This is a genomic window from Sphingobium quisquiliarum P25 (assembly GCF_000445065.1).
Taxonomy (GTDB): Bacteria; Pseudomonadota; Alphaproteobacteria; order Sphingomonadales; family Sphingomonadaceae; genus Sphingobium; species Sphingobium quisquiliarum.
In genome coordinates, this window is record NZ_ATHO01000101.1 from 1 (window position 1) to 56,498 (window position 56,498).

Genomic DNA, 56,498 nt, shown 5'->3' on the forward strand with positions numbered 1-56,498 from the left:
ATTCCCTACTGCTGCCTCCCGTAGGAGTCTGGGCCGTGTCTCAGTCCCAGTGTGGCTGATCATCCTCTCAGACCAGCTAAGGATCGTCGCCTTGGTCAGCCTTTACCCAACCAACTAGCTAATCCTACGCGGGCTCATCCCTGGGCGATAAATCTTTGGACTTACGTCATCATCCGGTATTAGCGTCAGTTTCCCGACGTTATTCCGAACCCAAGGGCAGATTCCCACGCGTTACGCACCCGTGCGCCACTATCTCCGAAGAGATCGTTCGACTTGCATGTATTAGGCATGCCGCCAGCGTTCGTTCTGAGCCAGGATCAAACTCTCAAGTTTGATGTCCGATCCAATCCCAGGAGGAATATTCCCGAGAATGAACCGCTCATTTCCAGGAGCCATTCCTGCACAATTCTTACATGGTGTGTAAGGACATCGTGAGAAATGGCATATTTAACCGAGCACCCTGCGCCTAGAAGCCGCAGGACCCGGAGCCGCCGCCCACATGTCCCTTCATCAATCAACAATGTCAAAGAACTCGACAACTTAAGAGGGACAGCCATTCTTCCTCGAAACCTGTTCCGAGGGAGATGCGTCCCGTCTATGTTGGCGACCGTCCGTTTCAGCGCCGCGTTGGCGTCGTTCCGTCCGGTGAGGCGGCATATATGGAGGGCTTCCCGAACCGTCAAACACTTTTTGCACTTTTGTTTCAGAAATTTTTGGGGGTTAGGCTGTGGAGGCGTGGGACCGGCTGATGGCGCCGAAGACATTGCTCCCCAGCCGACGCGAAAATGCAGAAGGCCCTCGCACCGCCTCACACTGCCGTTCTGCAAGGCGGTGCGGCTGCTGGTTTCCTATCCGCTTTACCTGACGGCCTAGCTGCCGACGCGCTGGCGATCAGGCCGACTGGATATAGTTGCGCAGTGCGGCAGCTTCCGATTCGATGCTGTCTATGCGGAACTTGACCAGATCGCCGATGGACACCAGTCCGGCCAGATTGCCTTCCACGACGACCGGCAGATGCCGTATCCGCCGCTTCGTCATCAGCGACAGGCAGTGGATGACCGGAGTCTTCTCATCGATCGTGATCGCGGGCGCGGTCATAACGTCGCCCACCCGGCGGTCCAGCGCCGCCGCCCCATCCCGCGCGACATGGTGAAGGAGGTCGCGTTCGGAGAAAACCCCGACGACCTGGCCATCATCCACCACCGGCACGCAGCCGATCCGCTTTTCCGACAGCAGCCGCACGGCCGAAAGCACGCTTTCATCAGAGCTGACCTGGATGACCTCGCGTCCCTTGCCTTGCAGAATCGCGCTGATCGTCATGGTCCACCTCCTCATCACCCGGACATTGTGCGCCCGTCACTTGATGATCCCACTTTCACTCCCCAAAGAAAAGGGATGAGAGACAAACAGGGGTTGGATGACCCGCAAATCGCGGCGGCCGCATGGGGCCGGTTCCGCCGGATCATGCTGTGGATGGCGCTGGGCGGAGCGGCCTGCGTCGGCCTGGCACTGATCGCGCTGCGCTTGTGGGCAGGGCCGATGCCGCTGCACATGATCCTGGCGACGATCATCGGCGTATGGTTGACTTTCATGCTGGGTACCGGATTGATGGCGCTGGTCTTCCTGTCCAGCGGAAGCGGGCATGACCAGCAGGTCATCGACCCGATGAAAGACGAGGTGTCCATTGACGACTGACGACAGGGGCGAGGTGGTTCTGCGCGTTGTGCCGCACCTCAGCCAGATCAACACCAACGGCCATATCTTCGGCGGATGGATATTGAGCCAGATGGACATAGCAGGCGGCATCGTCGCCGGACGCATCGCACAAGGGGCGGTGGCCACGGTCGCGATCGAAAGCATGAAGTTCATTTCGCCCATGCTGGTGGGCGATATCGTGTCAGTCTATGCGCGGGAGGAAAGGCGGGGGCGCAGCTCGGTCGGGGTGCGGGTCGACGTCGTTGCGACGAGGGGCCGCGAGCAGCAGCAGATCGACCTCACCAGCGGCCTGTTCACCTTCGTCGCGCTGGACGAAAATCACCGGCCCCGGGAGTTGCCAGCCAGTTGACGCTGTAGCGGTCGGTAAAGAAAGGCTGTGCGATCCTGATTCACGAGCCGCAACAAGCGCGTTCATACGCAAGAAGGACGACGCACGATGCGCCGTCCTTCCTGATTTCTTCCGCTAAAATAGGCCGCGATCACTCAGCCGCTTCCGCAGCGGGGCGTGCCCGGCGGGTGCGCTTGCGCGGCGCTTCCTCGACGGGCTCCGCATCATTGTCGGCGCGGGCAATGGAGGGAGGCAGCACGGCAACGTCCAGACCCGCATCATCAGTGGCTTGCGCCGCTTCGGTCTTGCGCGGACGGCCACGGCGGGGACGAGGTGCTTCGGCCTCCGGCTGGGGCGCAAGCACGCTTTCCGCCACAGGAGCTTCGGCAACGGGAGCGTCCTGCTCCGGCTGGTCGGCGGCTTCGGCATAGACCGGCCGTTCCCGGCGGCCGCGATCGCGGCGGTTGTTCCGGTCGCCACGGTCTTCCCGCTGCTCGCGGGGCTGGTCACGGCGGCGATCGCCTTCGAAGGAGCGCTCGGACTGCGGCTGTTCGGCACGGCCTTCCTCGCCCGAAAAGTCGGACGTGTCGAAATCGTCGCCCTCATAATCGAAATTATCGTCCGGGCGGCGGAAGCGTTGCTGCTGCTCTTCCTGCCGGGCGCGGTTGTCGGCCAGCACGCGGAAATAATGATCCGCAAATTGCAGATAATATTCCGCGTTCACACGGTCCCCGGCCATCTGCGCGTCGCGGGCCATGTTCTTGTATTTTTCAAGAAGCTGGGCCGCATTGCCACGCGCGCGGCTGTCGATCCGGTTGCCATTGTCCCCGCCGCCCCGGTTGCCGCCATTGGGACGGCCATTATTGTTCCGGCCGCGATTACGGCGACCGGCCTGCCTGTTGTTGATCAAGAGCTGGTCCTTGCGTTCACTTTGCCATCATTCACTGAAAACACTGTTCAGTCGCCATCCTAAAGCACCGCCTGTTCATCAGGCCGGTAGGGCTCCGCCGGACAGGGGCCGCAAGCCAGCCCTTGCCCTCATGCTGCCAGTGGCGCCTGCGCAGCAGCGCCATCGTGACGTTGAAGGAGCGGGTAAACGGCCTCTTCTAGTCGCGGCCCCACAGGGCAGATCCTCAGGATAGTGCCGTCCCTGCACTTCATGTAGTGGCTCCGTGGCAATAAACCAAGCGATTTTAACTTGGACCGGCCGCAATTTCCTTCCTCAGTCCGCAAGGCGTCCGCGCTTCGCGATCAGGCAGCGCGCATGGCCCGCCAGATCGTGCTGTGCACGCACCTCAAGCCCTTGATCGCACAGCAATTTGGTAACGCTCTCGCGCTGATCATGGCCGATCTCGATCGCCGCCATGCCGCCATCTGCCAGCAGGCGCGGCAGCATGGGCGCGATCCGGCGATAATCGTCCAGCCCTTCCGGCCCGGCGAACAGGGCCCCTTCCGGCTCGCGCAGGACGTCGCCGGTCAAATCTGCGTCCCGCGCGATATAGGGCGGATTGATCAGGATCAGGTCGAACCTGCCCTCCAACCCTTCCGCCCAATCGCCCAGGCGGAAATCGGCCCGCCCGGCCACGCCCAGCCGTTCGGCATTGCCCCGCGCCACCGCCAGTGCGGCGGGCGAAATGTCGATGCCCAGCCCCCGCGCCTGCGGCCATTGATCAAGCGCCGCCAGCAGCAAGGCGCCCGACCCTGTGCCCAGATCGAGGATGCTGCGGGGCGAATGCGGGCCGAAATGATCGATGGCGGCTTCGATCAACGTCTCGCTGTCGGGCCGTGGAATGAGGACATCGGGCGTCACATGCAGGCTGATCGTCCAGAAATCGCGCGTGCCAATAATATAGGCCACCGGCTCCCCGCCCAGCCGCCGTTCCATCAGCCCGGCAAAAGCGGCAGGCACGGTCAGTTCCTGCTGACGAAGCAGCATTTCGCCGCGATTGATCCCCAATGCATGGGCAAGCAGCAATTCGGCGTCCAGCCGGGCCGTGCCGCTGACCGGTTGCAGGATAAGCGCCCCATCCCGCAGCGCCTGCGCGATGCTCACCCCGCACTGTCCAGTTGCGCCAGCCGCGCCGCTTCATCCTCGGCCACCAGCGCGTCGATCACCTCGGCCAGGCCGGGGCCTTCCAAAATCTCCGGCAGGCGGTGCAGGGTCAGGTTGATGCGGTGATCAGTGACGCGGCCTTGGGGGAAGTTATAGGTGCGGATGCGTTCCGAACGGTCGCCGGAGCCCACCATCGCCTTGCGCGCGCCTGCCTGCTCGCTCTGCGCACGGTCGCGCTCGGCTTCGTAAAGGCGCGCGCGCAACACCTGCATCGCCTTGGCCTTGTTCTTGTGCTGCGACCGTTCATCCTGCTGGGTGACGACGATGCCGCTGGGCAAATGGGTGATGCGCACGGCGCTGTCAGTCGTGTTGACATGCTGCCCTCCCGCCCCCGAAGCGCGATAGATGTCGATCTTGAGGTCGCCGTCGGCGATCTGCACATCGACTTCCTCCGGTTCCGGCAGCACCGCGACCGTGGCGGCGGAGGTGTGGATTCGCCCGCCGCTTTCGGTGACGGGCACGCGCTGGACCCGGTGGACGCCGCTTTCGAACTTGAGTTTGGCGAAGACGCCGGTGCCAGTGACGCTGGCGACGACTTCCTTGAACCCGCCGACTTCGGCTGCGTTGGCGGAGATCATCTCCATCTTCCAACCCTGCGCATCGGCATAGCGCTGGTACATGCGGAACAGGTCGCCAGCGAACAGCGCGGCTTCATCGCCGCCCGTCCCGGCGCGAATTTCCAGCATCGCCGGGCGGGCGTCGGCGGCGTCGCGGGGCAGCAATTGCAGCGCCAGCGCGCGTTCGGCCTCGGGAAGCTGCTGCTTGATCAGCTGCATCTCCTCCTGCGCCATTTCCCGCATCAGCGGGTCCGCCTCCGCATCGTCGCCGCCCGCCATATATTCGAGCGCCTTCAATTCCTGCCGCAGCCTGCGCACTTCATGCGCGGCCTTGGCCACCGGCTCGATCTCGGCATATTCCTTCGACAACCGCACAAACTCTTCGGGCGGCAGGTCGGCGCGCGTCATCGACGCCTGCACCTCGTCCCGGCGCGCCTCGATCTGCGCGATGCGTTCGGCGGAGATATGCATCAGAGCGCCGTCAGCTTCTCGACCAGGGCAGCGAGAGGAACCGCCTGCTGCTCGCCCGATCGCAGGTCGCGCAGCGCTGCTTCACCGCGCGCCAGTTCATCGTCGCCAAGGATGATCGCCCAGGCGGCGCCCGAAGCATTGGCGCGCTGCATCCGCTTCTTCATATTGCCGCGATACCCCATGTCGCACGCGACGCCGTTGCGGCGCAGATCGGCGATGATGCCGGTGGCCTTGGTTTCGGCCGCCTCGCCCATCGGGATGACCGCGACGCTGGGCCTGTCCTGCTGAGGCGCGTCGATCAGCATCGCCAGCCGTTCGATGCCCGCCGCCCATCCAACGGCGGGAGTGGCCGGTCCGCCCAGATTCTCGATCAGCCCGTCATAGCGGCCGCCGCCCAGCACTGTGCCCTGCGCGCCAAGGCGGTCCGTGATGAATTCGAACGCGGTATGGCGGTAATAGTCCAGTCCGCGCACCAGCCGGGAATTGCGTTCCCATGCGACGCCCGCCGCGTCCAGCCCCGCCGTCACCTTGTCGAAGAAGGCTTTTGCTTCATCGGTCAGATAGGCATCTATGTCCGGCGCGCTGTCGGCGACGGGCCGGTCGCGCGGGTCCTTGCTGTCCAGGATGCGCAGCGGATTGCGGTTCAGCCGGTCCAGGCTTTCCTCGGAAAGCTGGTCGCGATGCGCCTCGAAATGCGCGATCAGCGCCGCGCGCCAGGCTTCGCGGCTCTGCGCGTCGCCCAACGTGTTGAGATTGAGCGTCACGCCTTCGGACACGCCAAGTTCACGCAAAAGCTGGTCGGCGAAGACCAGCAATTCGATATCGGCGCCTGGTTCGCCCGCGCCGATAATCTCCGCGTCAAGCTGATGGAACTGGCGGAAGCGGCCCTTTTGCGGGCGTTCATAACGGAACAGCGGACCGTTGGTCGCCACTTTCAGCGGCGCATATTGCTGCCAGCCTTCGGTCACATAGGCGCGGGCGATCCCGGCGGTGAATTCGGGACGCAAAGTGATGCTGTCGCCGCCGCGATCGTCGAACGTGTACATTTCCTTTGAAACCACGTCGGTGCTTTCGCCCAGGGAACGGGCGAACACGGCGGTCGCTTCGAAGACGGGCACTTCGACGCGTTGAAAGCCATAGAGCCTGCGCACCTTGTCGAACGCCGCCACGACATGCGCGAAACGTTCCTGGAACGCTTCCGCCGTGCCCCCCAGCATGTCCTGCGTGCCGCGCACCGGGCGCGGGGTTTCGATTTTCGCCATGGGAATGCGCCTTTAGCGACAAAGAACGCCCAAGGAAACGCGCTTTTTTGTCAGATTATGTCGCAGCTCTTCTTGGGGGTGGACGCGGGCATTTTGGCTCGTCATGCTGATTTCATAAGGCATTCCAGCCTCATCTTTTTTTCGGAGTCAGCCATGATCCGCAGCCTTGCTGCCGCCCTCCTGCTTTCCACTGCCGTCATCAGCCCGCTCGCCGCCCAGGATGCCATAAGGTCAAAACCCACGGCCCTGCCGGTCAGCGACGCCACCCCCGCCCCGCGCGACATTCCCTATCCCGGCGGCACCATCAGGCTGGAGATTGACGCCAGCGACACCACCCAGCGCATCTTCCGCGTGAAGGAACGTATTCCCGTCGCGTCCAGCGGCCCGATTACGCTGCTCCTGCCCGAATGGATACCGGGCAATCACGCACCGCGCGGGCAGATCGAAAAGATCAGCGGCCTCAGCTTCACCGCCGACGGCAAGCCGGTCGGCTGGAAACGCGATCCGCTCAACGTCTATGGCTTCATCATCGACGTGCCGCAGGGCGCGCGCGAAGTGGTCGCCTCCTTCCAGTTCCTGTCCGCGACCCAGCCTAACCAGGGCCGCGTGGTTGTGACGCCCAAGATGCTGAACATTCAGTGGGAGTCCATGTCGCTCTATCCGGCGGGCTATTATACGCGGCAGATCCCTGTCCAGGCGACCGTCACCTATCCCGAAGGATGGCAGGCGGCGACCGCGCTGCGCGGCAGGAAAAGCGGATCGACCGTCACCTACGACACGATCGACTATGAAGCGCTCCAGGATTCGCCGGTCTTTGCCGGACGCTATTTCAAGCCCTTCGACCTGGGCCATAACGTCACGCTCAACATCGTCGCCGACGATGCGGACGAACTGGACGCGAAGCCGGAACAGATCGCCAGGCACAAGAAGCTGGTCGATGAAGCGGGCGCGCTGTTCGGCGCCTATCATTTCGATCATTATGACTTCCTGCTCGCCATCACCGACGAAATGGGCGGCATCGGCCTTGAACATCACCGCTCGTCGGAAAATCAGGTGGAGCCGGGCTATTTCAAGAAATGGGGCGAAGGCGACGCGCTGCTGGACCGAAACCTTCTGCCGCATGAGTTCACCCATAGCTGGGACGGCAAGTTCCGCCGCCCGGACCTGCTGTGGACCCCCGATTTCAACGTGCCGATGCAGGACAATCTGCTGTGGGTCTATGAAGGGCAGACGCAATTCTGGGGCTATGTGCTGGGCGCACGCTCGGGCCTCTTCACCAAGCAGGAGACTCTGGACGCCTATGCCCATATCGCGGCCAAGCTGGACACGGCGCGAGGCCGGGAATGGCGGCCTATGGAGGACACCACGCATGACCCCATCATCTCCGCGCGGCGGCCCAAGGGCTGGTCGAGCTGGCAGCGGTCGGAGGACTATTATAATGAAGGGATGATGATCTGGCTGGAGGCGGACGCCATCATCCGCCGCCAGACGCGCGGGGCGAAGGGGCTGGACGATTTCGCCAAAGCCTTCTTCGGCATCAATCCGGGCGACTGGGGTCAGGTCGTCTATAATCGCGACGACGTGATCAGGACGTTGAACGGCGTCGCGCCCTATGACTGGGCGGGCTTCTTCGCCAAATATGTCGACAGCACGACGCGCGAAACGCCCAAGGGCGGCTTTGCGATGGGCGGCTACAAGCTGGTCTATAGCGACACGCCCAACGCCTTCACCAAGGCGGCGGAGGGCAAGAATGTCGACCAGAGCTTTGGCGTCGGCCTGATCGTCAAGGGTGACGGCGAGATTTCGAACGTCGTGTGGGACAGCGCCGCCTTCAAGGCCGGTCTGGTCATCGGGGCGAAGATCGTCGCGATCAATGGCGATGAATATTCGGGCGACGTCTTCAAGGCCGCGCTGAAAGCCGGAAAGCCGATGGAGATCATCGTCAAACAGGATAAATACTACCGCACTTTGACGCTCGCTTATTCCGGCGGCCTGCGCTATCCGCGCCTCGAAAAATCAGGAGAGGGTGAAGGCAGCCTCGACCGGCTGCTCAAACCAAGGACATAATCACCCGCAACGCCAACGTGCATCAAAAGGCTTGAAGTCCATGAATATCGAACTGATCCCGGTCGGCGACGATCCGCCCCACAGCCTGAACGTCATCATCGAAGTGCCGACCGGCGGCGAACCCGTGAAATATGAGTTCGATAAGGCGTCGGGCGCCTTGTTCGTGGACCGCATCCTCCACACGCCCATGCGCTATCCGGCCAATTACGGCTTCGTGCCGCACACCCTGTCGCCTGATGGCGATCCGCTCGATGCGCTGGTGATCGCCCGTTCGCCCTTCATTCCGGGTGCGGTCGTCGCCGCCCGGCCGATCGCGGTGCTGAATCTGGAGGATGAAGCGGGCGGCGATGAAAAGCTGGTCTGCGTGCCTGCCGATTCGGTCTTCCCTTATTATTCCAACGTCAGCGAGAAGGACGATCTGCCCGGCATCGTGATGGAGCAGATCGAGCATTTCTTCACCCATTACAAGGACCTGGAAAAGAAGAAGTGGGTGCGCGTCGGGACCTGGGGCGGCGCGGAAGACGCCCGCCGCATCACGCTGGAAGCGATTGAGCGCTATCAGGCGGCGAAGAAGGCGGCCTGATCCGCCTTTGGTGAGATAGAAGGCCGCGCAGGATATGTCCCGCGCGGCCTTTTTTTGTTCCCTCTCGTCCACCGCCTCAAATCAGCCGGTCCGCCTCCAGCACCGCCGCCACCGAATCGCGCCCCCGCGGCAGGCGCGCGTGGAGCCGGGCGTCCGCCTCGGCGAGCCTTTGCACCCCGCTCGTCAGCTGATCTTCCGTCAGGGTGAAAGGCAGGCGCAGGAAGCGTTCGAACGCGCCGTTGACGCCGAAGCGCGGACCCGGCGCGACACGCACGCCATGGCTTTCCGCCAGCGCTGCCAGCGCCGTCGCCTCGCCGCGCGGCAGTTCGGCCCAGAGCGACAGGCCGCCCGCAGGCGATTCGACGCGCCAGTGCGGCAAATGCTGTTCGACCATGCGGATCAGATGGTCCCGGCGCGCCCGGAGCACCCCTGCCCGCTGCCCCAGCCCCTCGCCTGCGTCGATCAGTTGCGCGGCGGCCAGTTGCTCCACGATCGGGCTCGCCATGTCCATGGTGGTGCGCAAGCGGCCCAGCGCCGCGATCGTCTGCGGATCGGCCCGAATCCAGCCGACGCGAAGGCCGCCCCAGAAGATCTTGCTCGCCGATCCCATGGTGATCACCTGCCGCCCGGACGGATCATGCACCGCGACGGGCGGCGGCGGGCTGAAATCCAGCCCCATCTCCACCATCGTCTCATCGATGATCAGCGGCGTGTGCGTGCTGGCGGCCGTTGCGGCCAGCGCCCGGCGGGTCGCGGGGTCCATGCTGCGCCCGGTGGGATTGTGAAAGTCGGGAATGAGGTAGGCAAAGCGCGGGCTCGTCTGCCGGAAGGCCGCGTCCATCGCGTCGATGTCCCACCCCTCCGCTGGAAGGCCGACAGGCACCGGCACGACATGCGCCCTTTGCAGCGCCTGTATCACATTATGATAGGTCGGATGATCGATCACCCCGCGATCGCCCGGCCGCGCCAGCCATTGCAGCAGCAGCGCGAATCCCTGCTGCGCGCCGTTGGTGACGATGATCTGGTCCGCGCTGGTCGGGCAGCCCCGCCGTTCGAACCAGGCCGCGATCGCCCGGCGCAGCAAAGGGAGGCCCAGCGGATCATAGCCCAACTCGCCCAGATAAGCGGGCAGCGCCTCCACCGCCGCCTGGAAGGCGCGGCCCACGCCCGGCGCGGCGGGCAAAGCGGCATGCGTCCAGTTGAGAATGTTGCCGCCCCCCTGCTCGCCGGGCAAGTCCGGCGCTTCGGGCTGATCCATCCGGCCGGGCGGAAGGCGCGTCACGCTGCCCGATCCCTGGCGGCTTTCCAGATAGCCTTCGTCGCGAAGGCGATCGAACGCGGCCGCGATGGTCGTCCGGCTGAGACCCAGCGCCGCCGCCAGTTCCCGCTCGCCGGGCAGGCGGACATTAAGGCCGATCCGCCCGTCCAGCACCAGCATTCGCAAGGCCTGGGCGAGCTGCCGATAGGCGGGCTCTGCACTGTCCTCTACGCGCCATGCGCCTAGCAGGCGCAGAAGAGAGGGTGGCCTAAGGGCGGAAGTGGACATGCGCTTACCTGTATCTATCGGGACAACTACGGTCCACTTATAGAAATCTGGCCCTTCTGTACAATGCCAATTTCCGCCACAACAGCGATATGACTTGCCCCCTGACCGGCCGGCAAGGAGCCCCCGTCGGCCGGTCCCTTTTCATCGAAGACTGATCAGCCCGCCACCAGCCGGATCGAAGCGCTTGATACCCAGCCGCTCATGCAGGGTCCGTCATAAGGCTGTTTCCGCTCGACCGGGCTGGACACTCCGCAATCGATGCCGCCGCCGCCCGCAGCATTCGCATCTGCCGCTGGCGGCACGACGATGCCCAGCCATTTCTGATCCAGGCTGCGGGTGCAGACATGGGCGCGCGCGCCCTCCGCCAGCCGCCCGGTCTCCTCCGCTTCGGCGAAGGGTGCAGCGCGCATGGCAAGGCCGGAGGGTCCGACACGCACCACCTGCCCCATCGCCCCGCATGCGTCGAGGCGCGGGCCGTCTTCCCCGATCGTCACCGCGCGCTTGATCCGCGCCTCCAGGCGGGTTTCGGGCATCTCGTCGCGCGGCGCTCCGGCTATGGAGCTGTTGGGCAGTTGTTCCAGCACGTCACTGCTGTCGGAACAGGCGCAAAGGAGGAGGATGAGGGACAGGATGCTGCGCATGATCAGCCTGATAGACCGAGCGCCGCCGGGGCGGAAGCCGCCATGTTTCGCTTTAGTTTCTTAGGCCAAGACCCTATATGCCCGCCATGAGCGAGGAAAGTCAGAACACCCCCAACAGCAACAGCTATGGCGCCGACAGCATCAAGGTCCTCAAGGGGCTGGACGCGGTGCGCAAGCGGCCCGGCATGTATATCGGCGACACCGATGACGGATCGGGCCTGCACCACATGGTTTTCGAGGTGTCGGACAACGCCATCGACGAAGCGCTGGCGGGCCATTGCGACCGCATCCTAATCACGCTCAATCCAGACGGATCGGTCAGCGTGGAGGATAATGGCCGCGGCATTCCCACCGACATACACCGGGAAGAAGGCGTGTCGGCGGCCGAAGTCATCATGACCCAGCTGCATGCGGGCGGGAAATTCGAAAATACGTCAGATGACAATGCCTACAAGGTGTCGGGCGGCCTGCACGGCGTGGGCGTGTCGGTTGTGAACGCGCTCAGCGAATATCTGGACCTCAACATCTGGCGGGACGGCAAGGAGCATTATATGCGCTTTGCCTATGGCGACGCCGTCGCGCCGCTCAAGGTCGTGGGCGATGCGCCAGAGGGCAAGAAGGGCACGCGCGTCACCTTCCTGCCCTCGATCGAGAAGGTCCCCGGCGATGGCGGCACCTTCAAGAACCATACCGAATTCGACTTCGACAAGCTTGAGCATCGCTATCGCGAGCTGGCTTTCCTCAACAGCGGCGTGCGCCTGTTCCTGGTCGACGCGCGGCATGAGGAAAAAAAGGAAGTCGAGCTTTATTATGAAGGCGGCATCGCGGCCTTCGTGAAGTGGCTCGACCGCAACAAGCAGCCGCTGATGCCCGATCCGATCGCCATTTCCGGCACCCGCGACGAAGTGACGATCGACGTCGCGCTGGAGTGGAATGACAGCTATTACGAAAATGTCCTCTGCTTCACCAACAACATCCCGCAGCGGGACGGCGGCACCCATCTGGCCGCCTTCCGTGCCGCGCTGACCCGCACGCTCAACAATTATGCGGACAAGTCAGGCCTGTTGAAGAAGGAGAAGGTCTCCCTTACCGGCGAGGATATGCGCGAAGGGCTGACGGCCATTGTGTCGGTAAAGCTGCCCGACCCCAAATTTTCCTCGCAGACCAAGGACAAGCTGGTTTCCTCCGAAGTGCGCCAGCCGCTTGAAAGCCTGATGGCCGACAAGATGGCCGAATGGCTGGAGGAAAATCCCGCCAACGGCCGCCTGATCGTGCAGAAGGTGATCGACGCCGCCGCCGCGCGGGAAGCCGCCAAGAAGGCGCGCGAACTCACCCGGCGCAAGGGCGTGATGGACATCGCCTCCCTGCCCGGCAAGCTCGCCGACTGTCAGGAGCGTGACCCCGCCAAGTCCGAACTTTTCCTGGTGGAGGGCGATTCGGCGGGCGGTTCGGCCAAGCAGGGACGCAATCGCCACAACCAGGCGATCCTGCCGCTCAAGGGCAAGATCCTGAACGTGGAGCGCGCCCGTTTCGACCGGATGCTCTCGTCCAAGGAAGTCGGCACGCTGATCCAGGCGATGGGGACCGGCATCCGCGACGATTTCAACCTGGAAAAGCTGCGCTACCACAAGATCGTCATCATGACCGACGCCGACGTGGACGGCGCGCATATCCGCACGCTGCTGCTGACCTTCTTCTACCGCCAGATGCCGCAGATCATTGAGGCGGGGCACCTCTACATCGCCCAGCCGCCCCTCTACAAGGCGACGCGCGGCCGGTCCGAGGTCTATCTCAAGAATGAAGCTGCGCTGGAGCAGTATCTGATCGACAATGGCGTCGATTCGATGGCGCTGGAAACGCAGGACGGGCGGCGCATGGGCGAGGATCTGCGCCATCTGATCGAACATGGCCGCCGAATGCGCGCGGTGATGCGCTACGTGCCCCGCCGCTACAATCCGGCGATCATCGAAGCGCTGGCGATCAACGGCGCGCTTGACCCTGAACTCAGCCACGACGCGCAGGCTGAGCGGCTGGCCGCGACTGTCCAGTGGATGGACACGCAGGACGATGAAGGCAGCTGGAGCGGCCGGATCGCCGAGGAGGGCGGCTTCCATTTCGAACGGCTGTGGCGCGGCGTGACCGATCATCACATGATCGAACATGGCTTCATCGGATCGGCCGAAGCGCGCAAGCTGCACGCCATCGCCGCGGAGGAAGCGGCCAGCTACCGCACCAGCAGCCGCTTGGTCACCGCCAAGGCGGCGCAGGCCGCCGACGAAGCGGGCGAGGATGACCTGCCGGTCGCCACAAAGGGCTCGACGCTGGTCACGCGGCCGAGCGAATTGCTGGAAGCTGTACTGGCCGCCGGGCGCAAGGGCCTGTCGATCCAGCGCTACAAGGGGCTGGGCGAAATGAATGCCGAGCAGCTGTGGGAAACCACCCTGGACCCCGACAACCGCTCCATGCTGCGGGTGGAAGTCGAACAGGCTGACGTCGCCGACGAAATCTTCACCCGCCTGATGGGTGATGTCGTCGAACCACGGCGCGAGTTCATTCAGGACAATGCGCTGAACGTCGCCAATCTGGACGTCTGATCGTGCCGGGGCGGGCTTGCGGAAAGAGCGCCCTCGCCGCGCTCCTGCCCCTGCTGCTCGCCGCCTGCAACGCCGAACCGGCGAAGGTCGAGACTGTGCGCGAGGACAATCCCGGCCAGCCCGCCGCCAGCGTGCCGATCATCAACCAGAGCATCGGCAACAGCCAGAATGCGGCGGAGGCGGATAGCCCGCCGCCGCCCCCTGCTCCAGCGCCCCGTCGCCAGCCAGCGCCCGTACCGGCACCGGCAGAGCGCTATCGCGCGATCGGCACGGAGCCTTTCTGGGCGGTGACGGTGAAGGGATCGACCGCCCTGTTGGAACGGCCGGACAAGCCGCCCCGCTCCTTCGCCGTATCGCGCAACGGCGATGAACGCGCGATCCGCTATCTGGGCGAAGGGTTCGCCATGACGATTACTCCAGGTCCATGCAGCGACGGCATGAGCGACGCCATCTGGTCCGACCAGGTGTCCGTCGCTTTCGGCGAAGGCACGCTGAACGGCTGCGGCGGCGACCGGCAGGACCCGGAGGATGAACCGCTTTAATCCGGCCGCATCGCTTCGGCGACCAGCGCTTCGGCCTCGATCAGCAGAGCGTCTTCGGCCGCCGCCTGGGCGACCTGTTCCCGGCCAATGATGATGAGGACGGGCACGGCGAGCGGGCTGACCCGGTCCAGGCTGACATGCAGCATCGTGGCCGATGCGCGGTCGATAAGATCGCCCAGGCGGCCGACATCGGTCATGCGCGCCCGCGCATCCGCCCATGCCGCCTTCAACAGCATATGTCCGGGCTCATATTTGCGCAGCACGTCATAAATAAGGTCGGTCGAAAATGTGACCTGCCGCCCGGTCTTGCGCTTGCCGGGATGCTGCCGCTCGATCAGGCCGGATATCACCGCCACGTCGCGAAAGGCGCGCTTCAGCAGGCTCGACTGTTCGACCCAGTCGATAAATTCATGGTCCAATATGTCGGCGGAAAACAAGCTCTGCGGGTCCGTCACCGGCTTCATGCCATAGACGGCCAGCGCATAGTCGTTCGACACGAAGCCCAGCGGCATCAGTCCCTGTGCGTCCATGCGGCGGGTCAGCAGCATGCCGAGCGACTGATGCGCATTCCAACCTTCGAAACTGTAGCAGACGAGATAATGGCGACCTTCATGCGGGAAGGTTTCGATCAGCAATTGCCCCGGCTGCGGCAGCGCCGAACGGTGCTTCTGCATCTCCAGCCATTCGCGCACATCTTCGGGAAAGCGGTGCCACTCGTCCGGTTCGGCGAGGAAATGGCGCACCCGGTCGGCCAGCCGCGTGGACATGGCCATGCGCGTGCCGCCCCAACTGGGAATGCGTGCCTGCTTGGCGGTGGCGCGGACCACCAGATCGGTGAGTTCGATCCGCACCACCTCCAGCGCCATGCCGGAAAAGAAGAAGCTGTCCCCCGGCCGCAGCGTCGCGGCAAAGCTCTCCTCCACCGTTCCGAGCTTGCGGCCATTGGCGAAGCGCACGTCCAGCACCGGCTGATCGACGATGATCCCGGCGTTCATCCGGTGCTGCTGGATGAAGCGCGGGTGCGACACGCGCCATGCGCCATCCTCATCGCGGGTCAGCCGCTTGAACCGGTCATAGGCGCGCAGGGCATAGCCGCCGCCTTCGATGAAGTGCAGGACATTGGCGAAAGCCTCTTCCGTGAGCGCGCTATAGGGCAGGGCCGACCGGACCTCGCGCAGCAGATCCTCCTCCCGGAAGGGCGCGGCGCAGGCGAGGCCCATGATATGCTGGGCCAGCACGTCCAGGCTGCCGGGGCGGAAGTCGTCGGCGTCCCTCTCCCCCTCCTCCACCGCGTCCAGCGCCGCGCGCGCCTCCAGATATTCGAATCGGTTGCCGGGGATCAGGATCGCCTCGCTCGGCATGTCGAGCTGGTGATTGGCGCGGCCGATACGCTGCAACAGGCGCGAACTTCCCTTGGGCGCGCCCATCTGGATGACGCAGTCCACATTGCCCCAGTCGACGCCCAGATCGAGCGAGGCGGTCGCCACCAGAGCGCGCAGCTTGCCCGCCGCCATCGCGCTTTCCACCTTGCGCCGCGCCTCTATGGACAGGCTGCCATGATGGATCGCGATCGGCAGGTTCGCCTCGTTCGCTGACCAGAGTTCCTGAAAGATGAGTTCGGCGAGCCCACGCGTATTGCAGAAGACGAGCGTGGTGGACCGGCGCTCAATCTCCGCCATCACCTGCCTGGCCGCATATTTGCCCGAATGCCCCGACCAGGGAATGCGTCCTTCGGGGATCAGGATGGCGACATTCGGATCGGCCCCCGCTTCACCGATGACCGGCGTCACCGCGTTGATGTCTCCATCGGGCGCGAGCCAGGCGCGATAGGCGTCGATGTCCGCCACGGTCGCCGACAGCGCCACGCGCCGCAATGCCGGATTGATCGCCTGCAAACGGGCAAGCGACAGGCTGAGCAGGTCGCCGCGCTTCTGCGTGGCGAAGGCGTGGACCTCATCGACGATGACGGTCTTCAGATTGGCGAACAGCAGGAAGCTGTCGGGATAGCTCAGCAGCAGCGATAGCGATTCAGGTGTCGTCAGCAGGATTTGCGGCGGCCGGGCGCGTTGCCGGGCCTTGCGGTCCGAAGGCGTGTCGCCTGTCCGCGTTTCCACTCGAATCGGCAACCCCATTTCCTCGATAGGGGTCAGCAGATTGCGGCGCACATCGACGGCGAGCGCCTTGAGCGGCGAGACATAGAGGGTGTGCAGCCCCTCCATGGGAATCTCGATAAGGTCGGTGAGCGTCGGCAGGAACCCCGCCAGCGTCTTGCCCGCGCCCGTCGGCGCGACCAGCAGCGCATGCTCGCCCGCTCTTGCCGCCGCAAGCATGTCCATCTGGTGCCGCCGGGGCGTCCAGCCGCGAGAGGCGAACCATTCCCGCAGCGGCTCTGGTAAGACATTCATGGCAGGGATGTAGGATGCGCAGGCAGAACTGTCACTTGCTCCTCATTCCCTGTCATTGGGCAAAGCCGCCCCAAGCAGGTCAAATCCCGGTGAAATATAAAGTTTCGCCGCCCGCTCTGGCTCCATCACCTCCAAAAGCGTTATTCTTAAACCATCGGACCGGCGCGCCGGATGCGCCATGCCAAGTCAGGAGAAGCCAATGACCGGCGAAACCGAAGCCGACCTCACAGGCGTGGAACCGGCGCGCAACCGCCGCCGTCCCAAGCAATCCATCATGGAAATCGACGGCCGCAAGCTGAAGCCGGCGACATTGATGATGGGCCATGGCTATGACCCCAGCCTGTCCGAAGGATCGCTCAAACCGCCCATCTTCCTGACGTCCACCTTCGCCTTCGAAAGCGCGGCGGCGGGCAAGCGCCATTTCGAAGGGGTGACCGGCATCCGGCCGGGCGGCGCGGAAGGCCTTATCTATTCGCGCTTCAACGGGCCTAATCAGGAAATCGCCGAAGACCGGCTGTCCGTGTGGGAGGAAGCGGAGGATGCGCTGCTCTTTTCCAGCGGCATGGCGGCGATCGCCACCACCCTGCTCGCGCTGGTCCAGCCGGGCGACGTGATCGTCCATTCCGCCCCCCTCTATGCCGCGACCGAATCGCTGATCGGGCGGACGCTGGGCAAGTTCGGCGTCCAGTGGCTCGACTTCCCCGCCGGGGCGAGCGGGGAAGAGATCGGCGCGGTCATCGAACGGGCGAAACAGCTTGGGCGCGTCGCCCTCATCTATCTGGAAAGCCCCGCCAACCCCACCAATGTGCTGGTCGATCTGGACGCCGTGGTGGCGCTGCGCAACCAGTTGTTCGATGGCGCCGATCATGTGCCGCCGATCGCGATCGACAACACCTTCCTGGGGCCGCTCTGGCACCATCCCATCTCCCATGGTGCGGACCTCGTCATCTACAGCCTGACCAAATATGCGGGCGGCCATAGCGATCTGGTCGCGGGCGGCGTGCTGGGCTCCAATGCACTGATCAACACGATCCGCCTGATGCGCAACACGATCGGCACCATCCTTGACCCGCACAGCGCCTGGATGCTGCTCCGCAGCCTGGAGACGCTGGAACTGCGGATGAGCCGGGCGGGCGAGAATGCCGCGAAGGTCTGCGCCTGGCTCAAGGATCAGCCGCAGGTGGAAAGGGTCGTCTATTTGGGCTTTCCCGACAGCGACCGGCAGGCGGACATCTACCGGCGGCACTGCACCGGCGCGGGATCGACCTTCTCCCTGTATCTCAAGGGCGGGGAAGCGGAAGCCTTCGCCTTTCTCGACGCGCTCAAGATCGCCAGGCTGGCCGTGAGCCTTGGCGGCACGGAAACGCTGGCGAGCCATCCGGCGGCGATGACCCATTTGTCGGTGCCTGCCGAACGCAAGAAAGCGCTGGCGATCAGCGACAATATGGTGCGCATCTCCATCGGCTGCGAGGACGCGGAGGACCTGATCGCCGACTTCGCGCAGGCGCTGCGGGCGGTGGGGTAGCGGGATCGCGTCCAAAATGCCCGTTCGCCCTGAGCCTGTCGAAGGGCTCTACTTCTTCAAATGAAGCGCTTCGGCAAGCTCAGCCCGGACAGATGGAGGGATCAGAAACGGCACTCAATCCCAATCCACCCGCGTCCATCCCCGCTGCGTCGCCAGCTTCGCCAGCGGCTTGTGCGGGTTGGATGCAAAGGGAACGTCGGCGAATTCCAGCATCGGCGCGTCCGACACATGATCGGAATAGGCGCGAATATATGCGGAGGAACGGTCGATCGCTTCCGCCGCCATCCACGCCTTGATCATGCGCAGCTTGCCTGTGTCATAGCAATTTTCGCCCGCGATGCGGGCACGGACATAGCGAAGGTCCTGGCTCAGATGATCCGTGGCGATCACGGCGTCAAAGCCCAGGCGGCGGGCGATCGGCTCGACATAGAGACGGTAGGACGCGGTCGCGAGTACGAGGCGGCACCCATCCGCCCTGTCCCGCGCGATCTGCTCCAGCGCTCCGGCGCGAACATTTTCCGCCACCACCTTCGCCGCATAGCTTTCCACATGCGGCATCAGCTTGGCGCGCTCGACATTATAGCCGATCATCAGCGCCTGATTGAGTTCCTTCAGCCGCTGCCGCGTAATCAGTTTCAGCACATAGGCGAGCATCAGCAGGATCACGCCGGGAAACAGGATCAGCCGCCACGGAGCCATGCGGCGCGCGACATGAATCAGGAAGCCGGTATAGGTGCCCGTGAAGGTCACCGTGCGATCCATGTCATATATCGCAAGCCGATGCGTCATGCCGTTCCCGAAACTTTTTGACCTTGCTCGTCGTTCTGCCTTGCGGATGGGCCGTTTCGGCTTGCCGTGCAACCGATAATGGACCACTAAACCCCCTTGATGAACAAAGCCGCTGATCTTGTGGAAGAACCGCGCGATGACGGCACTGTCGTTCGGCTCACAGGCCATCTGTCGATCGCCTGCCTGAACGATCTGCCTGCCCGCCTTGACGCAGTGACCGGCCCCGTCGCCGCCATCGACCTGTCCGGCGTCAGCCATATGGACACGATCGGCGCCTGGACCGTCCATCGCGCCGCCAAACGGCTGGGGTGCGATCTTTCCGGCGCTAATGACGATGCGGTGCGGCTGATCGAGACGGTGGGCACGCTGGACGAACCCGTCAGCATCCGCCCCGACTATGTCTCACCCTGGCAGCGCATCGTCGGCCAGATTGGCGAGGCCGTGGTCAATTCAGGCGTGACCCTGCTGGGCCTGCTCGGCTTTTTCGGCAGCACCCTGGTCGCGAGCTGGAACGTCATCCGCCACCCAAGCCGCTTCCGCCTCAACGCGGTGGTCCAGCGGTTCGAGGTGGTCGGCGTGTCGGCGCTGGGCATCATCGGCCTCATGAGCTTCCTGATCGGCATCGTCATCGCCCAGCAGGGATCGGTGCAGTTGCGCCAGTTCGGCATGGAAATGCTGACGATCAATCTGGTCGGCCGCCTCACCTTCCGCGAGCTGGGCGTGCTGATGACCGCCATCATGGTCGCCGGACGTTCGGGTTCCGCCTTCGCCGCGCAACTCGGCACGATGAAGCTGACCGAGGAAGTGGACGCGATGCGCACCATCGGCGTATCGCCCATGGAGGCGCTGGTCCTGCCGCGCACGCTGGCCGTGGTGGTGATGATGCCGCTGCTCGGCTTCTATTCCTCTATCATGGCGATCATCGGCGGCGGCTTCCTGTGCGCCGTATCGCTGGAAATCCCGCCGATCACCTTCGTCCAGCGCCTGCGGGAGGTGGTTCCCATCACCGACCTGTGGGTCGGCCTGATCAAGGCGCCTGTATTCGGCGTCATCATCGCGCTCGCGGGCTGTTTCCAGGGCATGCAGGTCAAGGCCAATGCGGAGGAAGTGGGCCTGCGCACGACATCGGCGGTGGTGCAGGCGATCTTCCTCGTCATCGTCCTTGACGCCTTCTTCGCCGTCTTCTTCACCTGGGTGGGCTGGAACTGATGGCTCCCGAAGAGGAAGTTGCTGCGGAGGAAGCGCGTGTCGGCGAGGCGGTCGAGCAGAACGATATCGCCATCTCCGTCCGCGGCCTCAAGAACAGCTTCGGCGATCAGGTCGTGCATGAAGGGCTGGACCTGGACGTGCGCAAGGGCGAGATTCTGGGCGTGGTGGGCGGATCGGGCACTGGCAAGTCCGTGCTGATGCGCTCGATCATCGGCCTGCAAACCCCTGACGAGGGGGAAATCCACGTCTTCGGCGAATCGATGATCGGCCGCCTGGACGATGAAGCGCTGGCCATTCGCAAGCGCTGGGGCGTGCTGTTTCAAGGCGGCGCGCTCTTTTCCACCCTCACCGTCGCTGAAAATGTCGAAGTGCCGATCCGCGAATATTATCCCCATATCGGCGCGGAATTGCGGGACGAGATCGCGGCCTACAAGATCCGCATGACCGGCCTTCCAGCTGAGGCAGGCCCCAAATATCCGGCCGAACTGTCGGGCGGCATGAAGAAGCGCGCCGGGCTGGCCCGCGCGCTGGCGCTCGACCCGGACCTGCTGTTCCTGGACGAGCCAACGGCGGGCCTTGATCCGATCGGCGCGGCGGCTTTCGACGATCAGACCCGCAAGTTGCAGCAGACGCTGGGCCTTACCGTCTTTCTCATCACCCATGATCTCGACACGCTCTTTTCCATCTGCGACCGGGTGGCCGTGCTGGCCGACAGGAAAGTGATCGCGGTCGGGACGATCGACGAACTGCTGGCCACGGACCACCCGTGGATTCAGGAATATTTCAACGGCCCGCGCGGCCGCGCCGCGACCGCAGCCGTCGCGCGTGAAAGCGGCAAGGCAGCCGCGCACCCATCGGACGGAAGGCAATAGGATATGGAAACCCGATCCAACCATGTGCTGGTGGGCACGGTCACGCTGCTGCTTCTGGCGGCGATCATGGTCGCGGCCTTCTGGTTCTCCCGCCTTTCCGAAGGCGACAACAAGGAATATGACATCTTCTTCAAACAGTCCGTCAACGGTCTGGCGAAGGGGTCGAGCGTCAACTATTCCGGCGTGCCGTCCGGCCAGGTGGAAACGATCGAGCTGTGGAAGCGCGATCCCAGCTTCGTGAAAGTGCGCATTTCCGTGAAGGAAGGCACCCCCGTCCTTCAGGGCACGACCGCCACCATCTCCGGCGTCGGCTTCACCGGCGTCAGCGAAATCGTGCTGGACGGCGCGGTGAAGGGCGCGCCGCCCATCGTCTGCCCGGAACAAAATCCCCTGACCGCCTGCCCCGACGGCGTGCCCGTCATCCCGACCAAGCCGGGCGCGCTGGGCGAACTGCTGAACAATGCGCCGCAGCTTCTGGAGCGGCTGTCTACCCTGACCGAGCGCCTGACGGAGCTTCTCAACGACAAGAATCAGCAATCGATCGCCGGCATCCTCGCCAATGTCGAACGTCTGTCCGATTCGTTGGCCGACCGCAGCCCCGAAATCGCCGCGACGCTGGCCGAAGCGCGGATCGCGGTGCAGCGCACCGGCATCGCCGCCGAACAGATCGGCAAGCTGGCGTCGACCACCGACAGCCTTCTCAATGACGAGGGCCGGCCGCTGATGTCCGACCTGCGCAAGAGCGTACAGTCCGCCACGCGCAGCATCGACACGCTCGACAAGACGATCGCCGAAGCCCAGCCGGGCGTCCGCGCGTTCAGCAACCAGACCATGCCCGAAGTGAATCAGCTGGTGCGCGACCTGCGCGAAATGTCGCGGGCCTTCCGCGGCGTCGCTGAAAAACTCGACCAGCAGGGGGCGGGATCCATCGTCGGATCGCCCAAACTGCCCGACTATAAGCCATGAGAGGGACCCTCACGATGTTCCACACGAAACGGGCTGTTCTGCCCGCCGCCCTCGCCCTGATGCTGTCGCTGCCGGGCTGCATTTCCTTCGGCGGAAAGCCCCCCGCGCAACTGCTCTCGCTCGATGCCGCGCAGAAGGTCGCGCCGGGCACGACGCGCAGCGCGTCGGCAGGCACCAGCATCACCGTGGCCGATCCCGACGCGCCCAAGCTGCTCGACACCGTGCGCGTGCCGGTGCGCGTGACGCCTACCTCCGTCGCCTATGTCACGGACGTGCAATGGGCCGACACGCCGCGCCACCTGTTCCAGAAGCTGCTGTCGGAAACGATCGCCGCCACCAGCAACCGCATCGTGCTGGACCCCGGCCAATATTCGGCGGATGCGGGTCAAAGGCTGATGGGCGAACTGGTGGAATTCGGCCTGGACGAAGCCAGCAACAGCGCGATCGTCACCTATGACGCGATTCTGGCGGGACCAGGCGGCACCGCGATCGCGCGCCAGCGCTTCACCGCCAGTACCCCTGTGGGCGCGAAAATCGGCTCCACCACCATCGGCGCGCCCTTGAACAACGCCGCGAACAAGGTGGCGGCCGATGTGGCGGCCTGGCTGGCGGCTACCGGCCGCTGAGCTTAGCGGCGGGTAGGGGCGCTTCCCGCCTTCAATCCAGGCTCTTGCTCGCCTGCTCGGTCACGTCCCTGGACAGGCCGGGCTGGGACAGGATGCGCTGCAACTCGGCGCGCATCATCGCCGCGCGCTCCTCATCGAATCGCCGCCAGCGTCCCAGCGGCGGGACCAGCCGGGCCGCCGTCTGCGGATTGATCTTGTCCAGCGCGATGATGCAGTCCGCCACCATGCGATATCCCTTGCCCGATCGATGGTGAAACGCCCACTGGTTCCCGGCAAAGGCCCCGTAAAGCGACCGCACCCGGTTTGGATTGGACAGGGTAAAGTCGGGATGCCGCCCCAGTTCCTCCACCAGATCGACCGTATCCGGGTGAAAGGCGAAGGCCTGCGTCTGGAACCATTTGTCCAGCGTCAGCGCGTCATCCCGGTAGCGGTTATAGAATATGTCGAGCGCCGCTTCCCGTTCCGCGCTCGTCCCGTTGGCAAGCGTGGCGAGTGCCGCCTGCCGCTCCGTCATATTGTCCGCGTCGCTGAACTGTCCAAAGGCAATGGCGGCCCCATCGTCAGCGCCAGACGCATTCAGGTAAAGCAGCGCCATATTGCGCAATTTCCTCGCCCCCTTGGCGGCCGGGGAAAGCGAGAATGCGTTCGCCTGCGTCTTGCCATGGATGGCCCGCCACAGCGATTCGAGTTCAGCCCCGATCCGGTACTGAAGCGCGTCTCGCGTCGCGTGGATCGCGTCAGGATCGACCTGGGCCAGCTGGTCACCGATATAGGCTTCACTGGGAAGGCGGACGGCCTCAGCAATAAATGCCGAATCGAGCAGCGGATCCGTGATCGTATCGCGGATCGCCGCGATCACGGCGGCATCGTCAACCATTTGCCCGCCGACGCGCCCGACCAGCACATTGACCATCAACTGCTGCATCGCTTCGTACCGGGCGAAAGGATCATCGTCGTGGCCAGACAGGAAGGCGAGATCAGCCTGGCTACGATCCGTCTCGATGATCACCGGCGCTGAAAAGCCGCGATTGATCGACAATATGGGCGGAGTGGCGAAATCGTCGAAGGTAAAGCTCTGCCGCGCCTGCGTCAGCATCAAAAGCTCGTCCCCGCGGCTCTTGCCGCTATCGCGATCGAACAGGGCGACGCGCAGCGGAATGGCCATGGGCAGCTTGCCGGGCTGACCGGGCGTCGGCGCCATGTGCTGCTCCAGCGTCAGTTCGGCCGTGCCGCTCGCCGCGTCATGGGTCAGCAGCGCGCGGACATGCGGCGTCCCCGCCTGCTCATACCAGCGGCGGAATTGGGCCAGGTCGATGCCGCCCCCCTCTTCCATCGCACGAACGAAGTCCTCGCACGTCGCCGCCTCGCCATCATGACGCTCGAAATAGAGGTCGGTGCCCGCCCGGAACCGTTCCGGCCCCAGCATCAGCGCCATCATGCGGATCAGTTCCGCACCCTTGTTATAAATGGTGGCGGTATAGAAGTTACTGATTTCCATGTAGGATTCCGGCCGCACCGGATGGGCGAGCGGCCCTGAATCCTCCTGGAACTGCGCGGCCCGAAGGACCCGCACATCCTCGATCCGCTTGACTGCTGCGCTGCCCATGTCGGCGGAAAAATTCTGGTCGCGAAAGACCGTGAATCCTTCCTTCAACGATAGCTGGAACCAATCGCGGCATGTGACCCGGTTGCCTGACCAGTTGTGGAAATATTCATGGGCCACCACGCCCTCGACCCCGTCATAGTCAAGATCGGTCGCCGTATCAGGATCGGCCAGAATGTACCGCGAATTGAAGATGTTAAGGCCCTTATTCTCCATCGCGCCAAAGTTGAAGTCGGCCACCGCGACGATGTTGAACACGTCCAGGTCATATTCGCGGCCATAGACCCGCTCGTCCCATGCCATGCTATTCTTCAACGCCTGCATGGCATGCGCCGTCCGGGGAAGGTCCGCCTCCTTTACCCAGATGCCCAGTTGCACATTGCGTCCGCTCTGCGTGGTGAAGCTGTCGGCATTGCAGGCAAGATTCCCCGCCACCAGCGCAAAAAGATAGCAGGGCTTGGGATAGGGATCGTTCCAGCGCGCCCAATGGCGCCCATCCGGCAAGTCGCCCTTCTCCACCGGATCGCCATTCGCCAGCAGCACGGGATAAAGGCGCTTGTCCGCCTCCAGCCGCACCGAGTAGCGCGACAGAACGTCTGGCCGGTCGGGAAAGAAAGTGATCCGCCGGAATCCTTCGGCTTCGCATTGGGTGCACAGCAGTCCACCGCTGGCATAGAGGCCCATCAGCTTGCTGTTGCTCTGCGGCGCGAGCCCGACCAGCGTCTCGACCTCATGCTCCTCACCACCGAGCGGGATGATGAGCGCCCCGCCCTCCATCGCCCATTGATCGGGCGTCAGCGGCTGGCCATCCACCCTCACCTCCAGCGGAGTGAGTTCGTCTCCGTCCAGCTTCAACGGCCGGTCATGGGCTCCATTCCGCCGGACCTTGAGCAGCGATCGGACTTCGGTGCGGGCGGCGTCCAGCACGAAATAGAGTGCGATATCGGGCACCAGCCAGTCAGGCGGACGGTAATCCTGACGACGGATGATGAGGGGTGCGGTTCCAGTGGAGGATTGCATGTCTGCCATGCGGACAAGCTAGGCACTGGACCGCGAAAAGGCCAGTGGCTCCGATCATAAAAGGCTGATCCTGGGCCTCAGATTCGCTCGCCGGACAGGCGCTGGCAGAGCATGTCCAGTTGATCCAGGGTCGAGTAGCGAAGCGATAGGGTGCCAGCGCCGCCACCGGCATGGGCGATGTCCACCCGCACGCCCAGAATGTCGGCGAGATGCTGCTCCAGCGCGGCGATATCCGGGTCCTTGTCCCCCGTCTGGCGCGCCCGCTCGCGCGGGGCTGCGTCATTCCCCTTCTTGGCGCGGCGGACAAGTTCCTCCGTGTCGCGGACGGACAGCCCCTTGGCTTCCACGGTGCGGGCAAGGGCTTCGCAATCAGGCGCGCCGATCAGGGCACGCGCGTGCCCCATGGACAGCTTCTGTTCGATCACCTGCCGCTGAACGGGCGAGGGAAGGTCGAGCAGGCGCATGAGATTGGCGATATGGCTGCGGGACTTGCCCACCAACCGGCCCAGCGCTTCCTGGCTGTGATGGAACTCGGCGATCAGCTTGCGATAAGCTTCCGCCTCTTCAATGGGATTCAGGTCCTCGCGCTGGATATTTTCCACCAGCGCGATTTCCAGCGTCTCCGCCTCATCAAAGTCGCGGATAATGGCCGGGATACGATGAAGCTGCGCCCGCTGCGCCGCCCGCCAGCGGCGTTCCCCCGCAACGATCTGGAACCCGCCGCCATGCGGACGAACAATGATCGGCTGGATCACGCCCCGCTTGCTGATGCTTTCGGCCAGTTCCGCCAGCGCATCCTCATCGAAATGGCGGCGCGGCTGTTCCGGGTGAGGCTGAACAAGGGCGACTTCGATGCTCTGGATGGCCTTGCTGGAGGCCGTGGGCATCGCGGGCGCGACGGGCTCCTCCCGGGCAACATCTCCAAGCAGTGCCGACAGGCCACGCCCCAACCCTTGCGGGCGCTTGGCCACCTTCAGCTTTTCATCACCATCATTGCTCAAGCAGCTATCTCCTGTGCAGGAAGCCGGGATATCAGTTCACGTGCAAGACGCATATAGGCTTCCGACCCTGAACAGCGAAAATCATAGATCAGCGCGGGCACGCCATGGCTCGGTGCCTCGGAAAGCCGCACATTACGGGGGATGACCGTATCGAACACCAGATCGCCCAGGCAGGCGCGAACATCGTCCGCAACCTGATCCGTGAGCCGGTTGCGCCTGTCATACATGGTCAGCGCAACTCCCATGATGGAGAGTTGGGGATTGAACCGCCCCCTGATGCGCTCAACGGTCTGCAACAATTGCGACAATCCCTCCAACGCAAAAAATTCACATTGAAGCGGGACCAACAGGGATTGTGCAGCCACCATCGCGTTGATTGTCAAAAGCCCCAGGGATGGCGGGCAGTCGATCAGGCAAATATCCCAGCGGCCCGGCTGCCCTTCGCTCAAAACGCGTTCAAGGCGATGGGTACGCTGCTCATATTCGATAAGTTCGATTTCCGCGCCCGACAGATCCTGCGTCGCTGGTACGATATCAAGCTTGGGAACCCGCGTCGGGAGGACTGCATCTTCCAAAGCACAGTTGCCCACAAGAAGGTCATAGCTGGACTGGCCGCGATCGGCCTGATTCACCCCCAGCCCGGTGGAAGCATTGCCTTGCGGATCGAGATCAACGAGGAGGACCCGCAATCCCGTTGCAGCCAGCCCAGTCGCCAGGTTAATCGCGGTCGTGGTCTTACCCACCCCGCCCTTTTGGTTGGCAATGGCGATGCGGATCATGTTCGACCTTTCCTTGCCTTGGCTTTCACGGCGCGCGCAATGATGATGGCGCTCTCTGCATCCGTGATGCTGCGTTCCACGTGGAACACACCTTGCCATGCCGACTGCACCGCCTCCAGTTCATTTTCCGCATTTCGTCCCTTTGGCAGCACCCATAGGGTTTTTTCTGTGGAAAGATGGACCGCCGACTGGAACAATTTGGGCAGAGGCGCATAGGCGCGGGCACTGATCACCGCCGCAGACATGCCGGGCATATTCTCTACCCTGCCGCCAAAAACACGGGCATGTGTCAGTCCCAGGTCATCAATAACTGATTGCAGAAACTCGACCCGCTTGCGTCGGCTTTCAATCATGATCAACGGCCGTACCGACAAAATCGCGGCAATTATACCTGGAAGCCCCGCACCCGATCCGAGATCGACCCAACTTCCCTCCCCTGCTTCCTCCGCCCATTTCAGAAGCTGCGCTGAATCAACGATATGCCGCGCCCAGATTTGGGGACGGGTCGATTCCGCAATTAAATTCTGATGCTCCATCTCGGCAGTCAGGATCGCCACATAGCGCTCCAGCCGATCCCATGTTCCACGTGAAACACTGAACTGCGCCTGCAACCAAGCGCGCGCCTCATCTTCTGTCACGCCGCCCGCCGCTTGATATGCGCCAGTAGGGCCGCCAAAGCCGCAGGCGTCACGCCCCTGATCCTGCTCGCTGCCGCGAGCGTATCCGGCCGCACGTGCTCCAACCGCTCGATCATCTCATTCGACAACCCACCAATTGAGGAGTAATCGAATTCACTCGCTATATTGATCCGCTCATTGCGGCGCAGGTCAGCGATCTCCGCTTCCTGCCGTTCGAGATAAGGCGCATAGCGCGCATCCTCCAAAAGCTCCTCCCGCTGCTCCTCATCCATCCGCATCAGCGACGGAGCCAAGGAAAACAGCAATTCGCGAGAGACTTCGGGAAAGCGCGCCCAATCGAACAAGGACCGGCGTGACCCGTCCTGACGCACCGCCGCTCCCGCGCGCATCATCTCCGTAGCGCTCAACGTAGCGCTCAGCTCCTGCTCCGCTTCATTCCTCCGCGTCTGGCGGAGATCATAATGATGCCCACGCTCATCACCGATAAGGCCATGCTCGCGCCCGATCGCTTCGAGGCGTGACCCTGCATTGTCGGCACGCAGGCGGAGGCGATATTCCGCGCGCGCCGTCAGCATCCGGTATGGCTCGGTCACGCCTTGCAGAACCAGATCGTCGATCATCACCCCGATATAGCTGCTCGCGCGGTCAAGAATCATCGGCGCTTCACCCCTAACCTTGGCCGCCGCATTCGCGCCAGCGACAAGTCCCTGCGCCGCCGCCTCCTCATAGCCGGTCGTGCCGTTGATCTGCCCCGCGCAGAACAGGCCGGGCACCGCCCTCACCTCCAAGCTCGAACTCAGCGCGCGCGGATCGATATGGTCATATTCGACCGCATAGCCCGGCACGACAATCTCGGCCTTTTCCAAACCCGCCATGGATCGGACCATGGCAAGTTGAACATCGGCTGGCAGCGAGGTGCTGATGCCGTTCGGGTAGACGAGGTGATCCGCCAACCCCTCCGGTTCCAGAAATATCTGGTGCCCATCCCGATCGCCAAAGCGGATCACCTTGTCTTCAATGGAGGGACAATAGCGCGGCCCCCGCCCCTCGATCGCGCCGCTGAACAAAGGCGACCGGCCCAGCCCTTCTCGAATGATAGCGTGCGTCCGCTCGTTCGTCCGGGTAATGGCACAGCTAAGCTGCGGCAGAAGACGCTCAGGCGTGAGCCCGGACATGGTCCAGCGTCCGTCATCGGAAGGCTGCTCCTCCAGCTTTGCCCAATCGATCGTGCGTCCATCCAGCCGGGGCGGCGTGCCGGTCTTCAGCCGCGCCATCGGCAATCCCATTTCCCGCATCTGGAGGCCAAGCCGGGTTGCAGCCCGCTCTCCCGTCCGCCCACCCGCATCGACATCCTCCCCCCGGAACAGCTTACCGCCCAGGAAGGTGCCCGTGGCCAGAACCACCGCAGCAGCGGTCAGATTCCGTCCGTCCGCCAGGAGAAGGCCACTAACCTCCCCCTCAGACAGCAGCAGATCCGAGGCCTCACCTTCAACAATTTCCAGCCCGGCATAATCCTCCAGTAACTGGTGAATGGCCGCGCGATACCGGGCCCGGTCGGCCTGGATACGTGGCCCTTGCACCGCAGCGCCTTTGCTGCTGTTGAGCATCCGATAGTGGATCGCCGCGGCATCCGCTGCACGACCGATCAGACCATCAAGCGCGTCAACTTCCCTGACAAGATGCCCCTTGCCAAGCCCGCCAATCGCCGGATTGCAGGACATCGATCCAACGGTGGCGCGCGAGAAGGTCAACAGCGCCACCTTCGCGCCCTTGCGTGCCGCAGCAGCCGCTGCCTCGCAGCCGGCATGACCGCCGCCCACCACAATCACATCATATCTTTGCATGAGCGCGCCCTTACCAGAAGGATGGGCTCAGGGTCAAAACTGTTCCACGTGGAACAGCGCTCATTTGCCGATGCAGAAACCCGCAAATAGCTGGTCTAGCATATCCTCGGTGCTCGCCTGCCCCGTCAGGCGATCAATGGCCCCCCGCGCCCGCCGCAATTCTTCCGCCGTTACAAGCAGATCCCTGGCAGCCCGTGCCGCCACTATATGCTCCAGCAATATGGCGGCCCCTTCCCGTTGCCGCTGACGCAGGGCATAATCCCCCTGCTGCGGCAACAAGCCCCGTGCACGCTCCAGCATGACCTGTACCAGAGCGCCCATCCCCTCGCCCGTCATGGCAGATACCGGCAACCCAGCGCGACCCGGCAGTCTATCTGCCTGAGCCGCGACCAGAATAGCATCATCGCGAGGAAGCTCATCAGCCACTCCCAGCCACAGGATGATGTCCGCTGCTTCAAGAGCCGAGCGGGCACGCTCCATCCCGATCAGTTCGATCGCATCCCCGGATTCCTCCCGCAGGCCTGCCGTGTCGGTAAAAAGGAAGGCCACCCCCTCAATGGCTGCGGGCACTTCGATCCGGTCCCGTGTTGTGCCCGCAATGTCGGACACGATCGCCGCCTCCCGCCCCACCAGCGCGTTGAGCAAAGTGGACTTGCCCGCGTTGGGCGGTCCAGCCAGAACGACGCGGATGCCATCCCGCAGCCGCTCTGCCGAAGGAGCAGCAAGGACTTTCTCCACCTGGCTCACCAGATCATTCAGCCGCGCCATTATGCGGGCCTCGATCCCATCATCCGGGACATCATCCTCATCGGAAAAGTCGAGCGCCGCTTCGGCCATTGCCGACACTTGCAGAAGCTGCTTGCGCCAATCCTCTATATGCCGGGAGAAATGCCCTTCCGCCATCAGCAAGGCGGCGCGGCGCTGCTGCTGCGTTTCGGCCGCCAGCAAATCCGACAGACCCTCCACCGCGTTGAGGTCCATGCGACCGTTCAGGAATGCGCGCCTGGTAAATTCCCCCGGCTCCGCCATGCGCAGCCCAGGCAGGGCCGCCAGCGCACTTTCGACCGCCGCGATCACGGCTCGCCCGCCATGGCAATGAAGCTCCGCCAGATCCTCCCCCGTCACCGTCGCCGGGCCGGGGAACCAGAGGACGACCGCTCTATCCAGCATTTCGCCGGTGCCGGGATCGAAAATCCGGCTAAGCCGCGCTAGCCGCGGCGCAGGCAGCGCTTTCCCGCTAACCTGCCGCAACGCATCGCCAGCCGCCGGACCGCTTATGCGGATAATCCCTATGCCCGCAGGCGGTGCACCGCTCGACAGGGCAAAAATCGTGTCCGCCACCAGTTCAGGACTTGTCGTTGCCCATTTTGGGGGTCATCCCGGACAGACCGATATCCATCATCTGCTTGAATAGCTTCATACCCGCGTCACCCATGGGAGCGAAGGTCTTCACCACGGATTCCATCTGTTCGATGCTGGTCACGCCATCGATGCTGTCGAGCACGGTCTTCACATATTTGTCGTGAATGGGCGTCACATCAGGCAGGCCGAGGAAGGCGCGCGCTTCGGCCGGGGTGCAATCAACGTCAACGCTTACCTTCATCTTCGCGGATCCTTGCCAGCGGTCTTCCCAGCTTCCGTCATGCCGCAACAGGGCCGCCCAACGCAAATTTTTTACGCGAACGGCTGGTTGGCGTGCCGCTCAAAGCCGATTACTCATAGGCCTGAAAATAACAGCTGCGGAAAGGTCTTGCCATGACAGCATATACGCCCATCCCCACCCTTGAAGGCGATGCCAGCTTCGACGCCTATATTGCCCGGCCAGCAGGCAAGCCCAAGGCGGCCATCATCGTCATTCAGGAGATTTTCGGCGTCAATGAAGGTATCCGCCGCAAATGCGACCATTGGGCGCAGCAAGGATATCTCGCCGTCGCCCCTGACCTGTTCTGGCGCGACCAGCCGCATGTTGAACTGGATGCCGACAAGCCGGAGGAGTTTCAGACGGCGCTCAGCCATATGCAGCGGATGGATCAGGATCTCGCCATTCGGGATATCGAAGCGGCGATCAAGGCAGCGCGCGCCGAACTGGGCGAAGGCGGGAAGGTCGGCGTGGTCGGTTACTGCCTCGGCGGAAGGCTGGCATTCATGGCCGCTTGCAGAACGGACGGGGACGCTTTCGTCGGCTATTATGGCGTGGGCATCGACAACCTTCTGGGCGAGCAGCATGCGATTGGAAAGCCGGTGCTTCTGCATATCCCGACCGCTGATGGCTTTGTTCCTCCTGAAGCGCAGAAGAAGATGCATGAGGGCTTGAAGGACAATCGCCACGTCACCCTGCATGACTATGAAGGCCTGGACCACGGCTTTGCCGCGGAGATGGGCAATCGCCGCAACGATGCCGCCGCGCAACTGGCGGATCAGCGGACGGCGGATTTCTTCGCGCAGAATCTCTGACTTGGGACGCTGATGATGGCAAGACCCTGGCATATAGCCGTGCGGGCCCATGGCGGCCCGGACGTGATGGAGAAGGAGGAGTTTGATCTTCCTCCGCTTGGGCCCACCGATATCCTCATCGCGCAGGACGCGGTCGGGCTCAACTATATCGACACCTATTATCGCTCCGGGCTCTACCCTGCCGATCTGCCGCTGGTGCTCGGATCGGAAGGCGCTGGTTACGTCGCGGATATGGGCTCGGAGGTGACCGGCTTTGCCATAGGGGACAAGGTGGGCTGCGCCAGCGGGCTTGGCGCCTATGCCACCCACCGCATCGTTCCGGCCAGCCAAGTGGTCAGGATACCGGCCGAGGTCGGCACCGATGAAGCGGCAGCGCTGATGCTGAAGGGGATGACCGCCTGCTACCTCGCCGAAGACACGGTTTCGCTTGGAGTGGGACAGGTCGCCCTTGTCCATGCGGCTGCGGGCGGTGTGGGCTCCGTGCTCGTCCCATGGTTGCGCGACAAAGGCGTCGTTGTGATCGCCCATAGCGGCTCTGCCGAAAAGGCCGCAACCGTTCAGGCCGATCATAGCCTGCACGGGCCGTTCGAGTCATTGCCCGGCCAAGTCCGCGAACTGACCGGAGGCGAGGGAGTGGATGTGGTCTATGACGGCGTGGGTAAGGATAGCTGGAGCGCGTCGCTGGATTGTCTCAAGCGGCGCGGGCTCATGGTCAGCTTCGGCAATGCCTCTGGCGCAGTGCCGCCGGTCAGCCTGCTCGATCTCAGCCGCAGGGGGTCGCTCTATGTGACCCGCCCCACCCTGTTCGACTATATCGCCACGCGCGAGGCATTGGATAATGTCGCAGCACGGCTGTTCGACCGGGTAAGCCGTGGCGTGGTGCGCGCGGTCATAGGGCAACGTTTCGCTCTTGAAGACGCTGCCGAAGCCCACCGCTTGCTGGAGGCAAGGCAGACGACCGGCAGCACAGTGCTGATCCCCTGATCCATCTGTCCGATCCCGCGCTGGACCGCGCGGGATCGGCAATTGTCACACAAAGAGCGTCAATATCCCGACCTGATTATCGACGATGCCGTCATAGATCATCTTGACCGCGACATAGATGATGACCGCCAGACCGACATAGGCGATCCACCGGAACCGCTCGATATATTTGGCGATGATGTTCGCCGCCACGCCCATCAGGGCGACCGACAGGATCAGGCCGATGATCAGGATGCCGGGATGATCGCGCGCCGCGCCAGCGACGGCCAGCACATTGTCCAGGCTCATGGAAACGTCAGCGACTGCGACCGCCCAGGCGGCGCCAGCGAAGCTCTTGGCAGGACGCAGACCGGAAACATCATCGTCGCTGGGATCGTCAGGCGTCTCGGTCCCGCGCTTGGGATGCAGTTCGCGCCACATCTTCCAGCTCACCCACAGGAGGAGCAAACCGCCCGCCAGGATCAGGCCGACGATCTGCATCAACTGCGTGACCACCAGCGCAAAGCCGATCCGCAGGACCAGAGCGGCGATGATACCGATCAGGATGACCCGCTGGCGCTGCTGCACCGGAAGACCGGCCGCCAGTGCGCCGACGACGATGGCGTTATCGCCCGCCAGCAATATGTCGATCATCAACACCTGGCCAAAGGCTGCAAGCGCCTGAGGCGACCCGATATTGCTGAAATCGTTGACGATATGGCCCCAGATATCGGCGGGAGAGCCAAAACCCTGGGCCGCAGCGGCGGCAGTGGCAAAAAGGTCGATCATGGCGGCCTGATGTCCCCTAGTCGATATCGATCAGTAAAGATGACGGGCGGATTGCGCGCCCCGCACTATGGCGAAGCGATCAAGCCGCAGCCTGAACGCTTCCGCCATGCTTATTGATTCATGGAATCGAAGAAATCCTCATTGGTCTTGGAATCCTTCATCTTGTCGAGCAGGAATTCCATCGCGTCGACCGTGCCCATCTGCATCAGGATACGGCGCAGCACCCACATCTTGCTGAGCTTGGCCTTGTCGACCAGCAATTCTTCCTTGCGGGTGCCGGACTTGCCGACATCCAGCGCCGGGAAGATGCGCTTGTCCGCCACCTTGCGGTCGAGCACGATTTCCGAATTGCCGGTGCCCTTGAACTCTTCGAAAATGACTTCGTCCATGCGGCTGCCCGTATCGATCAGCGCGGTGGCGATGATGGACAGCGATCCGCCTTCCTCGATATTGCGTGCCGCGCCAAAGAAGCGCTTGGGCCGCTGCAACGCGTTGGCGTCGACGCCGCCCGTCAGCACCTTGCCCGATGACGGCACGACCGTGTTGTAGGCGCGGCCGAGGCGGGTGATCGAATCGAGCAGGATCACCACATCCTTTTTATGTTCCACGAGGCGCTTGGCCTTCTCGATCACCATCTCGGCGACCTGAACGTGGCGCGAGGCAGGCTCGTCGAAGGTCGAGGACACAACCTCGCCTTTCACGCTGCGCTGCATGTCGGTGACTTCTTCCGGCCGTTCGTCAATCAGCAGGACGATCAGGAAGACTTCGGGATGATTGTCCGTGATCGCCTTGGCGATATTCTGCAACAGCACGGTCTTGCCGGTGCGGGGCGGGGCGACGATCAGGGCGCGCTGCCCCTTGCCCTGGGGCGAAACGATGTCGATGACGCGCGCCGACTTGTCCTTGACCGTGGGGTCCAGCGTGTCGAGCACCAGCTTTTCGGTCGGATAAAGCGGCGTCAGGTTGTCGAAGTTGACGCGGTGGCGCACGACCTCCGGATCGTCGAAATTAACGGAAATGAGCTTCGTCAGCGCGAAATAGCGCTCGCCGTCCTTGGGCGCGCGAATCTCGCCTTCCACCGTATCGCCGGTGCGCAGGCCGAACTTGCGCACCTGATTGGGCGACACGTAGATGTCGTCCGGTCCGGCGAGGAAATTCGCTTCGGGCGATCGCAGGAAGCCGAAGCCGTCGGGCAGCACCTCGATCGTGCCCTCGCCCATGATCTGCTCGCCATTTTCCGCCTCGGCCTTGAGGATCGCGAACATCAGGTCCTGCTTGCGCAGGGTCGATGCGCCTTCGACGCCCAGTTCCTCCGCCATGGTGACAAGATCGGCGGGCGATTTCTTCTTGAGGTCCTTAAGGTGCATTCGACTTGAGTCCGATGGAAAGAGGATAGAGATGACGCTTCGGGAGAATAGGCCCGGCAGGGGAAGCCGGGAGCCCGCGCCGGACGGCGGGGAGAGATTGTTCCGCGTTTAGCGGCGAGGGGCGCGGCAAGTCAAGGCGGCTGCGGCCCCCGCACGCGCGGAAAACGGCATCAGGCGGGCGCTTCGCGGCAGAAGGTGCTCAAGCTGCGGCAATGGACCAGCCCCGCCCCGCCATGATATGAAGGAAGATATAGGCTGGAGAGGTGAGTCATGGAACGTCTTCGTTCCATTGCCGTGATCGCATTCCTGTCTTTTGCCGCGCCTGCGCTGGCTCAAGACCCTCCGCCGCCCGCCGATGACCCGCCCTCCGTCGTCCGCACCCTGCCACAGGATGACCGAATGACGATCCCGATCCACATCGGTGGAAAGGGCCCCTGGAACTTCATCATCGATACCGGATCGCAGCGCACCGTCCTCTCGCGCGATCTGGCGGAGCGCCTCGTCTTGCCCACGCTGGAGATGGTCACGGTCATCGGCATGGCCGGTAAGGCGCAGACGCGCACGGTCGCGGTGCCGCAGCTTCGCTATGGCAGCGTCACCGTCGACGGCATCGAGGCTCCGGTGCTGGAGGCCGCGCATCTGGGCGCGCCCGGCCTCCTCGGCCTCGACAGCCTCCACGCCCGCCGCCTGCTGATCGACTTCCGCGCCGGGCGGATGGAAATCAGCAACAGCCGCCGCACCTTGCGGGACCCCAACGCCATCATCGTCGAGGCGCGCCGCCGTAAGGGCCAACTCATCCTTCTCCATTCGGACGTGAACGGGACGAAGGTGAACATCATATTGGATACGGGCACGCACCTAAGCGTCGGCAATCTCGCGCTGATGAACAAGCTCAGCCAAAGGAAACGCGCCCCGCCGCTCGCCCCCGTTACACTGCTCAGCGTCACCGGAGAGGTGCTGAGCGGCCTGCTGGGCCACCTCCAGCAGATTCGCATGGGACCGATCCTGCTCAGGAATCTGCGCGTCATGTTCGCCGACGCGCCGCCCTTCGCCGAACTTGGCTTGCAGGACAAACCTTCCCTGCTGCTGGGCATGGACGCGCTCCAGTCCTTCGACAGGATCGCGATCGACTTCGGCCGGGGCAAGGTCGATTTCCTCATGCCCGATGGCAGCGCGCTCGATCACCAGCAGCTTGCGGCGAAACTGCCCGCGGCGGGATAGGATCAATGCGGCGGCTGCCTCGGCCGGTCACGGCCCAGCACCTGATCGATCCATTGCTGGTCCAGCCGCGGCGGCGCTGGACGGGCGGGCGGCGCCTGCGATACGGGGCCCTGCTCGCCCGAGTCCGGATCTTCTTCCTCCGGCGGCGGCTGTTGCTGGCCGGGATCGACCGGCAGGCCATTCTCATCGACCATCATGCCGTTGTCGGGCTGCCCATAATAGGCTTCCTCATCCGGCTCCAGCTGCCATTCGGGCAAGGTCACCTGCGTTTCGAACTGTTCCACCGGACGGCGGGACACGGCGACCTTCATGAAATCGGCGAAGGCGCGGGCGGGCGCCCTGCCCCCCTGGAGCACGCGCACCGCGCGGGCATCGTCGCGGCCCATCCACACGCCTGTCGTGATGCCGCTGGAAAAGCCCAGGAACCAGCCATCCTTGTTGCTGTTGGTCGTGCCGGTCTTGCCTGCCACAGGGCGGCCGATCTGCGCCGCCCTGCCGGTGCCGGTGCTGACCGCCGTCTGCATGAGGTCGGTCATGCCCGCCGCCACCCAGGGCGCGACCAGCACGCGGCTGGTATCGTCCTGATGCTGGTAGAGCAGCCTTCCGTCGGCGGTCGTCACCTTGGTGATGCCATAGGGCGTCACCGCCACCCCCTTGCGCGCGATCGATGAGAAGGCGCGCGTCATGTCGATCAGGCGGACGTCCGACGTGCCCAACACCATCGAAGGATGCGTGTTGATGGGCGTGGTGATGCCGAAACGGCGCGCCATGTCGGCGATGGTCGGAAAGCCGACCTCGACCCCCAGCTTGGCCGCCACCGTATTGATGGAATAGGCGAAGGCCGTGCGGATATCGATATCGCCCGAATAGCGTCCGCTGCTGTTGCGCGGGCTCCATCCGTTGATGGTGACCGGACTGTCGGTGACGCCCGTATCGGGCGTATAACCGGCCTCCAGCGCCGCCATGTAGACGAAGATCTTCCAGGCCGAACCGGGCTGACGCGTCGCGGTGGTCGCGCGATTATAGTTGGACGACACATAGTCGAGCCCGCCCACCATCGCCCGCACCGCCCCGTCACGGTCCAGCGACACCAGCGCGCCCTGCGCCCCGGCAGGCGCATTGGCCTTGATCGCCGCCGTCGCCGCCTTCTGCATGCCAAGGTCGATGGTGGTATAGACCTCCAGCGGCTCATTGGGTTCGTCCACCAATATATCGAGCTGCGGCAGCGCCCAGTCGGTGAAGTAGCGGACGCTGTTCTGCGGCGGCTCAGGCGCCATCTTGACCTCGTTCAGGTCGGCGCTGGCCCGTTCGGACGCGCTGATCACGCCATTTTCCTGCATCAGGTCCAGCACGACGCCCGCGCGGCCGATGGCGGCGTCCGCGTCGGCCGTGGGCGAATAGCTTGACGGAGCCTTGACCAGACCTGCGATGATCGCCGCTTCGGGCAGGTCCAGCGTGGTCGCGGGATGGCCGAAGAATTTCCGGCTCGCCGCATCGATGCCATAGGCGCCGCCGCCGAAATACACCTTGTTGAGGTACAGCTCCAATATCTGGCGCTTGGAGAATTTCCGCTCCAGCGCCAGCGCCAGGATCATCTCCCGTACCTTGCGGCCCCAGCTATAGCTGTTGTTGAGGAAGATGTTGCGCGTCACCTGCTGGGTGATGGTGGACGCGCCCTGCAACCGCCGCCCTTTCCCCCTGTTTTCCAGCGCCACCCACGCCGCGCGCGCCATGCCGATCGGATCGACGCCGGGATGGTGGTAGAAACGCCGGTCCTCGGTCGACACCATGGCCTCGACCATCACCACCGGGATCTGGTCATAGGCGAGCCACCGGCCGAAGCTGGGGCCCAGCGACACGATCACGCTGCCATCGGCGGCATGCACGCGGATCATCTGGCCATTGGGCGACGATTTCAGCGATTCATAGCTGGGCAGCGACTGATAGGCGATGACAACGGCGATGGCGATGGCGAAGAGGCCGCCCAGCGTCGCCACCAGCCCCAGCTTCACGGCCCGCATCAGCCATAGCCGCGCCTTGCCGGGCGTTCCGTTGCTCTTGCCTGATCGTGCCATATGTGTCGCCGGATACCCGCTCAGTCGGAAGGCGGCCAGCGATCATCAGGCGCGGCCGCATGGAAAGCCTTGGTTCTCAAGAAGATTGACGCTTTACCGGGGATGAACGATTATTCAACCTCGCCGCGCGGCTTGAAATCGAGCGACGCGCTGTTCATGCAATAGCGCAGGCCGTTGACGCCCGGCCCATCGGGAAAGACATGGCCCAGATGCCCATCGCACTTGGCGCAGCGCACTTCGGTGCGGATCATGCCATGGCTGCTGTCGCGCACTTCCTCCACCGCGTCGATATCGACCGGGGCGGTGAAGCTGGGCCAGCCCGAACCGCTGTCATATTTCTCGTCCGCGTCGAACAGTTCAGCGCCGCAGCCAGCGCAATAATAGACGCCATCGGCCTTGTTGCTGTTATATTTGCCGGTGAAGGCCCGTTCGGTCCCCGCTTCGCGCAGGATATGATATTGTTCGGGGGAAAGGCGCTCGCGCCATTCGGCTTCGCTGAGGTTGAGCTTGTCCATGGCGGGAATATGGCGGTGCGCCCGCCGCCAATCAAGCGCTTAGGATGGGAAGGAAATGCGGCCGCGCCAGGCCGCCCTTACCGCTCCCGCGCCGCTTGCCGGGCGATTGCCAGCAACTCATGGCGAACCAGCAGATCGCCGATACCCCTGCCCGACCGGCTCGCCCGCTCCGCCTGCGCCAGCCGGTGGATCACGCGCGCAATCCCCTGGGCGTTCCAGAGGCGAACCTGGCGCGTGACCACGGGCTTGTCCTTCCAGAAGACCTGCTTTCCCGCCCCTTCCACCGCGGCTTCCAGACGGCCGCTGTCATCGAACGACATCCTTATGCCGGCGATCAGCATCGCCCGCGTCAGCAACGGCCGCAGCACCGCCGCCATGGCCGTGCCGGTTTCGGTCAGGCGGCCAAGTTCCCGGTGCATGGCCCGCAAGTCGCCGCCAAGCACGGCATTGACCAGCGGAGCGGCATCCGAATCGGGATTGTCGGCCGATAGCGCATCCAGCGCCTCCGCCGTCGCCTCGCGCGGATGTTCAGGCGCCGCGTCCAGATAGAGGATCAGCTTTTCGATCTCGCCCGCCATCAGCGCGCGGTCGCCATTGGCCAGATCGACGATGCGCCTCGCCAAGTCGGGGGCCAGGCGCAGCCCGCCTTCGCGCACCATGGCGGCGGCAATCTGTTCCGCCTCCCGCGCGTCGGGCTGATAGGATGCGAAGGCCATCGCCATGGGGCTGTCGGTGGCCAGCTTCAGCAGCTTCGACGTCCCCTTGAGCGCGCCTGCGATGGCTATGACGGGGTTCCCCGCCGCCTCCGCCTGGAGCAGCGCCGTCACGGCGGGCAGCGATTCATCGCCCATCCCGTTGACGCGAATCCAGCGGCGATCGCCGAACATGGAAAAGGAAGCGGCCTCGTCCGTCAGCCGGGCGGGGTCGTCCCGCAGCGTTTGACCGTCCAGGTCCACCCGCTCCGCCTGGTCCCCCATCGCCCGCTCCAGCCGCTTGCCGAGCGCGGCGCTGCCCGCTTCGTCGGGCCCGTGCAGCAGGAAAAGGCGTATGTCGGGAGGCGGCGCATCCAGCGCCTTTTCGATCTGGCCGCGATTGGCCTTCAACGCTGCTTTTCCCGCGCGGCGAACAAGGCGATCCGGGTCACGATCTGGTCGGCGACCGTCTGCGACAGCCGTTCCAGCGCCGTGTCTTCCGCCGCGATGGTCGCATATTCGCTGGACGTGACGTCGATGCCCGCGTCCGATCCCGCCGTGTCGTCGATGACCTGCGTGCCGGTCGCCATGTCGATCAGCTGATAGCGCGCGCGCAGCGTCCGCCGTTCCCGCGTAATGGCGGTGTCGGCGCGCAGGCCAAAGCCGCTGATCTGGTCATCCAGCTTCACCACCAGCTTGTAGGCCGGGCCGCCGCCACCGCCGATGGTCGAAAGCCGGTCATTGAGCGCATTGCGGACCAGCCAACCGCCTTTCCCCTCGATCGGCTGCACGTCGACATGGCCCAGCGCCTGCGCGACCGCGCCATGGCTGCCGCCGCTATAGACAGGGCGAAGGCCGCATGCGGAAAGGGAGGCGAGAAGGAGGATGGGGACAACGCGTTTCATCAACCAACCTTTATCCGTTCGGGCCGATCTTGTCGAAGGGCGAACGGCCGTTGCTTAAATTACCAGATTCACCAGACGGTCCGGCACCACGATCACCTTCTTGGGCGTGGCCCCATCCAGGATGCGAACCACATTGGGCGCGGCAAGGGCAAGCCTTTCAAGCTCCTCCTTGCTCGTGCCCTTCGGCACCATGATGGTGTCACGCAGCTTGCCCATCACCTGGCAGGCGACAGTCACCTCATCCTCGACCAGCAGCGCGGGGTCGACCTGCGGCCATGCGGCGTCGGCGATCAGCCCCTGCCCGCCCATGTCGGCCCAGGCTTCCTCGGCCAGATGCGGCGTCATCGGCGCGACCAGCAGCGCCAGCGCACGGATGGCCGCGCTGCGGCTGGCCGAAGGCTTGGCCTTTTCCACCGCGTTGGTGAGTTCGTAGATCTTCGCCACCGCCTTGTTGAAGGACAATGCCTCGATATCCTTCGCCACGCCGTCGATGGTCTGGTGCAGCTTGCGGTCGAGAGCCCGATCCTGGCCGGAAGCTTCTTGCCCCTCGGCCGCCTTGTCCGCCTCGCCGAACAGCCTCCACAGGCGATTGATGAAGCGCCAGCTCCCCTCGATCCCGCTCTCTGTCCAGGGCAGGTCGCGCTCGGGCGGACTGTCGGACAGCATGAACCATCGCACCGCGTCCGCGCCATATTGCGAAATAATGTCATCGGGATCGACGACATTCTTCTTCGACTTGGACATTTTCTCGACGCGGCCGACAGTCACCGGCGCGCCGCTGTCGATCATCACCACCTTGTCGCCCTGCCGCTCCACATCCTGCGGAGCGAGCCATGCGCCCTCCGGCGACTTGTACGTCTCGTGCGTCACCATGCCCTGCGTGAACAGGCCGGTGAAGGGCTCGGCAAAGCCGATCTGCCCCATATGCTGGAGCGCGCGGGTCCAGAAGCGCGCATAGAGCAGGTGCAGGATCGCATGTTCCACGCCGCCGATATATTGCCCCACCGGCAGCCATTTCTCGACCGTTTCCCGATCGAACGGCTTGTCCTTGGGCTGGCTGGCGAAGCGGATGAAATACCAGCTGGAATCGGCGAAGGTGTCCAGCGTGTCCGTCTCGCGCCGCGCCGCCTTGCCGCATCTGGGGCAATCGACATGCTTCCAGGCCGGATGCCGGTCGAGCGGGTTGCCGGGAATGTCGAAGCTGACATCCTCCGGCAGCAGCACGGGCAACTGGTCCTTGGGCACGCCCACCGGGCCGCAATCCTCGCAATGAATGACCGGGATCGGCGTCCCCCAATAGCGCTGGCGCGACACGCCCCAGTCGCGCAGGCGGAACACGGTGGTGCCCGTGCCCCAGCCTTCCGCCTCAGCACGGCGGATCACTTCGGCCTTGGCGTCCTCGACGCTCATGCCGTTGAGGAATTCTGAGTTCACGAGGCGGCCAGGGCCGGTATAGGCCTCCTCGCCGATGCCCTTCTCCTCATCGCCCTCGGCGGCGACGACGCGCTCCACCGGCAGCATATATTTGCGGGCGAAATCCAGGTCGCGCTGGTCATGCCCCGGCACCGCCATGACCGCGCCGGTGCCATAGTCCATCAGCACGAAATTGGCCACGAACAGGGGCAGCTTGCGGCCGGTGAAGGGGTGGATCACCGACAGGCCGGTGTCATAGCCCTTCTTCTCCTGCGTCTCGATCTCCGCCGCGGCGGTGCCGCTATGACGGCATTCCTCGGCGAAGGCGGCAAGGCCCGCGTCCCTGGCTTCCAACGCCAAGGCCAGCGGATGGTCCGCCGCGATCGCGGCAAAGCTCGCGCCGAAAATCGTGTCGGGCCGGGTCGAGAAGACCTCGACCTCGCTGATGCCGTCCACCGGCGTGTCGAGCTTGAAGCGGAATTGCAGGCCGACCGATTTGCCGATCCAGTTCTCCTGCATCAGCCGCACCTTTTCGGGCCACTGGTCCAGCGTCTTGAGGCCACTCAGCAGATCGTCGGCGAACTGGGTGATCTTCAGGAACCATTGGGAAAGCTTGCGCTTCTCCACCGGCGCGCCCGACCGCCAGCCCTTGCCGTCGATCACCTGCTCATTGGCGAGCACGGTCATGTCGACCGGGTCCCAATTGACCGCCGATTCCTTGCGATAGACCAGCCCCGCTTCCATCATGTCCAGGAACAGCGCCTGTTCCTGCCCATAATAGTCCGGCTCGCAGGTCGCGAGTTCGCGGCTCCAGTCCAGCGCGAAGCCCAGCTTTTTCAGCTGCGCCCGCATCGTCGCGATGTTGGATCGGGTCCAGTCGCCCGGATGCACCTTCTTTTCCATCGCGGCATTTTCGGCGGGCATGCCGAATGCGTCCCAGCCCATAGGATGCAGCACTTCATGGCCCGTCATGCGGCGGAACCGCGCCAGCACGTCGCCCATGGAATAGTTGCGGACATGGCCGATATGGATGCGCCCGGAAGGATAGGGGAACATCTCCAGCACGTAGGAACGCGGCTTGTCGCTGCTGTCCGACGCCTTGAACGTCTGCTTCTCGTCCCAGACGGCCTGCCAGCGGGCGTCGGCCTCAAGCGGATTGAAGCGCCTTTGCATCTATTTCAGTCCTTAAAATGCATGCGGGCCGAGCTTTTCCAAGCCCAGCCCAGTTATTCAGGAAAAGCGGATGAAAGGAAGGGCTTATCCCGTGATCGCCATGCGGCGCAGGTCGCGCGCCTTGGTCAGGATGATCTCTTCCAGCTTCTGCACGGTGGCCGCCTGCACCGGCGCATCGATCCATTGCCCGCCCTGATTCACCTGACGGCTGGCCGCGACGCGCAGCGCATCGGCGCGCAGGTCCTGGTCCAGGATCGACACCGTCAGCTTCATCCGTTCGTTCGGGCTGTTCGGATTGGCATACCAGTCCGTGACGATGACCCCGCCGTTCGAATCCGTCTGCACCAGCGGCATGAAGGAAATCGTGTCCAGCGTCGCCCGCCACAAATAGCTGTTGACGCCGATCGTGGTGATCTTGGACGCGGCGAGGTCGGCCTTGGGCCGCTCCTTCGATCCGCCGCCACAGGCGGCGAGCGGCAGAAGCGCGGCCAGCAGCAGACCGGCGGAAACAGGAGCGGGAAGGCGGCGGACCATCAGGTATGTCCCATATTGAAGGAAAACGCCCCGCTTCTATAGAGGACCGGTTGCAATGGGCAAGAGGGACGCCATCTACGGCGCGGGAGCAGCGGCCGCCCTGTGCGCGGCGGCCTGTGTGTTCCGTGCAACAGATTGTATAAAAAGGACGTCCGCACTACCCATGGCGGCGTTTCGCTTGTAGAAGAACAGAAAAGGTCGGTGGGGAAGAGATTCGCGTCATGCGTGTGAATAGGGGATATTTGGCATTGGCAGGCTCGGCGGTCGCCGTGGCCGGCTTCATGCTGTCTCCTGCTCTCGGTGCTGCGACCGATCTTGTCCGCCTGCGGGCCGATGTTCCGGTGTCGCTTGGCGCCCTGGGCAGCATTTCCTCCTTCACGCCGACTACCAAGGACCCGCGTCTGGCTGCCGCCTATGCGCGCATCGCCGCTTCGGCGGGACGGCAGAATTTCCGCTTCACCCCCACCAGTGGTTCGCTCAGCGGCCAGCGGTCCGTCACGGTGATGGTGCGCGCGGGCAATGACGATCGCGTCGCCATCAGCCGCACGCTCGACCCGGTGAACATCGCACCGGTGGCGTTCAGCCTCAACAGCGCGCATAACTGGCGCAAGTTCGCCTTGCCTGAAACCATGGGCCGGAAGGAACTGGACCCCGTTTCGCTGGATCAGATGGCGGGCGCCAAGAATTTCTCGCTGGATCAGGATCGCAAGACCCGGTTCAGCACCAAGGTCATGATCGAAAATCGCCGCGAGCCCGGCCAGGCGGTCCGCAATCCGGGCGCGGACAAGGATTATTCGCTTGATCTGGCCAGTTCCTACTCGCTGACCCGCAACCTGAACGTCACCGCCGGGCTACGCTATAATAACAGCGTGATCGGACGCCTGACGCCGATGACCGATGACCGGCAGGACGATCAGGCGGTCTATCTGGGAACCGTCTTCAAATTCTGACCGGCTGATGCTGGTGGAAGCGGCGCTTTCTGCTTACCGTATCTGCGCTTGTGAAATTCCTGTAGTCAGCCTCACCTCTCACCCGTTCGGGCTGAGCGAAGTCGAAGCCCCCGGCTGAGCGGAGCGAAGCAGCCCCCGCTACGCACGGCAAACCTTCGACTTCACTGAGGACAAACGGCAATACCAAAAAGCCGTGGCCTACTATTTTCAACCACCTACCAGCCCATCGATCGCAGCCCATCCCGAAGCGCCCAGCGCCTTCACCATCCGGCGATGATCCGCTTTCACACCCCCCAACGCAATCACCGGCATGGATGCCGTCCGCGCCAGTGCAGCAAAGCGCACCGGGCCAAGCGTCCTTGCGCCAGGGTGCGACCGGGTGGCGAACAGAGGCGACAGGAACAGCAGATCGGCCCGCAATCGCTGCGCCCGCTCCACCTCCACCCGGTCATGGGCGGCCATGCTGTGCAGCAGCAGCCTTCTCCCCCCGCTCTGCACCGGCCCGTGCCACCCATCCGCTTTCCAGGCGGCCGCCAGCCCTTCCGTCCCCGCGACGAAAACCAGCAGGCGGCGGCGGCGCGCAATCGCCACCACCTGATCGAAAAGCGAGCGGCGCTGCGCGGATGGCGTGCGGTAATGACGGAAGATTACCCCGGCCCGCCCCTTCGGCAACCCCGCCACCGTCTTCAGGAGCGCATCCACTGGAATCCGCTCATCCGTCATCAGCCAGACCGGCGGCAGATTTTTGCGGTGGCGGCGCGTCATCCCCCTCGCCTATAGCAGCCCCCATGACGACCGAAAGCATCGAAGCGGCCGACAGGCTGAATGCCGTGCGCGAAGCTGTGCAGCGTGCCGCCCGCCTGACGGGCCGCACCGCGGACGACATCAACCTGATCGCGGTCTCGAAGACGCAGGATCCCGCCGCGATCCGCCCCCTGATCACGGCGGGCCAGCGCAGCTTCGGCGAGAATCGCGTGCAGGAAGCGCAGGGCAAATGGCCGCAGTTGCAGGAAGAAGCGCCGTGCATCACCCTGCACCTTGTCGGACAGCTTCAATCCAACAAGGCCGCCGATGCGGTGGCGCTTTTCGACGTCATCCATTCGCTCGATCGCCCTTCCCTGCTCACCGCTCTTGCGCGGGCGATGAATGCGGCGGGCAAGCGGGTGCCCTGCTTCGTCCAGGTCAATATCGGCGCGGAGGCGCAGAAAGGCGGCTGTCCGATCGCGGATACCCCTGCCCTGATCCGCAGCGCGCGCGACGCGGGCATTCCGCTGCTCGGCCTGATGTGCGTGCCGCCCGCCGATGTCGAACCCGCTCCCTATTTCGCCCTGCTGGCCAAGATGGCGCGGGAAGAAGGGCTGGACCGCCTGTCCATGGGCATGTCGGGCGATTTCGAAACCGCGATCATGCTGGGCGCGACCGACATCCGGGTCGGCACGGCGCTGTTCGGGGAAAGGCCCTCCGCCGCCCGCCCGGTCCCGGCGAGCGGCAGGGGAATGATCAGAAACTCCCGCGCAACGTGATGCCGTAGGTGCGTGGTTCGGCGAGATAGGCGGAGATCAACTGGTTCGCCATCGGCGCGCCACGACCGAACTGGCCGATAGTGGAGGTTCCGGGGCTGCTCGACTGGAGCGGACTACTGAACGCGACCTGGGTGTAATCCTGGTTGAAGATATTCTGCCCCCAAAATTCCACCGCCCAGCGCTGCTGCGGTCCCCTGATGCCGACGCGGGCGTTGAACACGGCATAACCGTCCTGCCGCTTTTCCGGGAACAGGTCCGACCCCGTATTGAAGTCGCCGGTCATGCGCCCGTCGACGTAAAATAGGGCCGACAGGCCGCTTGACCCCAGCTCGGGCGTCCAGGATGCACTGACGGTCGTCACCACCTCCGGCGCCTGCGAGTTGATCGATCCGGGCAGCAGGAACAGCGCAGGATCGAGCGGCACGCTGCCATCGGCGCTTCCGACCAGCCGGTTGGCGAACTTCGCCCGCGCATAGGTCAGCCCGCCCGCCAGCCGGACATTGCGCACCGGTGAGGCAGCCAGTTCCAGCTCGACGCCCTGGCTGATCAGGCCCGGCCCCACATCGCCATCGTCGCATGTTCGCGCGGGCGACAATGTCCCGTCGCAACCATTGATATTCTGCACCACGAAGCTGGTGCCGTTGAAGGTATTCAGCTGGAAATTCTTGAACTCCTGCCGGAACGCGGCGATGTTCACGCTCCATTTCGGCTGCGTATATTTGAGGCCGATCTCGAACGCGTCGACCTTTTCTGCGGCGAAGCGCAGGCTGGTCACATCCGCGTTGCTGCGCGGCGCGAAGACCGCCGGAACCTGGTTCAGGCCGGTCGTGCCCAGCTGGAAGCGGTCAAGATTGTAGCCGCCCGCCTTATATCCGCGCGAATAGCTGCCATAGACCAGCATTTCATCGACCGGCTTCCACGACAGGACCGCCGTTCCCGAAAACTCGCCGTCGCTGATCCGGTCATTGAGATCCAGCGCATTGAGGCCCGTGGAGCTGTTGCCCAGGCACCCCAGAGTCAGGATGCCGCCAGCCAGTGCCGACGCATCACCCAGCCCAGCCGCCGCGACCCCCGGCAGGGCCGACCCCTGAAGCGCGGCGCAGGTCGCATTATTATTGTTGAAGTCCGCGGAAAAGCGCTTGCTCTCATGCGTGTAGCGCAGGCCCAGCGTCAGGTCGATCTGTTTAGTCAGGTGGATGATGTTATGGGTGAAAAGCGCCCAATTCTCACTCTTCTGCCGATAAATCGACGCCACGTCGCCAGCACCCGATGGGATCGCCGTCAATGCCCGCAACCCATTGCCGAGGCCAGTCGAGATCGCGCCCGCCTGAGCCGCCGCCACGGGGGCGGAAAGCCCGGCGCCCAGGAAGGCCGCGTTCAACCGTGCATTCAGCAGGCCCTGAAATCCCGTAATGAGCGGCTGCGTCGCCGCGCCGCTGCCGCACGCCGCCAGTTGGGCGGCCGTGAAATTGCTGGTGGCCCCTGCCCCGGCCATCAGACGGCAGGCGGCAAAGCGTCCATAATCCGCGCCGAAAACGATATTGTCCTCCAGCGTCAGCTTCTCATGCGCATAATAGCCGCCGATCAGCCAGTCGAGCACGTCATTGAAGGCGGAACCCTGCGCGCGCAATTCCTGGGTGAAGGTTCGGAACTGGCGATAGGTGTTGGGATCGCGATAGAGCAGGTCCGCGCCGCTATAATCATAATCGCCATAATCCTGGCTCTTATAATCGCGATAGGCGGTGATGCTGGTCAGCTTCACGCCGCCCAGATCATAGTTAACCTCGCCCGACAGGCCCCAATCCTTGACCTTGCTGACATAGTTGCGGCCTTCGGTGATCGTCAGCTCACGGTCATAGGGATCGGAGGGGAAGACGCTGCCCTGCCCCGCCAATATGGCCGCGATGCGGTTGAAGGGCGCTGTTTCATAGCCGCCGCCGGGCAACGGCCGCCGCTCGCGCGTTTCGATATAGGCCGCGCCGCAACAGCTTTCGTCGCGATGCGTGTAATCGCCGATAAGGCGGATGGAGAGCGCGTCCGTCGGTTCGAACAGCGCCTGTCCGCGCAGGAAATAGCGGTCGCGGTCGTTCGTCTCGCCGACCTTGTCGCCGCTGGCGTCGACCAGATCGAAAAAGCCGTCGCGCTTCGACCAGACGCCGTCCAGGCTCAGAGCCAGGCTGTCGGTCACCGGCCCCGTCACCCGCCCGGACAAGCGCCAATAATCATAATTGCCGTATGTGACTTCCGCCTTGGCGCCGAACTTGAACTCGGGCGCGCGGCTGATGACGTTGATCAGGCCCGCCGACGCATTGCGGCCGAACAGGGTGCCCTGCGGACCGCGCAGCACCTCGACCCGTTCGATCTCGCCCAATTCGTTGAGGCCAGCGCCCGTGCGAGAGCGATAGACGCCGTCGATGAACACCGCGACCGAGCTTTCCAGGCCGGGATTGTCGCCGACCGTGCCGATGCCGCGCACGCGGGCCGATGCATTGGCTTCCGATCCGGTGGAGGACACCAGCAGGGATGGGGCGAGCTGGTTGAGCGTGCGGATATCGCTCGCCCCGCTATTCTGCATCGCCTGCGCGCTGACGGCCGACACGGCGATCGGCACGTCCGACAGCGGACTGGCCCGCCGGGTCGCGGTGACGATGATGACGGCGCTGTCATCCTCCACCGCTGCGGGCGCGGCGCTTTCTTCCTGCGCCTGCGCGAATGAAAATGGAGCGGTCAGGGCCGCCAATCCAGCCGAGAGCAGCCAGAGATTCCTATTGTTCATGATGGGGCCCTTTCTCTCCTGAAAAACGCACGGTGTTCCATGTCGTTGACTTTAGGTGCGATTATGCGGCCACAGAGGAGAGAAGGCAAGCGAGCCAAGCTTTTCCGGGTCCCTTCATGCATTTCGCCAACAGGCCGCTGACCCACTGTTGTTAAAGCACAACAGGTTTAGATCAGGTTTCCGTAACGGTCCATCATGCCAGCGGAAAGCGCAACAGGCGGTCGGCCACCGGCACCAGAGCCGTCGCTCCCGGCCCCACGGCACGGCGAATCTCGCCATGGCTGGCGTCAAGGCCGCCGGTCAGCGCGCCCAGAGCTGGCAGGATCAATTTGGACGAGGAACCGACAAAGCAGCGCCGCGACACATGACGGCCGCGCAGCGACAGCCGCAGCTTGGGGTGGAAATGGCCCGAAATTTCCGGCCGTGCATCATTGGGATCGGCTTCATGCCGCAGCCAGATGCCTTCCATTTCCGCTTCGGCGAGCCGTCGCCCGCCCGGAGCGCCGGTCATTCCCGCATCATGATTGCCGGTAATCCACACCCAGTCCACCCGCTCCATCAGCGCCGCCAGACGCTCCCGCGCCTTCCGGGGCAGCCGGGCCGCGCCATCCGCATCGTGGAAGCTGTCGCCCAAGGACCAGACCGATCGCGCACCCGTCCGGTCGACCAGCATGGCGATCAGGTCCAGCGTCGCCTGGCTGTCATGCGGGGGCAGGAACTGACCGAAGCGCCCGAACCAGCTCGCCTTTTCGAAATGCAGGTCCGCCACCAGCAGCGCCGATTTCGCTGGCCAGAACAGCGCGGCTTCGGGCAGCGCCAGAAAGTCGTGACCAGCGAACGAAAGGGGAACCATGACCCGCCTATGCCCCCTCCCGCGCCGTCTTTCAAGAGGGCGGCGGAGCGGCTATGGGCGCGGCATGGCCCGTCCCTTCACCATCGCCGCCCTTTATTGTTTCGCCGCCTTCGACGATCCGCATCGTCTGGCGGGGGACCTGCGCGCGCTCTGCGATACGCTGGATACCTGCGGCACGCTGATCCTCGCGAAGGAAGGGATCAACGGAACGGTCGCGGGAAGCGAGGAGGCGATCTCCGCTCTCGTCGGACATATCCGCGCGCTTCCGGGCTGCGCGGACATGGACGTCAAATATGCGGCAGCGGAGAGCGCCCCCTTCGCGCGCATGAAGGTGAAGGTGAAGCGGGAAATCGTGACCCTGGATGCAGGCGATCTTGATCCGGCCCGCCAGGCGGGGCGGCATCTCGATCCCCATGAATGGAACGAACTGATCGCCGATCCCGGCACGATCGTCATCGACACGCGCAACGCCTATGAAGTGTCCGTCGGCAGCTTCGAAGGCGCGATCGATCCGGGCACCCGGTCCTTCCGCGACTTTCCCGCATGGTTCGACGCCTTTGCCGGAAAGCTGCGCGAAGAAGGCCGCAGCCCGCGCATCGCCATGTTCTGCACCGGCGGCATCCGGTGCGAGAAATCGACGGCGCTGGTCCGCGCACGCGGCTTTGACGAGGTTTACCACCTGCGCGGCGGCATCCTGCGTTATCTGGAGGAGATGCCGGAGGCCGAAAGCCGCTGGCGGGGGGAATGCTACGTCTTTGACGATCGGGTGGCGGTCGGCCATGGCCTCAAGCCCGGCATGCATCGTCTCTGCCGTGCCTGCGGCCTTCCCCATCATGCGGACGAAGACCATCTCTGCCCGGCGGCCAAGCCTGCTTAGGCAGTGAAGCGGTGCAGCGCCGTCCCATGCGCCCTCAGCCAGGCGCGCGCTGGCCGGGGGTCCTCGCCCAATATGCGCTGGTGCGCCGCGTGAAAGGCCGGGCTGTGATCCATATGCAGCAGATGCGCCAGTTCATGGGCGACGGTCGCCCGGCGCACGGCCGCAGGGCACAAGATCAATCGCCAGCTATAGCGAATGCCGCCGCCGGATGAGCAACTGGCCCAGCGGCTGCGCGGATCGCCGATCCCAACCGATGTCACGATCAGGCCATGGTCCTGCGCCATGGCAATCGTCTCAGCCTCCAGCACCGCCCTGGCCCGCGCTTTCAGCCAGCGGAGCACGCGCTGCGGCACCGACTCGGCCGCGCCGCCCAGCATCAGCGAGCCGCCCTCTATCCTGATCGTGCGCGACATTTCCGCGACCCAGCGAATCTGGACATCCCGCCCTTCCAGCGGAAAGATCGCGCCATCATCCAGGACGAGCACCGGCAGCCGCGAAGCCAGTTGGGTGCGGACCCACCCCTCATGCCCCTGCGCCCAGCCGAGCGCGCGTTTCAGGTCGGCGCGAAGCGGCAGGGACAGGCGCAACTCTCCGCGCGTCCGGTCCAGCGACAGGCGATAGGCCCGCGCCCGTGCCGACCGGCGCACGCGCACCGGCACCTTGACGCCATCGACCAGGATCGCGCCGTCAGAGTTCCCGGTCGACAAGATGGTTTTCCCAGTCGCCTGCATCCGCCTCCGCCACCGTCCAGCCGCGCACGGACTGGCCGGCGCGATGCACAGCTTCCCTGTCGCCGCTGATCAGATAATGCCATTCGGGCAGGGGCTGGCCCTCCTCCCGCAGCCGGTAGGCGCAGGTCCTCGGCAGCCAGCTCAACGTCTTGACCTTCTGCGGCGTCAAGCGGACACAGTCGGGGACGAAGCGGCGGCGGTCCTTGTAGCTGGAACACAGCCCGCTGTGGCGGTCGAGCAGCTGGCAGGCGACATTGGTGGGATAGATCCGCCCGCTATCCTCATCCTCGGCCTTGTGCAGACAGCATTTGCCGCAACCATCGCACAGCGCTTCCCATTGCGCGCGGTCGAGCTGGTGGAGAGGCTTTTCCCAAAATTCCAACGGTCACCTGATCCATTTTTCAAGGAAGGCGAACACCTGATCCGGCCCTCCTTCATCCTCGTCCGGCGTGCCGGGGTCGTCCACGGGCACCAGCGCGATGGGTTCACCGCCCGGACCGAATAGATAGGGCGTGCGGCTGTGGCTGACCAGATAGCTGCTCGTCCCCTTCCCTTCTTCCTTGCCGTAGACGACGACGAAATCCTTCGCCACCTTGGCAATGTCTTCCTTGCTGCCGGTAAGGCCGATCAGACGCGGGTGGAAGGCGGCAACATAGGTTTTGAGCACCGCGGGCGTGTCACGCTCTGGATCGAGGCTGATGAGGATAGGCTGCACCTTGGCGGCGCGCGCCGGATCGGCTTTTTCGAACCTGGTGAAGGCCTGCATGATGCGTTGCAGGTCCAGCGGGCAGACGTCGGGGCAATAGGTGTAGCCGAAATAGACCAGCCGGTATTTGCCCTTGAAGTCGTCCCAGCGCACTTTCCCGCCATTCTGGTCGATCAGCGTGAAGGGCGCGCCGATCTTCGCCCCGGCGAGGTCGCCCGGCGCGCTCTGGCTGTTGCTGGAGGCGTCTCCGCCGCCATTGTTGCAGGCGGCCGCAAAGACGCCAAGGGACAGGACGAGCGGGAGAAGCGCTTTGTTCATGGCGCCGCCAGCCATGCCCTGCTATGGCCGCTTTTGCAAACGCAACGGGGCTTTTCAGGACGATGACAGGACGTTTTTTGCTTTCGATGGGTTTGGGCCGGGCCGCTGCTCTGGCGCTGGCCCTGCTTTCGCCAGTCGCGGCCCAGGCGCAGTTTTCCGACAATTATAATTTCCTGAAGGCCGTGAAGGACGCCGATGGCCAGAAGGTGACGGACCTGATCCAGAAGCCCGGCTCGACGGTGATCAACAGCCGCGACGTGACCACTGGCGAAACCGCCCTGCATCTGGTGATCGCGCGGCGCGACGCGACCTGGCTGGGCTTTCTGCTGGGCAAGGGCGCCAATCCCAACATCGCCGACCGGCAGGGCAATACGCCGCTGATGAACGCTGTGCAGGCCCGGTTCGAGGATGGGGTGCGCACATTGCTGGCGCATGGCGCGCAAATCGACAAGACCAATGGCAGCGGGGAAACACCCTTGATCCGCGCGGTGCAATTGCGCGACCTTGGCCTCGTCCGCCTGCTAGTGGCGCAGGGCGCCGACCCGGACCGGCGCGACACTATTGCTGGCATGTCGGCGCTGGATTATGCGAAACGGGACGGCCGCACGCCGGGGCTGGAAGAAGCGCTAAGCGCCGCCAAGAGCAAGGCCGCGCCCAAGGGCCCGGTGCAGGGCCCGGTCTTCTGAACGCTTCTGCTCCGGCCTTCTTCCCCTTGCGCGCCGGTGCCTGTCTCACCATCTTCAAAGCCTATCCGTTGCAGGATGAGGCAAGCGATGGACGGCAAGCACATCGAAATGGAGAAGGCCTGGGAACAGGCGCTCGGCAACATCTTCACACCCTATACCGGCGCTGATCATGATCCGGTGCGCAAGGCGATCAACGGCTTTGCATCGTCACTGGGATCAAGCAGCTACGAGATACGCAGGCATATGGCGCGCACCGCCGCCCGGCAGGGATCGACGGCGCTGGGTCAGTGCCTTGCCGATGAATATTGGGGAAAGCGCCCTTAGCAAGGCGCGCTCACCAGCCTAGCTCGGCCGCATGATCCGGGTCGGCGATCGCGGTCAGCCGCCGCGCAGCGCGCCGGGCGAAGCGGAGCGTTTCCGCCTTGCGCCGCGCTGCCGCCAAGGGTTCGACCGGGGCAGGGCGCAGCAATTCGGCATCATATTGATCCGCCACGATCAATCCGGTCCGGTCCGGCCACAATGCCTGGCTGTCGAAGGGAGACAGATCGAATCCCGAAGGCACGGCCCAGAAGAACCGGTCGCAATAGTCGAAATATTCCGGCCACTTCATATCGCCCAGCAGATCGGACCGGCTGCATTTGATTTCGACGATGGTGATCCGCCCGGCGCCGTCGATCGCCATGATGTCCGCCCGCCGCCCATTGGGAAGGGGCACTTCCATGATCCCGCTCATGTCGTGACGGAAGAACAGGCGCAGCGTGCCCCGCGCCACGGCAAGCGCCGTGCCGTCCGTCAGGGGCGAGCAGTCCCCGCTGGAAAGAGATGCCAATGCGGTCATGCCGCAGTCATAGAACAGTAAGGGAACAAAAGGAAAGGCCGATTTGGGCTATACCCGAACCGGCCTTCTCTCAGCTCCGTGAAAGGAGCGATCAGCGATAGAAGATATGGTTGTCGATCGCCGCCAGCTGGCGCTTGCCCCAGCCCGGCGAAACCCGGCGCGCGTGGAAGAAGAGAGCGCCTTCCGCCTGGCTGTCCCAGCTGTCTTGCATCGCGATCTGGGCGATGGCCACCGCTTCGCGCCAGCTACGGCTGGCGGTCGGGATGGGGGGCATGCCCCGGCCGCGCACGAAGCTGAACTGACCGGGCTGATAGACGACGCCGCACAGGCTGCTGGCAAAGCGGCCCGACTTCGCGCGATTGATGATGACGCGGGCAACGGCAAGCTGCCCTTCCAGGCTTTCGCCCTTCGATTCGAAATAAACTGCACCGGCGAGGCAACGCATGTCGCCATCGAGCGTTTCTGCATCACCCTGGGCGTCGACCAGAGCGGCGAGATTGTCGGCCTTGACATCGGCGCTGCCGGAAAGGGGGGCCAGCGGCTGCGCGACTTCGCGCGGCGCGGCGAAAACGATGGCGGGCTTCGTGGCCACCGGCGGAGCTGCATTCAGCTCTGAAAAAGACTGGGCCGAAGGAACTGCTTCATTGGCGCTCGACATATCGGCCGCAGTGACCGCCGCGCTGGCGGACAAAGCAAATGCCGCGGCAATCGCGGCCTTCAAACGAAAACTCATCACATCTCAAAATCGTGCGGTTCTTGGCCAGGGACGTCGTATTAAACCCTTACTCGCATCGACGTCAGGCCGCCCCCCGTCTGCGTGTTTACCGTGCCCGCCCCCCACGGGCGAAAACGGCAACCTGCGCGTTCAGCGTTGCCGGGGCCAGTGCCTGCCACGGCCAAAAGAGTCAACGATCAGCAGATCGTTTCAGCGGCGAACCGTTCCGCATCCGCGATATCGAGTTCGATAATCCACAGATCGGGGTCTGACCGGCGGCGGCGCGCTATATATTGGGACAGCGCCTCAGGTCCCTCCTGCGGCTCCGGTCCGCAGCGAGTCAGCCGGTATCCTCCTTCCCAGTCGGGAACCCGCTCGAAAAGCCCTGAATCCTGTCCCTTTTCAACGGCCTGGATCAGGATGACGCCGCTGATTTCGTCGCCTTTCACCAGCACGGTGGCAAAGCCTCCAGCAGCGGCGGCGCGGCGCACCAGCACGTTGACCAGTATCGCGCTGGTCAGCCGGTCAGCCTGCATAGCCAGGCAGGGAAGAAAGGGGGAATTGCGACCGCATGAAGGTGCCGGTGCCCCGGCCGACTTCCTCGCCTTCCATGTCGATCAGGCTCGCTTCGGCGACGAAGACTCGCCGCCTGCCGCTGATCCACCGGCCCTCGGCCCGGATTCGGCCAGGCCCGATCGGCCGCGTGAACAGCAGGTTGAACGCGGTGGTCAGCAGGAATCGATCGCTCACCAGACTGTTCGCGGCATAGAAGGCCGCATCGTCCAGCATCTTGAAATAGACCGTCCCATGCACGGCCCCAGCAGCGTGGAACTGGCTTTCGTCCACGTCGAATTCGATGACGGAACGGCCCGCTTCGCTGATCGTCAGTTCGGACCGGAACAGCCTGTTGATCGGCGCGGAGCGGTAGAGATTTTCCAGCGCACGGAAATGCGCCGCCTCGCCGCTGGGAGACGCCGCCGCGTCAGGCCGCGTCACGCGCTTCGCCGCCCGCCAGCAGCGCGTGCAGCGCTTCAGGGGATTGAGCCCCGCGCAGCCGGGCGACATTGCCTTCCTCGCGCAGATATCGGGAAACCCGCGCCAGCGTCTTCAAATGCTCGGCGCCACTGTCCACCGGCGACAGCAGGGCAAAGACGATATCCACCGGCGCATCATCCACCGCATCGAAGGGCATGGCGGGGTTGAGCAAAGCAACGACGCCGCGCATCCGGTCGAGGCCGGGAATCTTCGCATGGGGAATGGCGACTCCGCCGCCAAAGCCGGTCGATCCCAGCTTTTCGCGCTCAAGCAGCGCTTCGGCCACAGCCTGGGATTCCAGGCCATAGGCTGATGCCGCGAGTTGCCCGATCTTCTGGAAAAGCGGCCTCTTGCCATTCACCGAAAGGCCTGTGGCGAGCGCATCAAGCGCGACGATATCGGTGAAATGAACCATGACCAACCCGGAACAGCCGAGCCGCACTCCGTTTCTTCAAATTGCGCGACACTCGGGGATATGAAGCCCGGCCCCATAAGCCGCCGGCCAGCGAAGGTCAACCGGCGGCCAGGGGACGGCCTTAACGTCAGGAACGCGGCTCTACCCAGCCGATCGTCCCGTCCTGACGGCGATAGACCATATTATAGGCCGACGTGCCCGCATTCAGGAACAGCAGCGCATTGGTGTTGCGCAGGTCCAGCATCATCACGGCGTCAGACACGCTGGCTTCGGGAAT

At 64.0% G+C, this 56,498-nt stretch carries 55 protein-coding genes and 1 rRNA gene (1 of these 56 running past the window's edge); 19 read left to right on the top strand and 37 right to left on the bottom strand.

Annotated features, from left to right (window positions below; translation table 11 throughout):
* Together L288_RS33055 and L288_RS33060 are read right to left on the bottom strand one after the other, a co-directional pair.
* Positions 1-333, bottom strand: a 16S ribosomal RNA gene (locus L288_RS33055); the annotation flags it as partial.
* 558 nt (positions 334-891) lie between these two features.
* Complete coding sequence (locus L288_RS33060; protein WP_021238518.1) at positions 892-1,320, bottom strand: CBS domain-containing protein; 429 nt, start codon at positions 1,318-1,320, stop codon at positions 892-894.
* Positions 1,321-1,395: 75 nt separating this feature from the next.
* Between L288_RS33060 and L288_RS33065 the strand changes: the two genes are divergently transcribed.
* Positions 1,396-1,695, top strand: coding sequence for a hypothetical protein (locus tag L288_RS33065; RefSeq protein ID WP_030539017.1), 300 nt, complete (start codon positions 1,396-1,398; stop codon positions 1,693-1,695).
* A complete protein-coding gene (locus L288_RS33070; protein ID WP_021238520.1) occupies positions 1,685-2,065 on the top strand; it encodes an acyl-CoA thioesterase in 381 nt (126 codons plus the stop codon). The genes L288_RS33065 and L288_RS33070 overlap by 11 nt, the downstream gene beginning before the upstream one ends.
* A gap of 130 nt (positions 2,066-2,195) precedes the next feature.
* On the opposite strand, the gene L288_RS33075 is transcribed toward L288_RS33070, so the two are convergent.
* The 4 genes from L288_RS33075 to hisS form a co-directional block, all read right to left on the bottom strand.
* On the bottom strand, positions 2,196-2,954 hold the full coding sequence (locus L288_RS33075) for a DUF4167 domain-containing protein (RefSeq protein ID WP_021238521.1): 759 nt from the start codon (positions 2,952-2,954) through the stop codon (positions 2,196-2,198).
* 312 nt (positions 2,955-3,266) lie between these two features.
* The gene (gene prmC / locus L288_RS33080; protein WP_021238522.1) at positions 3,267-4,097 is read right to left on the bottom strand and encodes a peptide chain release factor N(5)-glutamine methyltransferase; all 831 of its coding nucleotides are present in this window, start codon (positions 4,095-4,097) and stop codon (positions 3,267-3,269) included.
* On the bottom strand, positions 4,094-5,185 hold the full coding sequence (gene prfA, locus L288_RS33085; protein WP_021238523.1) for a peptide chain release factor 1: 1,092 nt from the start codon (positions 5,183-5,185) through the stop codon (positions 4,094-4,096). The genes prmC and prfA overlap by 4 nt, the downstream gene beginning before the upstream one ends.
* On the bottom strand, positions 5,185-6,447 hold the full coding sequence (hisS, locus tag L288_RS33090) for a histidine--tRNA ligase (protein WP_021238524.1): 1,263 nt from the start codon (positions 6,445-6,447) through the stop codon (positions 5,185-5,187). Before hisS ends, prfA begins: the two co-directional genes overlap by 1 nt.
* A 153-nt stretch (positions 6,448-6,600) precedes the next feature.
* On the opposite strand from hisS, the gene L288_RS33095 reads away from it, so the two are divergent.
* Both L288_RS33095 and ppa read left to right on the top strand, forming a co-directional pair.
* Positions 6,601-8,514 (top strand): M61 family metallopeptidase, encoded by a 1,914-nt coding sequence (locus L288_RS33095; protein WP_031304444.1) that lies wholly within the window; start codon positions 6,601-6,603, stop codon positions 8,512-8,514.
* Between the two features lie 40 nt (positions 8,515-8,554).
* The gene (gene ppa, locus L288_RS33100) at positions 8,555-9,097 is read left to right on the top strand and encodes an inorganic diphosphatase (protein WP_021238526.1); all 543 of its coding nucleotides are present in this window, start codon (positions 8,555-8,557) and stop codon (positions 9,095-9,097) included.
* A gap of 76 nt (positions 9,098-9,173) precedes the next feature.
* On the opposite strand, the gene yczR is transcribed toward ppa, so the two are convergent.
* Together yczR and L288_RS33110 are read right to left on the bottom strand one after the other, a co-directional pair.
* Entirely contained in the window at positions 9,174-10,643 is a 1,470-nt protein-coding gene (gene yczR / locus L288_RS33105; RefSeq protein ID WP_031304445.1) for a MocR-like transcription factor YczR, read from the bottom strand.
* Positions 10,644-10,798: 155 nt separating this feature from the next.
* On the bottom strand, positions 10,799-11,284 hold the full coding sequence (locus L288_RS33110) for a hypothetical protein (protein WP_021238528.1): 486 nt from the start codon (positions 11,282-11,284) through the stop codon (positions 10,799-10,801).
* Positions 11,285-11,370: 86 nt separating this feature from the next.
* Between L288_RS33110 and gyrB the strand changes: the two genes are divergently transcribed.
* Positions 11,371-13,878 (top strand): DNA topoisomerase (ATP-hydrolyzing) subunit B, encoded by a 2,508-nt coding sequence (gene gyrB, locus L288_RS33115; protein WP_031304446.1) that lies wholly within the window; start codon positions 11,371-11,373, stop codon positions 13,876-13,878.
* A gap of 2 nt (positions 13,879-13,880) precedes the next feature.
* Entirely contained in the window at positions 13,881-14,420 is a 540-nt protein-coding gene (locus tag L288_RS33120; protein ID WP_021238530.1) for a COG3650 family protein, read from the top strand.
* On the opposite strand, the gene L288_RS33125 is transcribed toward L288_RS33120, so the two are convergent.
* Complete coding sequence (locus L288_RS33125; protein ID WP_031304448.1) at positions 14,417-16,825, bottom strand: ligase-associated DNA damage response DEXH box helicase; 2,409 nt, start codon at positions 16,823-16,825, stop codon at positions 14,417-14,419. The genes L288_RS33120 and L288_RS33125 overlap by 4 nt on opposite strands.
* Before the next feature lie 199 nt (positions 16,826-17,024).
* Between L288_RS33125 and L288_RS33130 the strand changes: the two genes are divergently transcribed.
* Positions 17,025-18,350 (top strand): cystathionine gamma-synthase family protein, encoded by a 1,326-nt coding sequence (locus tag L288_RS33130; protein WP_021238532.1) that lies wholly within the window; start codon positions 17,025-17,027, stop codon positions 18,348-18,350.
* Positions 18,351-18,464: 114 nt separating this feature from the next.
* Here the strand turns inward: L288_RS33130 and L288_RS33135 are convergent, their stop codons facing one another.
* Entirely contained in the window at positions 18,465-19,139 is a 675-nt protein-coding gene (locus L288_RS33135; RefSeq protein WP_021238533.1) for an HAD family hydrolase, read from the bottom strand.
* Between the two features lie 99 nt (positions 19,140-19,238).
* On the opposite strand from L288_RS33135, the gene L288_RS33140 reads away from it, so the two are divergent.
* Genes L288_RS33140 through L288_RS33155 form a run of 4 tightly spaced genes read left to right on the top strand, consistent with a single transcriptional unit; the run spans position 19,239 to position 22,812 of the window.
* Positions 19,239-20,348, top strand: a complete 1,110-nt coding sequence (locus L288_RS33140) for an MlaE family lipid ABC transporter permease subunit (protein ID WP_021238534.1) — start codon at positions 19,239-19,241, stop codon at positions 20,346-20,348.
* Positions 20,348-21,220, top strand: a complete 873-nt coding sequence (locus tag L288_RS33145) for an ABC transporter ATP-binding protein (protein ID WP_021238535.1) — start codon at positions 20,348-20,350, stop codon at positions 21,218-21,220. The genes L288_RS33140 and L288_RS33145 overlap by 1 nt, the downstream gene beginning before the upstream one ends.
* Before the next feature lie 3 nt (positions 21,221-21,223).
* Entirely contained in the window at positions 21,224-22,186 is a 963-nt protein-coding gene (locus L288_RS33150; RefSeq protein WP_021238536.1) for an MlaD family protein, read from the top strand.
* Between the two features lie 14 nt (positions 22,187-22,200).
* Positions 22,201-22,812, top strand: a complete 612-nt coding sequence (locus tag L288_RS33155; RefSeq protein WP_021238537.1) for an ABC-type transport auxiliary lipoprotein family protein — start codon at positions 22,201-22,203, stop codon at positions 22,810-22,812.
* A 31-nt stretch (positions 22,813-22,843) separates the two neighbouring features.
* Here the strand turns inward: L288_RS33155 and pepN are convergent, their stop codons facing one another.
* From pepN to L288_RS33190, 7 genes are all read right to left on the bottom strand, one after another.
* Positions 22,844-25,444, bottom strand: coding sequence for an aminopeptidase N (gene pepN / locus L288_RS33160; RefSeq protein WP_031304450.1), 2,601 nt, complete (start codon positions 25,442-25,444; stop codon positions 22,844-22,846).
* A 68-nt stretch (positions 25,445-25,512) separates the two neighbouring features.
* Complete coding sequence (locus L288_RS33165; protein WP_021238539.1) at positions 25,513-26,436, bottom strand: ParB/RepB/Spo0J family partition protein; 924 nt, start codon at positions 26,434-26,436, stop codon at positions 25,513-25,515.
* Positions 26,433-27,215 carry a ParA family protein gene (locus L288_RS33170; protein ID WP_021238540.1) on the bottom strand — a complete coding sequence of 261 codons (783 nt, stop codon included), beginning with the start codon at positions 27,213-27,215 and terminating at the stop codon, positions 26,433-26,435. Before L288_RS33170 ends, L288_RS33165 begins: the two co-directional genes overlap by 4 nt.
* Positions 27,212-27,853, bottom strand: a complete 642-nt coding sequence (rsmG, locus tag L288_RS33175) for a 16S rRNA (guanine(527)-N(7))-methyltransferase RsmG (protein ID WP_031304451.1) — start codon at positions 27,851-27,853, stop codon at positions 27,212-27,214. The genes L288_RS33170 and rsmG overlap by 4 nt, the downstream gene beginning before the upstream one ends.
* Complete coding sequence (gene mnmG / locus L288_RS33180; protein ID WP_021238542.1) at positions 27,850-29,697, bottom strand: tRNA uridine-5-carboxymethylaminomethyl(34) synthesis enzyme MnmG; 1,848 nt, start codon at positions 29,695-29,697, stop codon at positions 27,850-27,852. Before mnmG ends, rsmG begins: the two co-directional genes overlap by 4 nt.
* A gap of 60 nt (positions 29,698-29,757) precedes the next feature.
* On the bottom strand, positions 29,758-31,038 hold the full coding sequence (gene mnmE, locus L288_RS33185) for a tRNA uridine-5-carboxymethylaminomethyl(34) synthesis GTPase MnmE (protein WP_021238543.1): 1,281 nt from the start codon (positions 31,036-31,038) through the stop codon (positions 29,758-29,760).
* A gap of 4 nt (positions 31,039-31,042) precedes the next feature.
* Complete coding sequence (locus L288_RS33190) at positions 31,043-31,300, bottom strand: DUF6489 family protein (RefSeq protein WP_021238544.1); 258 nt, start codon at positions 31,298-31,300, stop codon at positions 31,043-31,045.
* A 152-nt stretch (positions 31,301-31,452) separates the two neighbouring features.
* Here L288_RS33190 and L288_RS33195 point away from each other — a divergent pair, with 152 nt between their 5' ends.
* Both L288_RS33195 and L288_RS33200 read left to right on the top strand, forming a co-directional pair.
* On the top strand, positions 31,453-32,151 hold the full coding sequence (locus L288_RS33195; protein WP_021238545.1) for a dienelactone hydrolase family protein: 699 nt from the start codon (positions 31,453-31,455) through the stop codon (positions 32,149-32,151).
* A gap of 12 nt (positions 32,152-32,163) precedes the next feature.
* Positions 32,164-33,135, top strand: coding sequence for a quinone oxidoreductase family protein (locus tag L288_RS33200; protein WP_408020593.1), 972 nt, complete (start codon positions 32,164-32,166; stop codon positions 33,133-33,135).
* Positions 33,136-33,180: 45 nt separating this feature from the next.
* Here the strand turns inward: L288_RS33200 and L288_RS33205 are convergent, their stop codons facing one another.
* The gene (locus L288_RS33205) at positions 33,181-33,903 is read right to left on the bottom strand and encodes a YjbE family putative metal transport protein (RefSeq protein ID WP_021238547.1); all 723 of its coding nucleotides are present in this window, start codon (positions 33,901-33,903) and stop codon (positions 33,181-33,183) included.
* Positions 33,904-34,013: 110 nt separating this feature from the next.
* On the bottom strand, positions 34,014-35,270 hold the full coding sequence (gene rho, locus L288_RS33210; RefSeq protein WP_021238548.1) for a transcription termination factor Rho: 1,257 nt from the start codon (positions 35,268-35,270) through the stop codon (positions 34,014-34,016).
* Positions 35,271-35,540: 270 nt separating this feature from the next.
* Here rho and L288_RS33215 point away from each other — a divergent pair, with 270 nt between their 5' ends.
* Positions 35,541-36,491, top strand: a complete 951-nt coding sequence (locus tag L288_RS33215; protein WP_021238549.1) for an aspartyl protease family protein — start codon at positions 35,541-35,543, stop codon at positions 36,489-36,491.
* Positions 36,492-36,493: 2 nt separating this feature from the next.
* Here the strand turns inward: L288_RS33215 and L288_RS33220 are convergent, their stop codons facing one another.
* From L288_RS33220 to L288_RS33245, 6 genes are all read right to left on the bottom strand, one after another.
* Entirely contained in the window at positions 36,494-38,566 is a 2,073-nt protein-coding gene (locus L288_RS33220; protein ID WP_021238550.1) for a transglycosylase domain-containing protein, read from the bottom strand.
* Positions 38,567-38,676: 110 nt separating this feature from the next.
* Positions 38,677-39,081, bottom strand: coding sequence for a peptide-methionine (R)-S-oxide reductase MsrB (msrB, locus tag L288_RS33225; RefSeq protein WP_021238551.1), 405 nt, complete (start codon positions 39,079-39,081; stop codon positions 38,677-38,679).
* A 77-nt stretch (positions 39,082-39,158) separates the two neighbouring features.
* Positions 39,159-40,184 carry a DNA polymerase III subunit delta gene (gene holA / locus L288_RS33230; protein WP_021238552.1) on the bottom strand — a complete coding sequence of 342 codons (1,026 nt, stop codon included), beginning with the start codon at positions 40,182-40,184 and terminating at the stop codon, positions 39,159-39,161.
* Complete coding sequence (lptE, locus tag L288_RS33235) at positions 40,181-40,678, bottom strand: LPS assembly lipoprotein LptE (RefSeq protein ID WP_021238553.1); 498 nt, start codon at positions 40,676-40,678, stop codon at positions 40,181-40,183. The genes holA and lptE overlap by 4 nt, the downstream gene beginning before the upstream one ends.
* A 54-nt stretch (positions 40,679-40,732) precedes the next feature.
* On the bottom strand, positions 40,733-43,264 hold the full coding sequence (gene leuS / locus L288_RS33240; protein ID WP_021238554.1) for a leucine--tRNA ligase: 2,532 nt from the start codon (positions 43,262-43,264) through the stop codon (positions 40,733-40,735).
* Between the two features lie 84 nt (positions 43,265-43,348).
* Positions 43,349-43,798, bottom strand: a complete 450-nt coding sequence (locus L288_RS33245; protein ID WP_021238555.1) for a DUF3576 domain-containing protein — start codon at positions 43,796-43,798, stop codon at positions 43,349-43,351.
* Positions 43,799-44,019: 221 nt separating this feature from the next.
* On the opposite strand from L288_RS33245, the gene L288_RS33250 reads away from it, so the two are divergent.
* Complete coding sequence (locus L288_RS33250) at positions 44,020-44,748, top strand: hypothetical protein (protein WP_021238556.1); 729 nt, start codon at positions 44,020-44,022, stop codon at positions 44,746-44,748.
* Positions 44,749-44,955: 207 nt separating this feature from the next.
* Here the strand turns inward: L288_RS33250 and L288_RS33255 are convergent, their stop codons facing one another.
* Complete coding sequence (locus L288_RS33255) at positions 44,956-45,513, bottom strand: thiamine phosphate synthase (protein WP_021238557.1); 558 nt, start codon at positions 45,511-45,513, stop codon at positions 44,956-44,958.
* A 23-nt stretch (positions 45,514-45,536) separates the two neighbouring features.
* Between L288_RS33255 and L288_RS33260 the strand changes: the two genes are divergently transcribed.
* Entirely contained in the window at positions 45,537-46,271 is a 735-nt protein-coding gene (locus tag L288_RS33260) for a YggS family pyridoxal phosphate-dependent enzyme (RefSeq protein WP_021238558.1), read from the top strand.
* On the opposite strand, the gene L288_RS33265 is transcribed toward L288_RS33260, so the two are convergent.
* Together L288_RS33265 and pdeM are read right to left on the bottom strand one after the other, a co-directional pair.
* Positions 46,249-49,047 (bottom strand): TonB-dependent receptor, encoded by a 2,799-nt coding sequence (locus tag L288_RS33265; protein WP_021238559.1) that lies wholly within the window; start codon positions 49,045-49,047, stop codon positions 46,249-46,251. The two genes, L288_RS33260 and L288_RS33265, sit on opposite strands and share 23 nt — an antisense overlap.
* A 193-nt stretch (positions 49,048-49,240) precedes the next feature.
* Complete coding sequence (gene pdeM / locus L288_RS33270; RefSeq protein WP_021238560.1) at positions 49,241-49,900, bottom strand: ligase-associated DNA damage response endonuclease PdeM; 660 nt, start codon at positions 49,898-49,900, stop codon at positions 49,241-49,243.
* A 64-nt stretch (positions 49,901-49,964) separates the two neighbouring features.
* On the opposite strand from pdeM, the gene trhO reads away from it, so the two are divergent.
* On the top strand, positions 49,965-50,777 hold the full coding sequence (gene trhO, locus L288_RS33275; protein WP_021238561.1) for an oxygen-dependent tRNA uridine(34) hydroxylase TrhO: 813 nt from the start codon (positions 49,965-49,967) through the stop codon (positions 50,775-50,777).
* Here trhO and L288_RS33280 read toward each other — a convergent pair.
* From L288_RS33280 to L288_RS33290, 3 genes are read right to left on the bottom strand one after another with little or no spacing between them, the layout of a single operon-like run.
* Entirely contained in the window at positions 50,774-51,484 is a 711-nt protein-coding gene (locus L288_RS33280) for a M48 family metallopeptidase (RefSeq protein WP_021238562.1), read from the bottom strand. The genes trhO and L288_RS33280 overlap by 4 nt on opposite strands.
* Positions 51,465-51,890, bottom strand: a complete 426-nt coding sequence (locus L288_RS33285) for a YcgN family cysteine cluster protein (RefSeq protein WP_021238563.1) — start codon at positions 51,888-51,890, stop codon at positions 51,465-51,467. Before L288_RS33285 ends, L288_RS33280 begins: the two co-directional genes overlap by 20 nt.
* Before the next feature lie 3 nt (positions 51,891-51,893).
* Positions 51,894-52,547, bottom strand: a complete 654-nt coding sequence (locus L288_RS33290; RefSeq protein WP_021238564.1) for an SCO family protein — start codon at positions 52,545-52,547, stop codon at positions 51,894-51,896.
* Positions 52,548-52,618: 71 nt separating this feature from the next.
* Between L288_RS33290 and L288_RS33295 the strand changes: the two genes are divergently transcribed.
* Positions 52,619-53,218, top strand: a complete 600-nt coding sequence (locus tag L288_RS33295) for an ankyrin repeat domain-containing protein (RefSeq protein WP_021238565.1) — start codon at positions 52,619-52,621, stop codon at positions 53,216-53,218.
* A gap of 87 nt (positions 53,219-53,305) precedes the next feature.
* Entirely contained in the window at positions 53,306-53,542 is a 237-nt protein-coding gene (locus tag L288_RS33300; RefSeq protein WP_021238566.1) for a hypothetical protein, read from the top strand.
* 10 nt (positions 53,543-53,552) lie between these two features.
* Here L288_RS33300 and L288_RS33305 read toward each other — a convergent pair whose 3' ends face one another.
* The 6 genes from L288_RS33305 to hpf form a co-directional block, all read right to left on the bottom strand.
* The gene (locus L288_RS33305) at positions 53,553-54,056 is read right to left on the bottom strand and encodes an MmcB family DNA repair protein (protein ID WP_030539055.1); all 504 of its coding nucleotides are present in this window, start codon (positions 54,054-54,056) and stop codon (positions 53,553-53,555) included.
* Between the two features lie 91 nt (positions 54,057-54,147).
* Positions 54,148-54,789, bottom strand: a complete 642-nt coding sequence (locus L288_RS33310; RefSeq protein ID WP_031304456.1) for a cell wall hydrolase — start codon at positions 54,787-54,789, stop codon at positions 54,148-54,150.
* A 179-nt stretch (positions 54,790-54,968) separates the two neighbouring features.
* The gene (locus L288_RS33315; RefSeq protein WP_021238569.1) at positions 54,969-55,307 is read right to left on the bottom strand and encodes a DUF1491 family protein; all 339 of its coding nucleotides are present in this window, start codon (positions 55,305-55,307) and stop codon (positions 54,969-54,971) included.
* Positions 55,297-55,836 (bottom strand): PaaI family thioesterase, encoded by a 540-nt coding sequence (locus L288_RS33320; RefSeq protein WP_051209654.1) that lies wholly within the window; start codon positions 55,834-55,836, stop codon positions 55,297-55,299. The genes L288_RS33315 and L288_RS33320 overlap by 11 nt, the downstream gene beginning before the upstream one ends.
* Positions 55,754-56,221, bottom strand: a complete 468-nt coding sequence (locus L288_RS33325; protein ID WP_021238571.1) for a PTS sugar transporter subunit IIA — start codon at positions 56,219-56,221, stop codon at positions 55,754-55,756. Before L288_RS33325 ends, L288_RS33320 begins: the two co-directional genes overlap by 83 nt.
* A 127-nt stretch (positions 56,222-56,348) precedes the next feature.
* Positions 56,349-56,498 carry the 3' end of a ribosome hibernation-promoting factor, HPF/YfiA family gene (hpf, locus tag L288_RS33330; protein WP_021238572.1) on the bottom strand. 444 nt of this gene lie beyond the right edge of the window, so the window shows 150 of its 594 coding nt (coding positions 445-594); its start codon lies off the right edge, out of view; the stop codon is at positions 56,349-56,351.

Excerpts from the sequence above, each read along its gene's own strand:
- L288_RS33060 (WP_021238518.1), bottom strand. The coding sequence starts at position 1,320 with ATGACGATCAGCGCGATTCTGCAAGGCAAGGGACGCGAGGTCATCCAG.
- L288_RS33065 (WP_030539017.1), top strand. The coding sequence starts at position 1,396 with ATGAGAGACAAACAGGGGTTGGATGACCCGCAAATCGCGGCGGCCGCA.
- prfA (WP_021238523.1), bottom strand. The coding sequence starts at position 5,185 with ATGCATATCTCCGCCGAACGCATCGCGCAGATCGAGGCGCGCCGGGAC.
- hisS (WP_021238524.1), bottom strand. The coding sequence starts at position 6,447 with ATGGCGAAAATCGAAACCCCGCGCCCGGTGCGCGGCACGCAGGACATG.
- L288_RS33095 (WP_031304444.1), top strand. The coding sequence starts at position 6,601 with ATGATCCGCAGCCTTGCTGCCGCCCTCCTGCTTTCCACTGCCGTCATC.
- ppa (WP_021238526.1), top strand. The coding sequence starts at position 8,555 with ATGAATATCGAACTGATCCCGGTCGGCGACGATCCGCCCCACAGCCTG.
- yczR (WP_031304445.1), bottom strand. The coding sequence starts at position 10,643 with ATGTCCACTTCCGCCCTTAGGCCACCCTCTCTTCTGCGCCTGCTAGGC.
- L288_RS33110 (WP_021238528.1), bottom strand. The coding sequence starts at position 11,284 with ATGCGCAGCATCCTGTCCCTCATCCTCCTCCTTTGCGCCTGTTCCGAC.
- gyrB (WP_031304446.1), top strand. The coding sequence starts at position 11,371 with ATGAGCGAGGAAAGTCAGAACACCCCCAACAGCAACAGCTATGGCGCC.
- L288_RS33125 (WP_031304448.1), bottom strand. The coding sequence starts at position 16,825 with ATGAATGTCTTACCAGAGCCGCTGCGGGAATGGTTCGCCTCTCGCGGC.
- L288_RS33130 (WP_021238532.1), top strand. The coding sequence starts at position 17,025 with ATGACCGGCGAAACCGAAGCCGACCTCACAGGCGTGGAACCGGCGCGC.
- L288_RS33135 (WP_021238533.1), bottom strand. The coding sequence starts at position 19,139 with ATGACGCATCGGCTTGCGATATATGACATGGATCGCACGGTGACCTTC.
- L288_RS33140 (WP_021238534.1), top strand. The coding sequence starts at position 19,239 with ATGAACAAAGCCGCTGATCTTGTGGAAGAACCGCGCGATGACGGCACT.
- L288_RS33145 (WP_021238535.1), top strand. The coding sequence starts at position 20,348 with ATGGCTCCCGAAGAGGAAGTTGCTGCGGAGGAAGCGCGTGTCGGCGAG.
- L288_RS33150 (WP_021238536.1), top strand. The coding sequence starts at position 21,224 with ATGGAAACCCGATCCAACCATGTGCTGGTGGGCACGGTCACGCTGCTG.
- L288_RS33155 (WP_021238537.1), top strand. The coding sequence starts at position 22,201 with ATGTTCCACACGAAACGGGCTGTTCTGCCCGCCGCCCTCGCCCTGATG.
- pepN (WP_031304450.1), bottom strand. The coding sequence starts at position 25,444 with ATGGCAGACATGCAATCCTCCACTGGAACCGCACCCCTCATCATCCGT.
- L288_RS33170 (WP_021238540.1), bottom strand. The coding sequence starts at position 27,215 with ATGATCCGCATCGCCATTGCCAACCAAAAGGGCGGGGTGGGTAAGACC.
- mnmG (WP_021238542.1), bottom strand. The coding sequence starts at position 29,697 with ATGCAAAGATATGATGTGATTGTGGTGGGCGGCGGTCATGCCGGCTGC.
- L288_RS33190 (WP_021238544.1), bottom strand. The coding sequence starts at position 31,300 with ATGAAGGTAAGCGTTGACGTTGATTGCACCCCGGCCGAAGCGCGCGCC.
- L288_RS33195 (WP_021238545.1), top strand. The coding sequence starts at position 31,453 with ATGACAGCATATACGCCCATCCCCACCCTTGAAGGCGATGCCAGCTTC.
- L288_RS33200 (WP_408020593.1), top strand. The coding sequence starts at position 32,164 with ATGATGGCAAGACCCTGGCATATAGCCGTGCGGGCCCATGGCGGCCCG.
- L288_RS33205 (WP_021238547.1), bottom strand. The coding sequence starts at position 33,903 with ATGATCGACCTTTTTGCCACTGCCGCCGCTGCGGCCCAGGGTTTTGGC.
- rho (WP_021238548.1), bottom strand. The coding sequence starts at position 35,270 with ATGCACCTTAAGGACCTCAAGAAGAAATCGCCCGCCGATCTTGTCACC.
- L288_RS33215 (WP_021238549.1), top strand. The coding sequence starts at position 35,541 with ATGGAACGTCTTCGTTCCATTGCCGTGATCGCATTCCTGTCTTTTGCC.
- L288_RS33220 (WP_021238550.1), bottom strand. The coding sequence starts at position 38,566 with ATGGCACGATCAGGCAAGAGCAACGGAACGCCCGGCAAGGCGCGGCTA.
- msrB (WP_021238551.1), bottom strand. The coding sequence starts at position 39,081 with ATGGACAAGCTCAACCTCAGCGAAGCCGAATGGCGCGAGCGCCTTTCC.
- lptE (WP_021238553.1), bottom strand. The coding sequence starts at position 40,678 with ATGAAACGCGTTGTCCCCATCCTCCTTCTCGCCTCCCTTTCCGCATGC.
- leuS (WP_021238554.1), bottom strand. The coding sequence starts at position 43,264 with ATGCAAAGGCGCTTCAATCCGCTTGAGGCCGACGCCCGCTGGCAGGCC.
- L288_RS33245 (WP_021238555.1), bottom strand. The coding sequence starts at position 43,798 with ATGGTCCGCCGCCTTCCCGCTCCTGTTTCCGCCGGTCTGCTGCTGGCC.
- L288_RS33250 (WP_021238556.1), top strand. The coding sequence starts at position 44,020 with ATGCGTGTGAATAGGGGATATTTGGCATTGGCAGGCTCGGCGGTCGCC.
- L288_RS33255 (WP_021238557.1), bottom strand. The coding sequence starts at position 45,513 with ATGACGCGCCGCCACCGCAAAAATCTGCCGCCGGTCTGGCTGATGACG.
- L288_RS33260 (WP_021238558.1), top strand. The coding sequence starts at position 45,537 with ATGACGACCGAAAGCATCGAAGCGGCCGACAGGCTGAATGCCGTGCGC.
- L288_RS33265 (WP_021238559.1), bottom strand. The coding sequence starts at position 49,047 with ATGAACAATAGGAATCTCTGGCTGCTCTCGGCTGGATTGGCGGCCCTG.
- pdeM (WP_021238560.1), bottom strand. The coding sequence starts at position 49,900 with ATGGTTCCCCTTTCGTTCGCTGGTCACGACTTTCTGGCGCTGCCCGAA.
- trhO (WP_021238561.1), top strand. The coding sequence starts at position 49,965 with ATGGCCCGTCCCTTCACCATCGCCGCCCTTTATTGTTTCGCCGCCTTC.
- L288_RS33290 (WP_021238564.1), bottom strand. The coding sequence starts at position 52,547 with ATGGCTGGCGGCGCCATGAACAAAGCGCTTCTCCCGCTCGTCCTGTCC.
- L288_RS33295 (WP_021238565.1), top strand. The coding sequence starts at position 52,619 with ATGGGTTTGGGCCGGGCCGCTGCTCTGGCGCTGGCCCTGCTTTCGCCA.
- L288_RS33300 (WP_021238566.1), top strand. The coding sequence starts at position 53,306 with ATGGACGGCAAGCACATCGAAATGGAGAAGGCCTGGGAACAGGCGCTC.
- L288_RS33305 (WP_030539055.1), bottom strand. The coding sequence starts at position 54,056 with ATGACCGCATTGGCATCTCTTTCCAGCGGGGACTGCTCGCCCCTGACG.
- L288_RS33310 (WP_031304456.1), bottom strand. The coding sequence starts at position 54,789 with ATGAGTTTTCGTTTGAAGGCCGCGATTGCCGCGGCATTTGCTTTGTCC.
- L288_RS33315 (WP_021238569.1), bottom strand. The coding sequence starts at position 55,307 with ATGCAGGCTGACCGGCTGACCAGCGCGATACTGGTCAACGTGCTGGTG.
- L288_RS33320 (WP_051209654.1), bottom strand. The coding sequence starts at position 55,836 with ATGTCGCCCGGCTGCGCGGGGCTCAATCCCCTGAAGCGCTGCACGCGC.
- L288_RS33325 (WP_021238571.1), bottom strand. The coding sequence starts at position 56,221 with ATGGTTCATTTCACCGATATCGTCGCGCTTGATGCGCTCGCCACAGGC.